This is a genomic window from Kosakonia sp. YIM B13571, assembly GCF_042788095.1.
In the GTDB taxonomy this organism is placed as follows: Bacteria; Pseudomonadota; Gammaproteobacteria; order Enterobacterales; family Enterobacteriaceae; genus Kosakonia; species Kosakonia quasisacchari.
Window position 1 is genome coordinate 399948 of record NZ_JBHZPL010000004.1, and the last position, 57405, is coordinate 457352.

Sequence of the window (57405 nt, forward strand, 5' to 3'; positions counted from 1 at the left end):
GGATCACCGGCGGATCATCCGCCAGCACTTTATACAGCTGATGGTAAATCGGCTTACGTTTTTCCACATCCAGCACCGCGTTAGCTTCGTTAATCAGCTTATCGACCTGCGGGTTGTTATAGCCGGACTCTTTCGCTTCCGTGCTGTAGTAATCCCACACGCCGTCATGCGGATCGTTTAACGTGCTGGTGCTAAAGGAGGCAAGGTCATAATTGCCCGCTTTACGCTGCGCCATCAGGGCGTTGAAGTCGACAACCTGTGGTTTCAGCAGCACACCAATCTGTTGCCAGTTCTCTTTGGCAATCGGGATCAGCGCGTCGTTCAGCACTTTCTTGCTCACCAGCAAGGTCAGTTCCAGGCGTTTACCGTCTTTCACGCGGATGCCGTCCGGCCCTGGTTTCCAGCCCGCTTCATCCAGCAGTTTTTTCGCCTGCGCCGGGTCGAATTTGTACGGGTTAACCCCGTCAGTGTTATAGGCCCAGGAAATCGGCGCAATTGGCTCAATCGCCACTTTGCCGTAACCCTGATACACCACATCAATCAGCTTCTGGCGGTCAAGGCCGTAAATCAGCGCCTGGCGCACTTTCACATCCTGCAACGCCGGACGACGCACGTTGAATTCCACTTTGCTGTAATCGCTGGAACCGTACAGGTTGATGTTGGCGAAGCCGAGCATTTTCAGTTGTTCAATATCATCCGGTCGCGAGGTGAACGCGTCGTAGTCCGTCTCGCCGGTCTGGAACAGCTGGAAGTTGGTGGACGGGTTGGTCACGCGGTAGATAAAGCGCGGCGTCGGTGGTGTTCCACGGTAGAAATGGGTGTTGGCGTGGAAACGGATCTCCTGGCCCGGAATGTATTTCTCATAGACATACGGCCCGTTGCCCAGCGGTTTGCCGTGCAGTGTACGCAGATAGTCCAGGTTGCCGCGCTGATAGCCCTTGCCGTAATAGGCTTTGGACAGCACCGGCCCGCCAATTTTCGCCAGCGTCGTCGCACCCGGCTGGGTGGTGGTGACTTGCAGCGTTAACGGGTCAATCACCTTCAGGCCGCTGACGCTGTCCGCTTTCCCGGCTTTGTATTCCGCGCCGCCCGCAATATTCGCCAGCGTGATATCCGTATCGCCATCATATTTCGGGTCGTAAAGCACCGTCAGGGTAAAAGCCACGTCTTCGGCAGTCAGCGGCGAACCGTCGCTGAAAGTCAGGTTCGGGCGCAGCTTGATGGTGTAAACCTTATTGTCCGGGCTAACCGTCCAGCTTTCGGCCAGGCCCGGCACCAGTTTGCCGTGGCTGTCCCAGTCGATCAGGCGCGAGAAGATGACGTTGGTGACGTTTTCATCCCAACCATTGACGAAGAAGTACGGGTTAAAAATCCCCTGCGGCTCCGAAATACCGGCCACCACCGTGTCTTTGCGCAGCTTAGCCGCCGCCGGGATCTGGCTGGCATCTGTCGCCGGTGTGATGCCTTCTTTTAAGATCTCATCGGCGAACGACGCAGAAGAGAACGCCACCACACTGCTGAGTAGCGCGATTTTCAGCGCGAGGGTAAAGCGCGTGGGTTTTGTTTTTAAGCTATTCACGAAGCTGACCAAAATTGCTCCCTCATCAAATGATTGCGTGGAATTTACAAATAATGACGAACGATAAGAGCCGCACCGCACCCTGTCTAACAACGAAAACGTATGGCTTAGAACAAAACGTCCTTAGCACACTTATGGCTAACGATGGTCTGGATTTAGCTAAATGGCTGATAACCTGCGCTGCGCGGGGGAAGTTGAGCCCGGGAAAAATACCCTTTATGTTTTTTTCCGACAGACTGGCGGGAAGAAAGGAATTTATTTCATCTGACAGCAAAGCAAACCGTAACGGCGTTTTGCGAAAAAAGAACGTACTTTAACGAAGGTAATAAAAAAGCCCCCGACCGGAGGCTTTCAAAATGGCGATTAGCGTTTGCTGACATCGGGAATAATTAAATCCCCGCGCACCCGGTAAGCGCCCAGCACGCTCTGCGTTTTTTCATTTAGCCAGGCGACAATGCGCGCCGCCATCGCGTCCATCGAATATTCGATAGCCGGAATGGTAGGAATGCCCGGCAAATGCAGCGAACCGGCGAGGCTGAATACCATAATGTCGCCAGGTACCGATTTATTAAACGCCTGCAATTGCGGGATCACGCGCTGGGCTTCCTGCTCGTCCGCCACCAATAAGGCGTTGAAATTCAGGGTAGTGGCATTATTGAGCAGCACCTGTAACGCAACAGAGGAAGTGGTGTCATCCATAAACACCAGGTTGCGGTTAAACGGCAGGAAATTGTTTTCCAGCGCCAGCTTATAGCCGTGCAGCACTTGATCGGCTGCGGCGGTGCGCGGGTGGATCAGCGCAATTTGTCGGCGGCTCTGGCTAATCAGGTAGTTGCAGGCCGTTTCGGCGGCGAAGGCGTGATCAAATTGAATACAGTTGGGTGTGGCGTCAGCAGACTCTACGCAATCCACCAGGATGACGTTTTCGTCGTCAATTTTGAGCGGGAAACGCGCGCCGATAATCAGCACATCGTCGCATAGCCCGCAGGTCAGCTCATCCAGCGCGCTCATCACTTCCGCTTTGGTATTGGCGAAGCGCAGCAGCAGATGTTTCTGGCTCTGGCTTAAATGCTTTTCCAGCGCGTAAAGGTAGCCGGTGGTTTGGTTGATATTGTCCTGGGCGCAGATAACACCGATGCAGCCTGTCGACTGGCTGAGCAATGACTGCGCGATAACATTGGGCCGATAATTCAGCTCGTCGACCGCTTTCAGCACCGCGAGGCGACTGGCTTCCTTAACGCCGCGCGAACCACTCAACACCCGTGAGACTGTGGCTTTCGACACCCCAGCTAAACGTGATACATCGTTGATTGTAGACATCTTTCTCCCCTGACAGACGCACATTGCACCTGCAAAATCTAAAATACTTCAACGGCTAATATATAACCACACGCAGTATAACGGTTTCGCTTTTTGATGGAAACCGATTTTCCATTTTGCGCTTTTTGTTCTCAACAGAGTGCCAAAATCCGTGACGCAAATCCAATAACAGCATCAGATAATTCACAGACATTGACTGCTATCACACTTCTGTGGCGAATAAATGGAAACCGGTTTCCATATGATATCCAATCGTCCCCGCAATAACTTTTTACACTTCGAGGATGGTTAACGATGTTCAGGATTATGTTGTGCTGTTCAGCCGGTATGTCCACCAGCTTACTGGTGAGGAAAATGCTGGAAGCCGCGAAGGAACGCGATATACCGGTAGAGATCGATGCGTATGGCGTAGCGGAATTCGACATGCAGTTTCCGCGTTACCAGGTCGTGCTTCTCGGACCGCAAGTCAAATACATGCTAAATACGCTGTCAGAAAAGGCCGCCGCTCAGGGCATTCCGGTCCAACCCATCAACCCGATGGACTACGGAATGCAACGTGGCAACGAGGTACTGGACTATGCATTGTCGCTCATAGAAGCGGCGCATTAAAAAGGTGTTCTTATGAGTTCCTTATATCAATCAATGATTACGGTTATTGAGCAAAGCATTACGCCGCTGGCCGGTCGCCTCGGGCAACAGAAGTACGTTATCGCTATTCGTGACGGTTTTACCGCCGCACTGCCATTTATGATCATCGGCTCGTTTATGCTGGTGTTTATCTTCCCGCCGTTTTCCGCTGACACCACCGTTGGTTTCGCCCGCGCGTGGCTCGATTTCTCCACCGAATACCGCGCACAGCTGATGCTGCCGTTTAACCTCAGCATGGGGGTAATGACCTTTTTTATCTCCGTCGGGATTGGTGCAAGCCTGGGTCGCCAGTTTAACCTTGACCCGGTGATGACCGGTCTGCTGGCGTTTATGGCGTTTTTGCTGGTCGCCGCACCGTATGCAGATGGCAAAATCTCTACCCAGTATCTCTCCGGCCAGGGCATTTTCACCGCGCTGCTGACATCGATTTACTCCACCCGCGTTTACGCCTGGCTTAAGCAGCACAACATCACCATTCGCCTGCCAAAAGAGGTGCCGACCGGCGTTGCCCGTTCGTTTGAAATCCTCATTCCGGTGCTGGTGATCATTGGTACGCTGCACCCGCTGAACCTGTTTATTGAAGCACAAACCGGCATGATCCTGCCGCAGGCGATTATGCACGTACTGGAACCGCTGGTTTCCGCGTCCGATTCCCTGCCTGCCATTCTGCTTTCCGTACTGCTGTGCCAGATCTTCTGGTTCGCCGGTATCCACGGTTCGCTGATTGTCACCGGCATCATGAACCCGTTCTGGATGGCAAACCTCTCCGCCAACCAGGCTGCACTGGCTGCGGGCGCTGCTCTGCCGCACGTCTATCTGCAAGGTTTCTGGGATCACTACTTGTTGATTGGCGGCGTCGGTTCCACCCTGCCGCTGGCGTTCCTGCTGCTGCGTAGCCGCGTCGCGCATCTGCGCACCATCGGCAAAATGGGCGTCGTACCGAGCTTCTTTAACATCAACGAACCGATTTTGTTCGGCGCACCGATCATCATGAACCCGATGCTGTTTGTGCCGTTTGTTTGTGTGCCGTTGGTTAACGCCGTGCTGGCTTACACCGCCACCAAAATGGGCCTGCTGGCGCAAGTCGTCTCCCTGACACCGTGGACAACGCCTGCGCCTATCGGTGCTTCCTGGGCGGCGAACTGGGCATTTAGCCCGGTGGTGATGTGCCTGATTTGTATGGTGATGTCCGCCCTGATGTATCTGCCGTTCCTGCGTGCTTACGAGCATTCATTAATGAAAGCAGAAGAAGAAAAAGCGCAGAGCAGCGCGCCGATGACGGAAACCGTCCGCAGTAACTAAGCCGTAATGCATTAGCAGTAACGAAAAGGAGTCGGTAATGAAATACGTATTTCCCGCAAACTTCTGGTGGGGCAGCGCCAGCTCTGCGCTGCAAACCGAAGGGGAAAGCCAGCAAGGCGGTAAAAGCGCAACAACATGGGATGCCTGGCACGCCAGCCAGCCGTGGCGCTTTCACCAGCAAATTGGGCCGCAAGAAACCTCGACGTTTTATCGCCACTGGCGGCAGGACATCGCGCTGTTAAAGCAGCTCAAGCACAACAGCTTTCGCACCTCATTCAGCTGGTCACGGCTGATCCCGGATGGCGACGGCGAAGTGAATCCGCAAGCGGTGGCGTTCTATAACGAGGTCATCGACGAGCTGCTGGCGCAGGGTATTACGCCGTTTATCACGCTGTTTCACTTCGACATGCCGATGGTGATGCAGGAAAAAGGCGGCTGGGAGAGCCGGGAAGTGGTACAGGCTTTCAGCCGCTACGCACAAATCTGTTTCGAACTGTTCGGTGATCGGGTTCATCACTGGTTCACCTTTAACGAGCCGATTGTGCCGGTAGAGGGCGGTTATCTGTACGATTTCCATTACCCGAACGTGGTGGATTTTAAACGCGCGGCAACGGTGGCGTACCACACAGTTCTGGCGCATGCCAGCGCAGTGAGAGCGTTTCGCGCCGGGTTTTACGCCGGTGAGATTGGCATTGTGTTGAACCTGACGCCGTCCTATCCACGTTCGCAGCACCCGGCGGATGTGAAAGCGGCGCACTATGCCGATTTGCTGTTCAATCGCAGTTTTCTCGACCCGGTACTGCGCGGCGAGTATCCCGCTGATCTGGTGGCGCTGCTGAAAGAGTATGACCAGCTGCCCGCTTGCCAGCCGGACGATATCGCGCTGATTGCAGAAGGGAAAATCGATCTGCTCGGCATTAACTATTACCAGCCACGGCGGGTAAAGTGCCGGGACAGCGCGGTCAATCCCGACGCGCCGTTTATGCCGGAGTGGTTGTTTGATTATTACGAAATGCCAGGGCGCAAAATGAACCCGTATCGCGGGTGGGAAATTTATGAGCCAGGTATTTACGATATTCTCACTAACTTACGCGTCAATTACGGTAATCCACGCTGTTTTATTTCCGAAAACGGTATGGGGGTCGAGAACGAACAGCGTTTTATTGAAGATGGGCAAATAAACGACAGTTATCGCATTACGTTTGTTCGCGATCATCTTATCTGGCTGCATAAAGGAATTAGCGAAGGGTGTCATTGCCTTGGCTACCATATGTGGACATTTATTGATAACTGGTCATGGTGTAACGCATATAAAAACCGCTACGGTTTTGTGCAATTAGATCTGGCAACACAAAAACGTACCATTAAGAAAAGTGGAGAGTGGTTTGCCGCCACCGCTGAAAATAATGGTTTTAATCAGGATTAAATGACAATGGTTGAACTCGAAGAAGCGGTAATGGAAATTATCGTCAACGCCGGACAGTCGCGCAGCCTGTGCTTTGAAGCGCTGCGCGCGGCAAGGACAGGCAATCTTGACGAAGCGCGCCAGTTGCTGAAGGAAGCGGATGGCTACTCGCGCCAGGCGCATCAAATGCAAACCAAATTAATCGAACAGGATGCAGGTGAAGCCCGGCAACCGATGACATTAATTATGGTGCATGCGCAGGATCATTTAATGACGTCATTATTAGCACGTGAGTTATCCGAAGAGATAATTCAGCTTCACACTTTATATCGGCAATAATTAACGGAGAATTGATTACGGTAAATCTTAATTAAGCTGTACCCGCATTTATAAAATAAAAGCAGTTCGTAATGGTGATGGCAATAATCTCTGCCCGGTCACCCGGGATGGTTATTGTCTGAGAATAACTTACTAAATTGAGATAACCATGAGAATTAATAAAAAACTTCCAGTGGCGCTGGCGGTTGCGGCCACTCTTTGCTCTGGCTCCGTCTTCGCACAAGAGTTCACGCAAGAGCAAATCGATGCCATCGTCGCCAAGGCGGTGGATAAAGCGCTGGCGGAACGTCAGGCAAAAATGGATGCCGCCGTGAATAAAAAAGCGGATGTGGTGGTGGAACCGCAAAGCGCGGCGCAAACCCCGGATTTGGCGGTGCCTTACGGATTGAAATTTAGCGGGTACGCCCGTTATGGCGCGCACTTCCAGTCTGGCGATCAGAAATATGTTGGCGTTGATGGCTCTTATAATGGCGCGTCAGCGATTGGTCGTCTGGGCAACGAAGGCAACGGCGGTGAATTCCAGCTCTCCAAAGCCTTTAAAGGCGAAAACGGCGCTATCTGGGACGTCAACGTGATGTTCGACCACTGGGGCGACGAAGTTAACCTGAAAAAAGCCTATGCCGGGGTGACCAACCTGCTGGCGTCCAACCCGAACGCTTACTTCTGGGCGGGACGTGATTTCCACCAGCGTCCACAACAAGGCATTAACGACTACTTCTGGATGACTCACGACGGCCAGGGTGCCGGGGTGAAAAACTTCGATATCGGCGGCGTGAAGTTTGATGTTGCGGCTGTCGGCTCGGTTGCATCCTGTAGCCCGGAAGTGCTGGAAGATGAAGCCAACCCGTCGCGCATCACCTGTACTGGTGGCTCCAACGTCGGCGATAAAGGTAACTATGCGTTGACCTCCAAAGTTCACGGGATGAAAGTCGGCCCGCTGGATCTGGAAATCTACGCCAACTACGGCTTTGACTCGAAAGCGATTGAAAGCGATGCCCGCTTGAAAGCCTGGCAAGGCGGCGCGGTGCTGAGCCATACCTACGACCACGGCATTAACAAACTGATCGCGCGCTACTCCGATAACGCCGATAACAGCGTATTCAACAAAACCGACGATCTGACCGCGATTTACGCCAGCTTCGAAGGCAGCTACAAATTCTCCCGTCAGACTCAGGTGGACTACCTGCTGGCGTTCCACGACTACGATAACAGCGCCAACAAAGCGGATAACCGCCGCAACTATGGCGCGATTGTTCGCCCGATGCACTGGTGGAACGATGTGCACTCCACCTGGCTGGAACTGGGTTATCAACGTGTAGATTATGATGACGGCGGCGATAACCACGGCTGGAAAGCGACCCTGTCGCAGAACATCTCTATCGCGATGGGACCAGAGTTCCGCCCGATGCTGCGCTTCTACGTGACCGGCGGCGAAGTGGATAACAAACGCACCGCACGCGTGAACGGCACCAACGACTCTACGCTCGATTCGTTCAACATCGGCGCGATGTGGGAAGCCTGGTGGTAAGGTAACAAAACCGGAGGCGGTCCCCCCTCATGCCGCCTCCGGTTAAACTCTGTACATGTGTTATGATGCGCGGCCTTACGATAAGTCATCAGCATCACAGAGTTGGGTTAGCACATGGGTTCGAGCAAAAAAGGGATGTTTTACGTGCTGGCAGCCGCGGTTTTATGGGGCAGTTCCGGGGTTTGCGCGCAGTACATTATGCAAAAAAGTCATATCTCCTCGCCGTGGCTGACCATGACGCGGCTGTTGTTCACCGGGGTGATTTTGTTAACGCTGTCGTTTGTCCACGGTGACAAACTTTTCGCCATCCTGAAAAATCGTAAAGACGCCCTTAGCCTGCTGTTCTTCTCGCTGTTTGGCGCGCTGACCGTGCAACTCACTTTCCTGCTGACGATTGAAAAATCCAATGCCGCCACCGCGACGGTGCTGCAATTCCTCTCGCCGACCATTATCGTGGCGTGGTTTGCACTGGTACGCAAAGCGCGGCCCACCTTCCCCGTGGCGTCTGCGATTGCCACCTCGCTTATCGGCACGTTTCTACTGGTGACGCACGGCAACCTGACCTCGCTGTCTATTTCGCCTGAAGCACTGCTGTGGGGCATTGTCTCGGCCTTTGCTGCCGCGTTTTACACTACCTATCCTTCGCAGCTTATCGCCCGTTACGGCACGCTGCCGATCGTCGGCTGGAGTATGTTGCTGGCGGGATTGATGCTGACGCCGTTCTTCGGCGGGCAGGGGAATGATTTTGTGGTTGATGGCCGCTTGCTGATGGCTTTCTTCTACCTGGTAGTGATTGGCACCGCGCTGACGTTTAGCCTCTATTTGAAAGGCGCGCAGATGATTGGCGGGTCGAAAGCCAGCATTCTGAGTTGCGCCGAACCGCTAAGCAGCGCCCTGCTGTCGGTTGCGCTGCTCGGCGTGGCGTTTTCGCTGCCGGACTGGCTCGGCACGCTGTTGATTGTCTCGTCGGTCTTGCTGATTTCCTGGGACTCGCGGCGCAAAATACGCGCCGCATAAGCCGACTGGTTTACGCTTTTACCCGCACTTTAGCGGCCACCAGCAGCGCCGTTAACAGCATCAAACTACCGGAAAGCACCAAGGGCGAGAGCAAACCATAGTGATCGAGCGCAAAACCGCCAATTGCCGCGCCACAAGTGTTGGCAAGCTGGATCACCGCCACCTGAATGGAACCGGCTTTTTCTGCCTGATCGGCAAGCGTGCGGGTGATCCACGTCGACCAACCCACCGGGATCAGCGCAAAACCCAGCCCCCAAATAATGGCGATGCCCGCCGCGACAACCTTATCGTTCCCCCACAGAATCAGCACCAGCGCGCTAATTGCCAGGGTTAATGGCGCAAGCGCCAACGCCAGTTTCACCGAGCGTTTCATTACCACCGAAGAGAATGATGTACCGACAAAGCTGGCGATACCGAAGCTCAGCAGCACTAACGTCAGCCCATCGACGTCAAACCCGGCGAGGTTCGTATAAATCGGGCGAATATACGTGAAGAACGAAAACTGCCCGGCGAAAACCATAAAAATGGCGATCATACCGGCCAGTACGCCTGGGCGTTTGAGCAGGCCGAACATGTTCTCGTGGTGTTCGGTTTTCCCTGGCAACGACGGTAATGCCCGCCACACCCAGATGATACAGACCGCCCCCATCAGCGCTGCGCCGTTAAACACGTTACGCCAGCCAATGATGCCACCAAGAAAACTGCCGAGCGGTGCCGCGATCACCAGTGCAATCGACACCGCGCCAAAAATCACCGACAGCGCTTTTGGCACGCTGCGCATCGGCACCAGCCGCATGGTTAGCGACGCCGACATCGCCCAGAAACCCCCTAACGCCAGACCAAGACAGGCGCGGCCCAGCAGCAACAGGGCAAAACTGGTGGCAAACGACACCAGCAGGCAAGAGAGAGTCAGCAGCACCGCGAAAGCAATCACCACATAGCGGCGGTCGGCAGCGCGGATAACATGGGTAATAAACAGGCTGGCGAACATGGCGACAAACGCCGTCACGGTGACGGTTTGCCCGGCCAGACCTTCCGAAACGCCCAGATCCAGCGCCATTGGCGTGAGCAGACTTACCGGCAAAAACTCCACAGTAATCAGGCAGGCCACGCAAAATGCCACGGCGAAAACCGCCGACCAGTTCGGGCGGCTTACCGCATCTGTTGAAGAGGGCGCCACAGATTGCTCACTCATTCGTTACCTGCTTAGTTTTTATTCGTGAAGGTCGCGCAGTGTAACATTCAAAATCTGTGACGCAATTAACAATTTGGCAACTCTGTTTCGGCGATGAACTCAACCGCCAGGCCGAAAGCGCGCTGGCCAGTGCGCATACCGTAACGGGTATCGTGGCATGACGGCGGCGGGTTTTATACCGCGTCAGCAGCACCGAGTGTTATTTTTCCCGCGCGTTACGCGCCGCCGTTGCCAGGCCGACAATCCACTCCTGGTGAGCATTGATCATCGGGTTGGGTACCGCGCTCGCCAACTGTTGCGCCGGAACACCGGTTTGCGATTCCTGCGTCAGGATGCGCACGCGGTTGCCGGGTAAATCCTCAAACAGCCAGGCATGAATCGCATCCAGACGCGACGGCGCATCACCTTCAACCCAGCCATGCCAGGCAATACGCGCAGCCTGACCTTCAACAGGCGGAACATATTCACACACCTGCGCGTCGACCGGAAAACCAAAAGTGGTGAAACAAAAACGGGCATTGGCGCTTAATAACGGGCCGCTCCCATCCTGGAAACGGATATCTTGCGCGTTGCTGTAGTAGGTCGGCCACAGGCGGGTGTCGTTCAGTTGTACCCAAATGTCTTGTGCCGTTAGCCCGGCAACAATGATTTCGTTGGAGGCAAAGTTATCGGTGGTGCCCGGCAGGTAATCGTGCGGCCAGACAATGGCGCTTTGGGTCGGGGATTGAGTCATGGTGTACCTCGTCATGGATGAACGAGGCCACTTTGCGCCGCTGAGTGGTATAAATCTAATGACTATCTTTGATGAGCATCATCACGCTGTGTGATATCAGTGTAACCAGTGAACGCCCTCTTCGGGCATAAACAGCCCGTTATAGCGCATCTGGAAGTTGTTCAGATCGGCTCTGTCCGGTTCCAGCTCGCGCAAAAACCCTTGCGCCAGGCGCACTTGCGCATCGGTGACAGGCGTTGCCAGCCGCGCTTTTTGCATCACCCGATGCCAGTAAACCAGGTTCTGCTCGCTACTATCGACAATAGATACTTGCCAGATCAGTAACACCTGGGCGGCGTTTTGCAGGTGTGCTTCGTCGGGGCGCGTCAGATAGCTCAGATATTCGCCACCGGCAGTTTTTCCCATCTGATCAATCATCGATTCCACTGGCACGGGCTGGATGTTGAGTCGGTCGGTGAGGCGGCGAATCGCGCGACGCGAATCAGAGGTTAATACCCTGAAACCAATCACAAAAACTACCACCAGCGTTGCCAACATCAACCAAATCATAACCGCTCCCGAGGCGCAAAAGAGGCTCATCATACGGGGAAATTACCCGCTACGGACAGCCGTAAATGCGATAATCTTTATTATCGCTCTGGCTGGTCACTATCATGAATAACGATATCAGAAACCTCGATCTTAACCTGTTGAAAACGCTGGATGCCCTGCTTGATGAACACAATGTCACGCGCGCTGCCGCCCGGCTTTCGCTGACGCAACCGGCGGTAAGCGGCATGCTGACGCGCCTGCGCGATTATTTTGCCGACCCGCTGTTTATCCGCGCGCCACATGGCATGGTGCCCACAGCACGTGCGCAGGCACTGGCGGCACCGGTTAAACAGATTCTGGCGGATATCGAGCACTTGCTGAAACCCACCGCCTTTGACCCGCTTAGCGCCGCGTTTATCTGGACGCTGGCGGCGACAGACTATGCCCTGAAAGTGGTGATCGTGCCGTTTATTGCTGAGCTGAAAAAGCACGCGCCAGGGATTCGCATCCGCGTTGAACCCGTGCAGCCACAGCGGTTGGTGAGCCAGCTTGAGCGTGGCGAAGTGGATGCGGCGTTAATGACACCGCACAGCACGCCGGAAGCGCTGCACAGCCGGGCGCTGTTTGAGGAGCGTTTTGTCTGCATGATGCGTGCCGACCACCCGGATGCGGCGCAAAGTTCCCTAACGCTTGATCGCTTTTGCGCGCTGGAACATGCGCTGGTGTCATGGGATGGCGAACGTTTTCGCGGCGTGGCCGATAACGCACTGACCACGATCGGCAAAAGCCGCCACGTAGGTGTGTCGGTGAATAACTTCCTGATCCTGCCGGAAATTTTAACCGTCAGCGATATGATTGCCGTGGTGCCGCAACGCCTTGCCAGCCTGACGCCAGATATGTGCATACGAGAAGTGCCCTTGCCGATACCGGGGTTTACCAAAACCCTGGCCTGGCACGAACGCAGCCACCGCGATCCGGCGCATCAGTGGCTACGCAACCTGCTGTTCGATATCAGCCAGCGTTAAGCGCGACGATTACTCAAAGAACAGACCGAGTTTGTTGAACACGCCGGGATCGGTCTGGTGGCGGATAATCTGCACCACATCTTCCAACTTATCGATCTGGCTTATCATCTGTTCCAGCCGCTGGTCATTCGCCACCTGGAGCCAGATACGGCTCTGCTCGCCGCTTTGTAGCGGTAGACAAAGAATGCCTTCTACGTTGAACGCGCGGCGGGCAAATAGCCCACAAACATGCGTCATCACGCCCGGATGGTTGCGCACGGTGAGTTCGAGAATGACGTTATCAGTTGTTTGCATGGCTTATTCCCCCACCATTTCTGTATTCGCCGCGCCCGGCGGCACCATCGGGTAAACTTTTTCTTGCGGGTCGATACGCACATGCACCAGCGCAGGCCCAGGACGGGAGATTACTTCCTGCAACGCGGCCTGCGGATTGGCCTCCGCGTTTAAATCACAGGCGTGCAGACCAAAACCGGCGGCAATCTGCATAAAATTGATCATGCCTGGATAGGTTGCGGCAAAGACGCCGGACTTATAGAACAGGCTCTGTTGCTGATGCACCAGCCCCAGCGCTTCGTTATTCATCAGGATGATTTTCACATCCAGGTTATTTTCCGCAGCAGTGGCCATCTCCTGGATGTTCATCATCAGGCTGCCATCACCGGAAAAGCAGATAACTTTACGCTCCGGGTTCGCCAGCGCCGCGCCAATCGCTGCTGGCAGGCCAAAACCCATGGTGCCCAACCCACCCGAAGTCAGCCACTGGCGAGGGCGGTTCAGCGGGTAAGCTTGCGCCGTCCACATCTGGTGCTGTCCGACATCAGTGGTGATGATCGCATTGTCATCCACGCAGGCAGCGACCGCATTGATCAAACCGTAATGGGTGAGCGGGTCACCCGCTTGCGGGATCGCGCCGGGAAACTCTTTTTGCAGCTGCGCCACGGTGTTGCGCCAGGCGTGGCGAGAATGAGCTTCGACTTGCGGGATCAGCGCATCGAGCACGTCGCCAACGTCGCCCTGGATTGCCACATGCGCCTGCTTCACTTTGCCCAGCTCCGCGCGGTCGATATCTACATGAATGATTTTGGCATTCGGGCAGAACTGTTCCGTTTTGCCAATCGCCCGGTCATCAAAACGTGCGCCAAGCACCACCAACAGATCCGCTTCCTGCAAAATGTAATTGGTGCTGCGTGCGCCGTGCATTCCCAGCATACCGAGCGACAGCGGGTGCTGTTTCGGTAACATACCGAGCGCCATCAGCGTCATGGTGGTGGGCATATTGGCTTTTTCCGCCAGGCGGCGGATCTGCTGCGGCGCATTAATCACCCCGCCGCCCAGATACAGCACCGGGCGCTCGGCGGCGTTGATCATCTCTGCTGCAGCGTGAACATCCTGGGCATTCCACGCCGGAGCGGGCGCTTTATAACCGGGTTCCGGCAGCTCGCTGAGGGTAATTTCCGCCGTCTGCACATCTTTAGGAATATCTATCCACACCGGGCCAGGGCGACCAGACTGCGCAATGCGAAACGCATCGCAAATCACCTGCGGCAGTTCGCTGATGTCGCGAACCAAATAGTTATGTTTCGTGATGGGGATAGAGATGCCGTAAGTGTCCACTTCCTGGAATGCATCGGTGCCAATCATCGAGGCCGGAACCTGGCCGGTAATGCAAATCAGCGGGATTGAATCGAGACGAGCGTCGGCAATGGCGGTCACCAGGTTGGTCGCTCCCGGCCCGCTACACGCCAGACAAACCGCCGGTTTGCCCTGCGTGCGTGCCATGCCCTGCGCGATGAAGCCCGCGCCCTGCTCGTGGCGCGCCAACACATGGCGAATTTGTTTACTTTGGCTTAGCGCGTCGTATAACGGCAAAACGGTGCCGCCGGGAATACCGGTAACGGTGGTGATGCCCTGACGCTCCAGTAAATGAACAATCAGCTGCGCGCCTGTGTAGCGCGTGGATTGCGATGTGCTGCCCGAACTTGCCATGCTCCAGTCCTTTTCTTCTGAGCCGGCTTTCCAGGAGGGGTTAAAACGAAAAACCCCGCCCGGTTTGCGCCGGCGGGGTTTTGGAATCGTGTGTTGTTCCGGACCCTACGGCGCATTGCCGACGACCACCACCACACGCACGACGACCACCGCAGCGTTATGCGCGGTTTTTAGTAGGTTCATCGGATTGGTGGAAGCGTTCATTAGGGGCCTGTCTGTTGTGTTATTAACGAGATTTATACAAACACAGGAATCATTCGCCGACAACTGCTTTTTACGCACCCGCAGGAAACTGCGCAGCCGATCACGTTTATTTGCCTGGCGCCTGAAAACAAAAAACCCCGCCGGAGCGAGGTTTTTGTCAGCATTTTCGCGGTTGGTGGCCGCAAAACACACTGCGTTACGTCAACCACGCAACTATACGACGAATCCTGCGGATGCGCAATTTTCAGGCGGTTTTTCCCGCATTGAGTATGGATCAATGTCGAAAATTCCGCCAATAAATACTGTATATATAAACAGTGTTAATATATAATGACCTTGCGAACCAGCGTGAGGGGCCGCGTTCAACGGCGCAAGAATTCCTGGCTGAAACGGGTGGTGCCGTCAGTGCCTTAACCCCTCAAGAGCACACTGCGTTACGCCAACAACAAGGCTGGCAACAGGTAGCGGAAAGGTACGTCAGCCGGTGCTCCTTGACCAGAGGAGAAGCGTATGGGCGGAATGGAGATGGTTATTCTGATCCTGAAACTCATTGTTGCCTTGTTGCAACTGCTTGAAGCTGTCCTGAAGTTTTTGCGGTAATTCAGGTTCAAGTCGCACCAAAGGGGGGCGGGAAACCGCCCCCCTTTTACACGCCTCTCAGGCTGTCTCTGGCTCGCGTTTTTTCATTTGCTGCAGTTGGTTGTAGATATACGCCGTATGCGCGATCGCCTGGCGTGGAATGGCGTGCCCACTCTCATACTGCATCAGCAAATGAACCAGTTGCGGCGCGTCGATAACCGGGATGTTCAACGCGCGGGCGCTATCGAGAAGCCCGGACACCGCGTCTTTGCCCTGCTGCTTAAAAAGAATATGCGGTAACGCAACGTTCTGCTGCTCGTAACGCAGGAGAACCGCGCGTGATGCGGCATCATTCAGTACCACATCCGCCAGCTTTAGCATCTCCCCGGGCTGCGGCACGTCGACTGGCATCGACGGCGGGCTCATCATCAGGCTTCTACGGTACGATTTAATATGCGGATCGCCTTCGGTATCTTTGTTTTCCCGGCGTACCTCTTCAATGCTCATCCTTTGCGTCTTGATAAACAGATATTTTTGCAGGCCAAAATCGAGCGCCGTCCAGACAGCGAGCAATATCAACATGTGGTGAAATATGTCGCTAACAAGGTTACGCAGTACCTGCGGTAAGCGCATCAGCGGGCTTGCCGCCAGGAAGAGTATCTCGTTGATATGCGGATAAACCGCACTGTAGCTGGCATAGACGATAGTTAAGAATTTCAGCAGGCTGCTAACCAATTCTGAAAGCTCTCTGGTGGAGAACATTTGCTGAATTTTTTGTAACGGGTTTAGGCGTTCAAATTTCGGCATCGCCGATTCGGGCGCAATAAGGAAGCCAAATTGCAGCCAGTTTCCTAATAACCTTGCCGCTATCGCCACACCCAGAACAGGCACCAGGAAAATACTCAATTCCACTACCAGCAACTGCGTTAACCGTTTTGCCGCCGTAATAAACGGCAGCGTCATGCTACTCAGGGCCACAGCGAAGAGCTGTTGCAGGCGGTCTATTCCGCGCTCCATCATGATAAAAATGAATTCCATCGCCAGCGTGATCAGCAACAGCAGCGGCACCCCTTCATTTTTAAATACATTCCCTTTCTTACGCTCATCACGGATTTTTTTCGGCGTGGGTTGTTCGTTTTTTTCCGCCATCGCTTAATTCGCCGTCAGATTGATCGTGGAAGAAATCATCGGGATAACGCGCTCAGGCTGCAATAATTGCCGCTCAGCGAGATGCAGTAACGTCGGAATATAAATCACCAGAAAAGACAAGCCGATAATAATTTTTAACGGGATGGTCACGGTGGTGACCTGCATTTTCGGGCTGTAAAGGCTCAATATCGCCACGCTAAATTCGATCATCAGCATCAGTACAGCAAAAGGCGCGCTGTAAATAACAATAAAAGAGAATATATCTGCGAGAAAAGATAACCACTGTTTAAAGGTTACCGCTGTGTCAGTGAAGAAAAGCTTATCGATCGGCCAGAAGGTGTAGCTGCGCCAGAGAATATCAATAAGATAAGCAAAGCCGTGAAAATGAATAAAAGTTAAAAGAAAAATACTTTTAAACACGTAGCCAAAAAATGAGCCACTGTTGGTTATCGCCGGGTTGATTTGTTCACCCATTTGTCCGCCGCTCTGATTATCAAACAGAACACCGACGCTTTCGAATAACCAGAAGGGTACAACCAATAAAAAACCTAAAAAAATACCCAGCAGCGACTCTTTTATCATCATGATAATAAACATGATGCCTTTTATATTGCCAAAATCGGGTTGCGCATAAAAGGTGGCAGCGGGAATAAAAGTAAACACCATTGCGATACTGTAAAGCACCGCGCCTCTAATTTCCTTGAAAGAAAAAGCAATAATAATAGCCATGCAGGGATAAATACGCGCGCAGGCACTCACCAGTGCCATTAATGCCTCACCTAACCAATCGAAAGAGACAAACGTCATTGCCAGGCTCTTATTTGGCTAATTAAGTCAAAACAGTTAATACTTAATTGCACTGTTTTTTGCAGCATCCAGTGGCCAGAAAAAGCCAGAATGACGCCAACGGCAACCATTTTCAACGCAAAAGGTAATGTTGCATCTTGTAATTGCATGACCGATTGCAGCAGCGCAATGATAATACCCGCCATCACAGCGGTCATCACAGGAGGGACTGATATCAACATCGCCAGCAGTAATCCCTGCTTGAGCACCTCGACAATATACATATTTTTCTCACTGCTAAATGTAGCTGTAAAATAACCCTTCGAGTAAACGACTCCACCCTTCAATTAAAACAAAAAGTAGTAATTTGAGCGGAATAGCGATAAACATCGGCGCTACCATTTGCATTCCCAACGCCATCAGCACTGTCGATACAACGAGGTCTATCACTAAAAAGGGAATATAAATTAAAAAGCCAATTTTAAACCCGGACTGTAATTCTGAAAGTACAAATGCGCTTAAAATCAACGCCGGGTTATCGCGTGTTATGGGATTATTGGCCTGATCTTTCCAAAGTTTTTTTGCCGCCTCGGTTAAACGAATATGCGTTTCTGCATCAATATTGCGCTGTAAAAAATTTTGCAGCGGCGCAATTACCGTTGGGTAGTGAGTATAAATCGCGGCTACATCTATTTTATCCGGTGAGATTTGTCGCACGCGCTGGGTCATATCATTAAACACCGGCCCCATAATAAACAGCGTCGCGGCAAGCGAGATGCTGTATATCACCATGTTGCCAGGCACCTGCTGTATGCCCAACGCATTGCGTACAATCAGCAAGACAACGGAAATTTTAAGAAACGAGGTGGAAATAATCATCAGCAAGGGCAACAACGTCAGCGCCGCGATAAACAGCGCCAGCGCCGCGGGATTGATCTGCTGAATATCCATCAGAAGTGCTCCATCCGGGTAATTTGCAGCCCCAGCACGCCTTCAACATCCACCAATGTTCCCTGCGCCAGCGGGCGCTCACCATAATAAATGGCCGCCTGACCGGGGGTAAAATCCGTGAATGTCACTATCGAACCCGCCCGCAACGACTGAAGCGCTTCGAGCGTCAACGTTAGCGTTCCCGCACGCAGCGTTATCCGCAGGGGAACAGATGAAAGATCCGGCATTTCATGCGGCTCTGCCGGTATTTCACGCGACAAAGGCACCGGGGGAATCGTAGCGTCCGGGTGCGGGAATGCGGTATCAACAGGGGTGAATTCCATTTCTATCTCCTTATGAGAAACAATCGTAAAGCTGTGCGCCAGCGGGGCGCATTGCTGTAAAGAGAAGCACTGTGTGCCGATCTGCAGTTGCCCTGAACCTGCCGGGTTAAAAAGCCGTTTTTCTGGCAGCACGATATCGCCAACGCGCAAATGCCGTAATGCAGCGGCGGTAAGCTCCGTTGAGGCCAGGATCAACGGGAAAGAGAGTAAAAACCGCTTATTTTGCGACACCGAAGAAAAGTGCCACGCCGAATGCTGAAACAGGCGAATTAATGTTAACGCCGACAGCGCCATTAACCCTTTTTCGTGTTGCTCGCTGTTTTTTATTTCAATCCAACAATAGATTTCCGGCTCATGGCTTTCCTGAGCAGGCTGTAAGTAACCCAATATATGTTTAATTTCCTGACTGAGCGCGGCGTTATACACATCCCAATACCACTGTGCCGAGGCATTATTATTTTCGGCCAATAGTGGACAAAGCGATAACAGGCTCAGCAAAGGCTCCGCATTATAAAGGCGTAATTTCCCGAATTGACTGGAAAAACACATCGGTTTATTCAGCAATCTTTCTTCCGCCTGCAATGGAAAGAGTCGTAACTGCCTTTTCTGGCCATTAAGTTGAAAATTCAATATCGGTTGTCGATCCAGATATTGCCGGGCGATGACCTCATCTTTACTGACAGGAGGAAATAACAGCGCAGCTTTATTCATCAATAATGACTCTTTGCCCAACACTAAATGGCATGCAGATGTTCAAGGATAAAACGAAACTTCTCTTGCCGTTTTCTTTTCTCGATAACCTGCTGGAAATGCTCCGCGACCTCATCGCGTTGGCGCGTGTAATCACTTTCTTGCTGTTTAATCAGCAACATGACGTCTTGCAACTGCCGCACCATTGCTTGTTCTTTTTCAAGCCACTTTCGCATATCAATTAACGATAAAGCGCGCTGTGTATGACGGCCGCTCATCGCGGAAAAGTAATCGCGATTTAATTGGGCGATGTGTTGGGAATGGTGATTAAGCGCGTCAAGTTGTTGTGCCATTTTTACCATTACGCTCTGTTGTTTTAACCACGCTAACTCCGTTTTTACCATCCGGTAATGATAAAGCGATAATAGCTGGCGCAGCAGCGTATTAAATTTTAACGATTCATCTGAGACGTTTTCTTCCTCTTCGTTATAAAACACCTTGTGGTTCCGGAGCATTCGCCACTACCTCACGTAATTGATTTAAGGTTATTTCAGGCGCTCGCGGCGCGCGTAATGATTGTTTGAGAATATTATCCAGTGCCGGTTTAATCCCAACAGCGTAATCGGTAAAAGGATCGCTGCCAGTCTGGTATTCTCCCAGGCGAATTAACATTTCAATATCGGCATAGGCCGTCATTAATTGCCTTATATGTGTGGCAATAGATTGCTGTTCAGTTCCCGTAATAGTATTCATGACCCGACTCAGACTGGCGGCAACATCAATGGCGGGATAATGCCCCTGATCGGCCAGTTTGCGCGAAAGGAGAATATGCCCATCCACTAAAGAACGCACTTCATCGGCAATCGGATCTTGCATGGAATCTTGTTCAACCAGTACCGAATAAAGCGCGGTGATGCTGCCTTGCCGGGTACGTCCACTGCGTTCAACCAACCGCGAGAGCAAATTGTAAACCGAAGGAGGAAAGCCATTGCGCCCCGGCGGTTCACCGTTGGCAAGACCGATTTCGCGCTGTGCACGGGCAAGACGTGTCAGCGAATCAACAATTAACAATGTGGATTCCCCCCGCTGGCGAAACCCTTCGGCGATGGCGGTGGCAGTAAACGCAGCACGCACACGCTCCATGCTGCTGCGATCCGAGGTGGCGCACACCAGCACGGTACGCTGACGTAGCGCTTCATCAAGCTCCCGGTCCATAAACTCACGCAGTTCGCGCCCGCGTTCACCCGTCAGGCAAAAGACGATGGTGTCGCAAGGGATGTTTCGCGCCAGCTCCGCCAGCAGCGTTGTTTTACCGCATCCCGCCCCGGCAAATATCCCCGCCCGCTGGCCTGCGCCCAGCGTCAGCAAACCGTCGATACTGCTTAGCCCGGTGTAGAGCGGCGCATCAATACACAGGCGATCGGTCGCCAGCGTGGCGTTATGCATGACGGGCACGGCTTGTGCAGTTACGCTGTCAACGAAAGCGGCGCGACCTTGCCCATCAAGGGCGCGGCCAAACCCATCGAATACGCACCCTTTCAGCGCTGGCGAGACATGAATACTGTGAGGCAAGCCTAATGGGTAGACCTCTGAACCAGGCTTAATTCCCTCCAGCGTATCGAGTGCGGCAAGAGAAACCTCTTGCGAATCAAAACCAATCACTTCAGCCATAATTGTGTCGCCTGAAGTACGCGGCAAAAGACATAAGTCGCCTAACCGCGCGCCCGGAAGATGACACTGTAAAACGATGCCGCTAATTCCTGTCACCGAGCCGATAACATTTACCGGTTCTGTCTGCCCAAGTTGGCGTTGCGCAGCCTGCTGCCAGCGAGCTAGTTCCTCTTGCCAGCCGTCGCTCACCAAGGCACCTCAAAGCGCGTTTCGCCCTGAAAAATCAGCTTTTCTTCGTTAATGCCGAGAAGTTTGATGCCATTAATCTCGTCATTGATAAACACCCGCAGCCCTTTGTCGGTCACGATATACGGGGATTCACCCTTTACAACAAGAGTAATGCGAAAAGGCAGCGGTGGCGGCGGCTGAACTATATCCACGGAGATTTGCGCAGCACTTTGGTAACGCTGCGCAAAATGTTGCAGTAGCGCCTGCGTTTCAATCTGTAACTTATCATCGCCGACAAGATGCAAAATGATGTCGTCACTGGCGGTTATCTCCAGATCGACGCGTTGCCCTAAACCGGCCTGCTGAAGCAGTGACGCCAACATTTCGCGGGTTTGCGCGGCGGATTCAAGAAACGTTTTCTGCGGCTTCGGCACCGGCATTGAAATATCCTCCGGCCGCTCGTCCTTACCGGAAAAACTGCCTACTCCGAAGGCGCCTATCGCGAGGAAAAAACAAACCGCAGCCACCACTTTATTTACTCGACGGCGCGGTCTTTCAGCGACCGGCGCATACGAACTCTGTTGGCTGTCTGCTTGCGCAGATGGGGGACTTTCCGTTTCCCAAGGCGTGTCTGACTGCGCCACACATAACCAAATCCCCGCCAGCGAGAATGGCGTACCGGGTTCGAGGCTATCGATTTGTTCGACCCGACGCCCCTCATTCGTCAGCACCGCACCTTGCAGGGCTTCCACTTGCCAGCCGGTTTCCGTTGTACGCAGCTGGCAATGGTTTTGCGCAATCGCCGCGTCGTATAAAACCATGTCCGCATCGGGCGATGATCCAATTAACCACTGTGTACCGGTTAAAGGTAACAGTGCGCCGCTATTCAGGCCGCTAAGCACTCTCAGTTCATAGAGCACGATACTTTCCCTCAATCTGCTGCATGTTCTGCGGGTTCGTGGGTTTCTGCATCAAGATCAATTCGCCCCTGAATCTGGACTTTTATCGATGGAATAAGCTCCGAAAAGGCAAGCACCGGAACAGGCGTGAACGACTCCCGTAGCAGACCGGAAAGCGGGCCACGCAACTCAGGCTCGACAAGCAGCACGCAAGGGATGTCTTCATCGGCAGGAAAGCACTGCGCTAAACGGGAAAGTAACGCTTCATGCATAACCGAAGAGAGCGTCATCGGCTGCGCACCCGCCGCGTTTAATGCCTGGCGGAACACCGCTTCCGTGGCGGGCGCCAGTAACCAGCTATTCAGCGTTTCATTTTGGCTGTACTGGTAACAAATCTGCTCTCTCAGCGCGTGGCGAACCTGCTCGGTTAACACCATCAGGTTGGATTCATGGCGGCTATTTTTAATCAATGTCTCGGCAATCAGGCGCAGCGGTCGCAGGGTGACATGTTCAGCGGCCAGCCGCTGCAATACCGCCGAAAACCACGCGATAGGCAAACATCTTTCGAGTTCATCGGCCAACTCAGGCTGCTCACTTCGCAGCCAGTCAACCAACGCTTTGCTCTCTTGTAAGCCGACAAATTTCCACCCCGTTGACAAGATGGCCCGCTGTATCCTGGCGAGGATCAGATCGCCAGAAGTGCGCTGTTCATTCTCGTACTGAGATAAGCGGTGATCGTCAACATCAAACCATCGCAAGGTTTGCTCTTCACGCTCTTCAAGCCCTGGCGTACCGTCATCTTCAGCAACCAGCGCGGCTTTGACAGCGCGCTTGTTGGCATCATACGTTGCGCGAATAACCGGCACTTCATACACGCAAAAACGAAATTCATCGAGCGCAAGCTGCTCATTACCTTCAAGCTCGAAAGAGGGCAGTGTGAGGCCATATTCAAAAACAGCGTCGTTGCGTAACGCATACATGCGCTGCAGCAGTTGTTCAAACTCCGGCTGTTGCTGATGCTGTGGGTGAAATTGCATCAGGTAGGGGCGCAACGGAAAAAAGCGGCGAACATTTTCATAACCCATCAGTTCTGTCGCATTATCTGGCTCAGCGCCGACAAAAGAGGGATTAGGCTGCCCGGCCATTTCCATCATGCTCTTTTGTTGCCGGGTAAGCAGGAAGGCTAACGTCAGGCAGAGCAAACTCAGGGTGGTGAAAAGCATTGCTGGCATGCCTGGCACCACCGCAAACAGCGCCATAATAATGCCGCAATAGATCCAGGCTTTTGGATGGCGCGTTAACTGCCAGATTATCTCACCGCCAATATTGACGCCGGAGGCTGCATTATCGGAATTGACGCGCGTAATAATAATGCCCGCAGCCAGCGAGATCAGCAGCGCCGGGATCTGCGCCACCAGGCCATCACCAATGCTTAAAATCGAGTAGATATGCATGGCGTCGGCGGCGGACATTCCGTGTTGCAAAATGCCAACGGAAAAACCGCCGATTAAGTTAATAAAAACGATGATAATCCCGGAAATAGCGTCACCTTTGACGAATTTCATCGCGCCGTCCATGGCGCCAAAAAGCTGGCTCTCTTTCGTCAACTGTTCGCGGCGAACCCTGGCATCTGCAGTATCAATCAGGCCCGAGCGTAAATCGCTATCAATGGCCATCTGCTTACCGGGCATCGCATCCAGATTAAAACGCGCAGAAACCTCCGCAACGCGCTCAGCTCCTTTAGTAATGACCAGGAAGTTAACAAGCGTCAGAATCAAAAAGATAACCAACCCGACAGCCAGGTTGCCGCCGGCGACAAAATTGCCGAATGTTTCAACGACATGACCTGCATCATGCTGCAATAAAATCATGCGGGTCGTGGCAACAGATAATGCAAGGCGGAACATGGTTGTCAGCAGTAAAACTGCCGGAAACGTAGAAAAAGCCAGCGGATGTGGCATAAATAATGCCTGGATGGCCAGCAACGTGGCAATACAGATATTCAGTGACAACGCCGTATCAATAATAAAAACCGGCAGTGGTAAAACCATCATAAAGACAATCGTCATGACGATAACCGCACCAATGAGCTCAGTCTGGTTAACCATTCTCACAGCCAGCTTCGTGAAAAACATTCTCATGAACACCACATATATTGATATTGAGCGAATAAGTCACTTTTATTAAGCATCGATAATCTACCCAGAATGAGATAACACTCCGGCAATCGACACTTTTCAAATCAACGCAAAAGGCAACGCATCTTCATTAGTGTGCATAACGCGTAAATCTGTACAAAAGAAAATGCTTAAAAAAAACATCAAGCATTATGGGGAAAATGATTACCCTCCCCACGACGCACATTGAATAAAAAACCCCGACTCTATTTATGCATATTTAAAATAATCTTCAAGCCAACCAGGCAGATTTGCATTTAATTGCCACTCATAAGTGAACAAGCAATAAATGGATAATATAAAGGGAATTTTTATGGGGAAGTTACCCATCAGCGTTAATAATGAATCGATGTATAAAAATTCATTCGATATAGATGAGTTAGTCACAAACACCACGACCAGACTCAGGAAATTCATCAGTCGTCGGGTTTACAATCAGAGTGATGTAGATGACCTTGTACAAATGACTTACCTTGAAGCATTTCGCAATCAACATAAGTTTATTGGTGCGTCCAGTAAAGAAACCTGGTTATTTGGTATTGCATCTAATCTGGTACGTAATCATTTTAAAAAGACATTTAGTAAACCTGAGACGGTGGCACTGGATGATGTCAATTTTTTAATTTCCGATCAGATATTCAACCCTGATTATATCAACGAACATAAAATACAACTTTCTGAAACCATTGCCATGGTCGATAAGTTGCCGCTCAAAATGCAAAGCGTCATCTACCATATTATGGATTCAGATACCAGTTATCACGACGCTGCCGAGCAATTAGGCATTCCCATTGGAACAATACGTTCCAGGCTCTCCAGAGTCCGTAAAATACTCAAGAATAATCAGGAAGAAGGGTAATTAATGGAAATAAAATTAGATGAGCGGATCTTAAAGCGCTTGCCTCGCGGGCTAAGAGTTGCGCAAAAAAGCGATATTGAAGCCATGACCATGATTTTTAATGAGACAGCGAATACCGGCGCTAATTCTCCCGTAACAAGACTGATCACCGTAAAAGAGCTGGGTTTTTATATCGAACTTTATCAACAAGACAAATTGCCGGTGTATGTACTGGAGCGCGATGGGGAAATCGTCGCATGGCTGTCAATCAACCGCTTTAGCTGGGGAACATTAGCTTGTCGGCAAACCGGGGAAATTGCCTTGTATGTTCGCGCGGATCGCTGTGGCAGCGGCATTGGCGTTCATCTTGGGCTGGCGGCGCTGCTGCTTGGCCGTGAATATGGGTTTGAAACTATGGTCGCGTGGATTATGGCTTCTAACCTTGCCAGCCAAAGAATTGCTAAATATCTCGGCGGTGAACAATGGGCTTTCTTACCCAGAATTGCCCGTTTCGGTGAACAACGCGCCAGCGTCATGCTGTTTGGTTTCCGGCCAGACCTGCGTCTTTATAAATAAAAAAGGGAATAATGGATATGCTAAAAATGGACTCGGTGCGTAGCCAGTTAGATAGTAAATTCAAACAAGCCAGCAGTGATTTTCAGACCTCAGCAAAAAACATGAACGGCATGTCAATGGGCGACTGGCTCACGTTCCATCAGCATATGAAACAATATTCTTCAGCCACCTGGGCTGCGAACCAGGAAGTGACGCTCAATCACAACCTGGCTCGCTCAATTATCAACGATGGTCGATAAGCCAACAGGTGACATGTATGAAATTATACTGGCGTGTTTTTTATTCACCTATTTCGCATTGCACCAGGTTATATAAACGATGCGCAACGCTAACCCTGATATTATTAACAGTTTTTATAAATCAACATGCCGTTGCGGCTGTGCCCGCCGTATTAAATAGTGGTGAATTCTCTTACCAAAACACCCCTGCACCGTTAAATAAAGTGTTGGAGGATTTTGCTCATGCCTTTTCACTACGTTTGGTTATAGATCCAAAGATTTCGGCAGAGGTAAAGAATAAACTACGCGCCAATACCGCTCAGCAATTTATTGAACGTCTGGCGCTTGAATATAACTTACAGTGGTTTATTTTCGAGGATAAATTATACGTCAGCAGTAAAACGGATCAGCAATCGCTAAAAATTAAAGTCTCTGGCGAGTCGATTGATAGCCTTAAAAAGGCGTTAACGGATATAGGACTATTGGAAAAGCGATTTGGCTGGGGAGAACTGCCGGAGAGCGCCGAAATATTGGTAAGCGGCCCCACCGAATATGTCAACTTAATAAAGATGTTTGCTGAGCAGCCTGATGCCAGTAAAAACAAAGAGGGCGCTTTCGAAACCATGTTCTTTCCTTTACGGTTCGCAGAGGCGGCCGATATCCGGGTTGAATATCAAAATGAACTGATCACCATTCCAGGCGTTGGCACAATATTATCGGAGTTATTAGATGCAAAAAAATCCTCGCCACAGCTTCAACGGTACAATTATCCAGGCGCACTCGATGCCGGTGAGAGCAAAAACCCGTTTAATAATAGATTAGGCGCTTCGTTTTCAGCACTGACTGACCGCATTTCACTGGCGCCCGCACTGCCCGCGTCCACCGATGACAAACCGAAAATCGTGGTCAGTACACGCAGCAATGCAATCCTCATTCAGGACAACCCCGCCAAAAGGAATGAGTATGCGCAGCTCATTGAAAAACTCGATGTGCCACTGAGATCGGTCGCCATCGACACGCTGGTTATCGACATGGATAACCGCCAGGTTCTCAATACCGGCATGCAGGAAAAACGGTTAAGCCGCAGAGGCAGCGTTTACGATGAGGTTATTAACGGCAACAAATCTGTCCTTAACGCGCAGGAGATGAAACGATTTCAGGCTGAAATTCAAAAAATTGTCGAACAAGGCGGCGCGTCGTTAACCGCTCGCCCTTCACTGACAACGATGGAGAATTTTCCGGCTGTCTTTAATTTTAGTAATCAAAATCGACAAGCGACAAAAGATGACACGCTTTCTACTGCATCCAACGGTGCGGTGTTGCAAATTACACCCCGTGTTATCGCCAGTGACAAACTGGAAGCGTTGCAGATAAAAGTCAATATGTATAACAAAGGGACAACGCCGTCGCTTGAAAATAACAACAAGACGGGCAATCTCAGCACGCTGGTAACGGTCGATGAGGGTGATTCGTTAATCATTGGCGGATTATCTGTACATGAGAAAAAGAATACCGGCGTCAACTTGCGGGAAAGTGAAAATCGGCAACGGTTTATTATCATTACGCCTAAAATCATCCAAAAGGATGCTAATAAAGAAAAAGGCAAGGTAAGAAAAACCGCAGCAGAATATGGTGGTTCGTTTTCCAAAAAAATGTATAAGCGGATCTTCGATGATATCACCAGACTATCCAGCGGCAATATTTCACCCGGTGCATCACCCACTATCGATGATATAACCATTGAGGATGTTTGCGATATTAACTGGCCACTGACCGTGCTGGCTGGAAACGTTAAATCGCTGGCAACGCAAGAATATACCATTTCTTCATCATTAATAAAAAACGCGGGGCAGCAATCTGTTGTATTTCATGATGCCGATTGTGATAACGATGAAAATATCATGATCGTCCCTTACCCTAACGCACCTATATCACCTGGTGCTTATATCGAAATTTATATAGCCAGGAAGACCGAGGCACAGAAATAACCTCATTCAAAGATCGTGAAGGAGCCCTACAATGAAAATTAACCCATTAACCCCTGCCATTATTAATACGCCGGTGGAAAACAGACAAGATCCTGGCATTGAGAAACGGGACCGCCGGGATATTCCCACTGGCTCTCTATACACCGGCCCGCAAAACAACAATGATGATCGCCCTGTCCGCCCCGATGCCCGCTCGCTGGTCTTTACTCCCGATCCGCGTGGTGAAGGGTATCCCTCCATTGAAAAACAGATTGCCGGGCAGATGATCCGCCAGCGCGAAGGGCAGACCAGCGAGTCCGGCTTTACCGCATCTTACGGCGCGCCTTACGAGGCGCGAAAATCCCTCCTCGCTTATGGCCTTTCGGCGGCAGGCATTCATGATCCGGCCAGCCTGTCCGATGGCGGGCACACCCAGATGCAGCAGACAACAGCCCTGCTGGATAACGTCCGCGGGCAGTATGCCGCCTCCCCGCAGGCGCACTATGACGCGCAGGGCAACACGCGCACGCCCTCCCTGCTGGTGGCGGCGGCGCGGGATTTTTTCGACCAGCAGATTAATACCGGTGCGCAGTACAAAACCAACACTCACGACGACGTTCCCGGCCTCGAAGGCAGGGCGCTGGCGCAGTACAGCGACCGCGATAAAGTGCAGTCGCTGCGCCATTTTGCCGGGCAGCCGCTGCGTACCGAACAGAATGAACCCACCAACGCTGAGCGGGTGATGAAAGATCTCAGCGCGCTGCTGATGCTCGACGGTATCGCAGCGGAAGCCGGCGCTATAGCGGAATTCTTCACTGAAAAAGCGGTGGCCACGGAAGGCCGGAGCGCGCTGGCCACGCTGCGCAACACCGCAGAACAGGCTACCGCCGGGGAAGCCGGTGTGGCGATAACCAGCGAAGCCGGTACAGCGGCGGCGGAGGTGGCAATGGCCGGCGAAGCCAGGGCAGCAGCAGCCGCTGAAGGAGCGATATCTGGAGAAGCCAGAGTCGCTACTGAAGGAGCCGCAGCCGGAGAAACCGGAGCAGCAGCAGGAGTAAACCGGCTGCGTCCTTCGCTGGCGGGCGATATCAGCCAGTACGCAGTGAACGATGGCGAGGCACTGCTTAAGGAGAGCCGCGCCAGCGCCGGAGGAATTCACCAGGTTAAGGACGCGGCCGGAAATGACCGCTGGCTGCTGCGCTACCGCGAGGGAGCGGGTGAAAGCAAGGTGTACGAAGTGGGGCAGGATTTCCGGCCAGGTGAAGGCCGGGCGCGGATTATCGACCCGCAGACCCGCCAGCCGGTGCTGACAGTGCAGTCGGGCAACGGCGAGTGGCAGCGCAGCACATTGCCCGGTGGAGTCAAGCCGCGCACCAATACCGAACCACAAACCGGCCTTGCCGCGACTGCCGGAACATCAGGCGGCAGTGCGCTTTCCTCTGCTCGCCAGGAAAAATTTTCACCCGTCAGCGAAGAGCTTCGCGAGTTGTATATGAGGCCTGATGAAGGGCAATACCGGGCCAGAACGCCAACAGAGAAAGCAGCCGATGAAAAAATCCTTCTGAATTTAAACTCGGTAAAAAACAGGCAAGAGTCAGCTATTCTTGCGGAATATATTGAAGGGGGAGATGGAACTTACCGCACTATCAATAATCATTTGCGGCATATTAGCCCCTCTGCCGAAGGTGAAACGCTGGCAACAGAATTAAAATCAGCCGTATCAAAATTAAATGATTATGACGCACCGGCATACCGAGCTGCGACAGTTCCCGCGGGTACGTATGGTAATAAAATAAAAGTCAACGATGTGGTGACCGATGCAGGATTTATGTCCGCATCCGCATTACCGCAGAACTCAATAAATTGGCTTGAAACCTGGACTGGACAATTTGAAAAGCAATCTACCGACAAAGTGCTTTTTATTTTAGACCAAACCACGCCAAAAAAAATGGCTGCCGGAGGCATGCTTCCTGATCATATTTTAGTTAACCCCAACACGCCTTTAAAAGTTAAAGAGATTCACGCCCTCGAAGGAAATGCATCACGCGACCCCATAACCATTGTCAGATTGAAAGATGCAGAACACCCTTTCAGGCATGATATTAAGAATATTTTTTCCGGAAATATTGAATTACCCGCCGTTGAGGTGCCATTCCTGAAAAAATTAGGTATTCGTCATTAATTTGGCGACCTGAAGTACGACATCTTTTTTATTTGTGCAAAAGAGGTGGTTATGAAAATCGATTCTGTATCAATTCCTGTTTTTCCCCAGCCGATAATCCGCGAGGAAACCTCCGCCAAAAACAAACGCGACATTCCTACCGGCGCTTTATACACCGGCCCGCAAAACAACAATGATGATCGCCCTGTCCGCCCCGATGCCCGCTCGCTGGTCTTTACTCCCGATCCGCGTGGTGAAGGGTATCCCTCCATTGAAAAACAGATTGCCGGGCAGATGATCCGCCAGCGCGAAGGGCAGACCAGCGAGTCCGGCTTTACCGCATCTTACGGCGCGCCTTACGAGGCGCGAAAATCCCTCCTCGCTTATGGCCTTTCGGCGGCAGGCATTCATGATCCGGCCAGCCTGTCCGATGGCGGGCACACCCAGATGCAGCAGACAACAGCCCTGCTGGATAACGTCCGCGGGCAGTATGCCGCCTCCCCGCAGGCGCACTATGACGCGCAGGGCAACACGCGCACGCCCTCCCTGCTGGTGGCGGCGGCGCGGGATTTTTTCGACCAGCAGATTAATACCGGTGCGCAGTACAAAACCAACACTCACGACGACGTTCCCGGCCTCGAAGGCAGGGCGCTGGCGCAGTACAGCGACCGCGATAAAGTGCAGTCGCTGCGCCATTTTGCCGGGCAGCCGCTGCGTACCGAACAGAATGAACCCACCAACGCTGAGCGGGTGATGAAAGATCTCAGCGCGCTGCTGATGCTCGACGGTATTGCCGCAGAAGCGGGTGCCATGGCGGAGTTTTTCACTGAAAAAGCGGTGGCCACGGAAGGCCGGAGCGCGCTGGCCACGCTGCGCAACACCGCAGAACAGGCCACCGCCGGGGAAGCCGGTATGGCTATAACCAGCGAAGCCGGTACCGCAGCGGCGGAGGTGGCAATGGCCGGCGAAGCCAGGGCAGCAGCAGCCGGGGCAACCAGCGCCGCTGAAGGAGCGATATCTGGAGAAGCCAGAGTCGCTACTGAAGGAGCCGCAGCCGGAAAAACCGGAGCAGCAGGAGTAAACCGGCTGCGTCCTTCGCTGGCGGGCGATATCAGCCAGTACGCAGTGAACGATGGCGAGGCGCTGATTAAGGAGAGCCGCGCCAGTGCCGGAGGAATTCACCAGGTTAAGGACGCAGCCGGAAATGATCGCTGGCTGCTGCGCTACCGCGAAGGAGCGGGCGAAAGCAAGGTGTACGAAGTGGGGCAGGATTTCCGGCCAGGCGAAGGCCGGGCGCGGATTATCGACCCGCAGACCCGCCAGCCGGTGCTGACAGTGCAGTCGGGCAATGGCGAGTGGCAGCGCAGCGCATTGCCCGGCGGGATCAACCCGCAAACAGGCCAGCCATTGAATCCGCTAGCAGGCAAAATGTATGGCAATCCACGCGCAGACCTTCCCGAGCGGCCACTCGACCTCAGTGTCTCCCGGCCAGCATCAACATCCCGTCCAACGCCGATGGACGTTGATTCACAACCAGGCCCGTCGACAGCGCGCGACACAGCAGAAACGGAGCACCCTCTTGATCTGAGTATGCCCCGCCGCTTGCCGGATGGCCGATCGCCGGAAAACAGCCTTCCACCAACGCCCGGTACGCCGCAATTCACACCGGCGAGCAGCCGTGCGCCAACACCTGTTACCCCCTTCTCACCTGCAATATCAGAAGGCTATTCCGCAACGGCTCTCCCGCGAACACCTGGCGCATCCCTGTTTGGCTCAGAGAGTAGAAGTTCTCCCCTTTCCCGGCCGTCAACACCTGGTACGGAAAGTGAGTCATCAATTGCCGAAATGCGATCGGGAAACAGTTCAAGGAGTAGCACCCCATCATCTGTCGCGACATCCGGAGCCGGGCACACGCCTTACGCCGACGATGCGATCAATTTCAACCCCTGGGCAGATAACATTCAGCTGCCATCAGGAAGCTATCTGAACGATCGTGGCTACATTGAGAGAAGGGATTTTAATAAATTGTACCGCGTTGAGCAGGCAGATCGGGTCGACCGGCGTGGCGATCCACAGAACGTGGGTTTCAGGGACGGAAATTACTTTGCCGGTGTAGAAAAGATGATGTCCGGCCCGGTGGTATTCGTTGCGCGAACACGGGAGGGAGCAGAACGTTTTGGCCGGGGCGAGCTGATCAATGGTTTTCATTTGTATGAAATTGACGCGCAAGGCATACCCGGCGTCTCACTTCGGGAAAATATTGAACACAATGAACAATATATGGAACTGGCAAACACCATGCAGCCCGGATATGTCGCTGGTCTGCGCAGCGTCAATCAGCTGGAAAGATTTGGCGATTACGCCTGGTCGTTCGATGAAGTTCATCTGGCCAATGACCAGGTTACGCCGAATAAAATAACCAAAATCTATTAACGCCTGCAAAATATACTGAGCCATTACCGCTGTCGTAATGGCTCAGCGATTAACCGGTTTGTCCCCTTCGCTTTCATCTGCTCCCGTGGCGGTCAAAGCGCGCTCCTCTATGGCAGAAAGAAAACGTTCGGTTAATGTCTGCCAACCGATCGTATATTTCCCGTGCGCGCTTTTCAGGCACAATTCGTCTTTGGCCTGCTGGGGATCACTCACCAGCGTCCAGAGCAGATCGCCTTGCGCTTTTAAACATTGTTCGGCCTGGTCATATTGCCGCGGATTAACGATTAACATTGCCGCGCGATTAGCTTCAGGGTGTTTTTGCAACTGTTTGAGAAGTGCTTGTATGCGTGCTTTCGCCGGCTCTCTGGCAAACGCAAGGCGCAGCGCCTGAGTAAGCAACTGTTTTGCACACTCGACAGTCTGCTTACGCATCTCTTCCCGCTCTTTTTGCCAGTCATCCAGCAATACGTGTGCCTGTTTCCATAGTGTCTTCGACACCTCTTCATACGCCTGATGGCGAATCCGCTCTGCCGCTAATTGCGCATGTTTTATCGTCTCCCTGGCGCGCAGATTGGCTATGTCGCACGCCTGTTGCGCGACAAAAAAGTTCGCTACCTCTTCTCTACGCAGCACCGGTTGTTGCACAAGAGAAGTCCCGGCGAGCAGATTAATTTTATGCACCGTTAACATGGCCGTTTTCCCTTGGGAGATGGTTCTGCATATAGGCGATGACCGCCATCCATAGCGTGGCAACCTTATGCGCGGCAAGATTGATTACTGGCTGGCGCTCGACTTCTTCCACTTTTTCTTTCGGCAGAGAAAAACGCATTCGCGACCAGACCGGCTCACCCACCCAGCCACGAAGCAAGATGATTCCGGTAATTTCCGGATCGGAAGAGAGAGGCGGTGTCCACAGCCCAGGTTTTAACCCCATAGCCAACCGACGACACCATTGCAAAGCACCTGAAGGCATAAAACGATAAGCCGATTGTGGGTGATCCACACAGACGCAAAAAAGAACTTCAAATAATAAAACACGCTGGTGTTGTAAGAGCTCAATGACGTTAATAAACGCCTCTGTTGGTTCAGGAATTGCCGTAGGTTTGACGCCAAAAAGGCTATCAATCCAGTACCTTTGGTGTGCTTCAGCATGAGTGATAACCGCGTGGATAATTTGCAACTCTTCCGGCAACGGCCAACTGTGATGACGTTTATGACGCCAGCCATCGCGCCACCAGTGAATCCATCGCAGCATGAAAATCCCTTTAATGAAATGGGTTTTATTTTTTCTGTATAAAGAAATAAAACGATACAAGTAAGCAGAGGCAACCCAGAAAATACAATATCATTGTGTTTGGCTTTTTATCTTCCGGCGCACCACCTTGCGTTTTATATTCCGCCGTGGGGATAAAGGAAATAGACAGCTTTTTATCATCGGCATCAACCATTCCCGGAATACTGCTGAGCGCCATACGCCTAATAACAGGCTGCAATTTTTCCACATGAATATCTCGATTATATTTTATAAATACCGCCGCTGAGGCGGGTTGGATTGGCTCGCCCGCAGAGATACGTTCCGGCAGGACAATATGCACCCTTGCCATAATGACGCCATCTATTTGCGATAACGTAAACTCCAGTTCCTGCGACAAGGCATAAATATAACGAACGCGCTCTTCAAGCGGTGAAGAAATCATACCTTCCTTACGAAAAACATCTCCCAGGCTAACATAGCTCTGGGAGGGCAATCCTGCGGAATGTAATATTTTCACAGCTTCAGGAAGATCGGACATGGCTATCGAAACGGAATAACCCGTTTTATCCGAATGCTTTGCGGCTTCAATACCTTTGTCCTTGAGTTCTGCAACGATGGCGTTAGCCGCTGGCTCAGCAAGCCCCTGATATAACGCCAGTTCACCCTGGCATCCGGAGAGAAAAACCACCAGGAATAACAGGGCGATGGCATTAATTGCTCTTATTAACATAATGGGTTTTTATTGTTATTGTAGGTTTGTCATTCTCTCCACGCTGTTGGTCATTTTACTGATCATTTTCGAGACAAACTGATTATTTAAATAATAGTTTGACATCGAACGATTGGCTTTCAGCACGTCATACGGATCATTGCTACCGGAGGCAGATTTTAAATCCCGTCCCGCCTGCCTGGAGAGCTTTTCTAACATATCAGATAACTGGCGTAGGATAGATTTAGTATCGGTATTGCAATCATTTCGGTCATTGCCCGGCCGATGGTGGTTATTTGAACCGGAGCAGTTATTCCCATTATTGCCTGGTCGATTGCAACCATTCCAATTATTATCAGGGCGGTTGCCACCATCCCAGTTATTATTTGGTTTATGACAATTGTTCCAGTTGTTATTTGGCTTATTGCAGTTATTCCAGTCGTTATTGGGTTTATTACAATTTTTGCCATCGTCTGGTTTACAGCAGGTATTATTATTTTCAGGCGGTTTAGGGGTGGAACCGCAGCGCGTTAACACGTTATTGGTGGTGTTGTTGTTTTGCTGAAAAACAACCTGTGGGTTGCTTACCATATTTAAAGCTGCTCTGGTAATAAAACACATAGAATACTCCTTTATCGCACAGTGCTATTTTATTGAAGCCATTTAATATTGAATGGCTTTACCCGCCTGTTGCATTGAGTTTTGCGCTTTTGTTGACGAATCGATGAACGAACTGGTGATGCCGTTAATGGTATCGGTGATCATTTTGGCTGACTGCGCCTGAGCGTTCATCATCGTTGTTGCGGCGGAAACCATATCCAGTTGTCCCATGGAAGCTAAAGACGCTCCCATTGAAGCTCCTCCGGCCATAACGTTTTCTCCTTTGTTGGTGAGTAGTGACTTGGGGTTGCTACGATTTATTGGTGGCGCTTTTTTATAAAACCGTTCATTTTTCGCAATGCGTTTTTAAACGCATGTCGTGCCGTTTGCGGGCACGGGTGTTATCTGGTTCCATAGCGCTCGCCATGTTACATTTTGGTGACATTCCACCCACTTATGCCGCTATGACCATTTCTGTGTTTTGCATCCTGCTATTCGCCGCGCTGCTGCATGCCAGCTGGAACACGATTGTGAAAGCGGGCAGCGACAAGCTCTACTCGGCCATTGCCGTCAGTGGTTCCGCCGCGTTAATCGCGCTGGTTTTACTGCCTTTTTCTCCCCAGCCGACTCTTGCCAGCGCGCCTTATCTCATTGCCAGTTGTGCCTTGCAGGTGATCTACACAGTGCTGGTCGCCAAAACCTATCAGGTAGCGGATATGAGCCAGACCTACCCGCTCATGCGCGGCACTGCGCCGCTACTGGTAGCGATAATCAGCGTGCTGTGGCTTGGTGATTCGCTCTCTAACATGGCATGGGGCGGGATTGCGGTGATCTGTTTGTCGATTCTCGGCATGGCGTTCAATGGCCGCAGCCAGTCGCGTAAAGGCATTTGGCTGGCGTTACTCAACTCCTGCTTTATCGCCGGTTATACGCTGGTGGATGGCACCGGTGTGCGCCTCGCGGGTTCGGCGCTCGGCTACACATTGTGGACATTCTTCATGAATGGCTTCTGTCTGCTGCTGTGGGCCATGTTGGCGCGTCGGCAAGAAGTGACACGCTATCTGGTAGCGAACTGGAAAAAGGGATTACCCGGCGGTATCGGCACGATGGGATCTTATGGGCTGGCGTTGTGGGCAATGACACAAGCACCGCTGGCGGTGGTGGCGGCACTGCGTGAAACCTCGATTCTCTTCGGTGCGCTGCTGGCCTTTTTGTTGCTGAAGGAGAAGGTCGCCGGGTTGCGTATCGTTGCTGCCTGCGGTATTGCCGTTGGGGCAATTTTACTGCGTCTTGCATAATGCACACTGGCAATAAAAGTTGCCGAAAATCGTTTATAAAACCTGCCTGCCGCAGCATGACCATTGCTGTGCCGCATAGTGGTTCTGTCATCTGTCTGTGATAGATTCCTCCCGCATTAAGGCTCTATTGCAGCCATATATTCTTTAATATCCCATTTTCTTAAAGTAATCATCGAAATGAAAAGGCAAAGAAACGTCAATTTGCTGTTGATGCTGGTGCTGCTGGTTGCCGTCGGACAAATGGCGCAAACCATTTATATTCCGGCGATTGCCGGTATGGCGCACGATTTAAACGTGCGTGAAGGCGCGGTGCAGAGCGTGATGGCGGCTTATCTGCTGACGTATGGCGTCTCGCAGCTGTTTTATGGCCCACTGGCGGACAGAATCGGGCGCAGACCGGTTATCCTGGCCGGGATGACTATTTTTATGCTGGCGACGCTGATTGCGTCCTCCACGCACAGCCTGACGGTGTTAATTCTGGCCAGCGCCTTGCAGGGCATTGGTACGGGCGTCGGTGGCGTGATGGCGCGAACCCTGCCGCGTGATCTTTACGCGGGTACGGATCTGCGCCACGCTAACAGCTTGCTGAACATGGGGATTCTGGTTAGCCCGTTACTGGCTCCGCTGATTGGCGGCGTGCTGAACACCCTGGTGAACTGGCGCGCCTGTTTTATTTTCCTGCTGGTACTGTGCGCGTTTGTCACCTACAGCATGGCGCGCTGGATGCCGGAAACCCGCCCTACGGACGCGCCACGCATCCGGCTTATCGCCAGCTATAAAACGCTGTTCGGTAGCGGCGCGTTTAACTGCTATCTGCTGATACTGATTGGCGGCCTGGCAGGGATTGCGGTGTTTGAAGCCTGTTCCGGCGTGCTGATGGGTGGCGTTCTCGGCCTGAACAGCGTGACGGTGAGCGTACTGTTTATCCTGCCGATTCCCGCGGCGTTTTTCGGCGCATGGTTTGCCGGGCGGCAGAATAAGCGTTTAACCACGCTGATGTGGCAATCGGTAATTAGCTGCCTGGCGGCCGGTATTCTGATGTGGATCCCCGGTTTTCTGGGTGTGATGAACATCTGGACGCTGGTAGTTCCCGCCGCGCTGTTCTTCTTCGGCGCCGGAATGTTATTCCCGCTGGCAACCAGCGGCGCAATGGAGCCTTTCCCGTTTCTCGCGGGAACAGCGGGGGCGCTGGTCGGTGGTTTGCAGAATATCGGCTCCGGCGGGCTGGCATGGCTTTCGTCACAACTGCCGCAGAACAGCCAGTTTAGTCTTGGGATGCTGATGACGTTGGCCGGGCTTTTGATCCTGCTGTGCTGGCTGCCGCTGGCGTCGCGTTTTGCTCGCCACGAACCAGCGGTTTAATCTCATGATGGCCCGGCTTCGCGTCGGGCTTGCAGCAATCTGGCGCGATCATTACCTTCAGTAACGGTTCCGGCGCGGGTCGCCATGCGCCCTCTTCACCATCATAAAATTGCGCATCAGTGTTAATCGCATAAGGGATTTTCACCTTATTCAGTTCGCAGGCCATAAAACGGGCAAACGCCAGTTGCGACTCGGTTGGCGCGCTTTTCATTGACTCGCCGACTGCCCAACCGCCAACCCAACTGGTATGGCCCGTTTTCTGCTGCCAGCGTACAGCGGTGTTGATACGCGCGCGAATGGCGGCTTTCTCCGCCGCCGTACCGGATGTCCACGGATATTTCCCGTTCGCTTTTAGCGGTCCCCAGGGAAAGATGTGCCATTCGGCGAGCAGGAAGTTCTGACTATGCGGTGGCAGCCTCAGCGAGGGCAGATCTTCAGGAGCAGCGCGCATTCGCGGCGCGATAAAAATCATGCGCTGCGGATCAATATCATGGAGCGTTCTGACAACGTTTTCATAGGCGCGATTCAGCGCAGAAAGGTCGTGATTAAGTTTATCGGCCGGTTCATAAATCACATCAAAACCGAGCGTCGGGTGATCGGTGCCAAAAAAGCTGCCGACGGTTTTCCACCACACCACCAGTTGCGCTTCATTTTTTGCGTCGGGATCGGCTTTAAAGCTATCGGCCTGGTAAGCAATAATCGGAATTACGCCATACGCTTCACAGGCTTCCACCAGTTTTCGCAGATGGATCAGGCGCGCTTCGGTCATATTATCGGCAACGCGAATACGCACATGGCGGATGCCCGCCTCGTAGAAATCACGCACCACCAGCGGGTCAAATTCACGAATTCCCCGGTCGGTACGCGCCCAATCGACATCCATTCCCACCCCCAGCTGCTGCGCGTAATGCGCCGCTGTCAGCGGGGTATCAGCGGCAAACGCAGAGGTTCCCGCCAGCAGCATAGCAACAGCAATCAGTGGCTTTAACACAGTTAACCTTGTGAAAATTGGGGGCGAATACATGTATTTAGCATGCTTTACGCCACAACGTGTAGCGGCAAAACGTAATAAATTCTCACCACGTCTGCACACTTGCACCGACGGCGTATTCCTGTTTTCTTTAACCATTCGCTTTCGATGATGAAGAACCGATGAAAAACGCCGACCTCCAGAAACGCATCCAGCGCGACCCGCTGGTACAAAGACTTATTGACCTGCAAGAAACGCGCTGGTTTAACCCTAATACTACCTCGGTTGCCGAGGCTTTGCCGCATGTTGGTCTGACACAGCAAGATGTTAGCGATGCGCACGCCCGCCTGACTCGCTTTGCGCCCTTTATTGCGAAGGCGTTTCCAGAAACCGCTGCCAGCGGCGGCATCATTGAGTCCGACGTGCTGCCGATCCCGGCGATGCAGCGCCGTCTGGGGCAAAGCATTACCGGTGAGCTGTGGCTGAAAAAAGACAGCCATTTGCCCATTTCTGGTTCTATCAAAGCGCGCGGCGGCATTTATGAAGTGCTGACCCACGCGGAAAAACTGGCCTTCGCCGCCGGGCTGCTGACGCCGCAAGACGATTACAGCCTCTTACTCTCGCCTGAATTCACCCGCTTTTTTAGCCAGTACAGTATCGCCGTGGGTTCGACCGGTAACCTGGGGCTGTCGATAGGCATTATCAGCGCGCGCCTCGGTTTTCGCGTGACGGTACATATGTCTGCCGATGCGCGCGCCTGGAAAAAAGCGCTGCTGCGCAGCCATGGTGTGGACGTGGTGGAGTATGCCGAAGATTACGGTGTTGCCGTTGAGCAAGGCCGCCGCGCGGCGCAAGCGGACGCGAACTGTTTTTTTATTGATGATGAAAACTCCCGCACGCTGTTCCTCGGCTATGCGGTCGCCGGGCAACGGCTCAAAGATCAGTTTGCCCACATCGGTAAAGTGGTCGATAAAAACCATCCGCTGTTTGTCTATCTCCCCTGCGGCGTTGGCGGCGGCCCTGGCGGTGTTGCGTTCGGCCTGAAGCTGGCCTTTGGCGATGATGTCCACTGTATTTTTGCCGAACCGACGCATTCGCCGTGCATGCTGCTTGGCGTATACACCGGCCTGCATGATGGCATTGCGGTGCAGGATTTAGGCATCGATAACCAGACCGCTGCCGATGGTCTGGCCGTCGGGCGCGCGTCGGGTTTTGTTGGACGCGCAATGGAACGCCTGCTGGACGGTTTTTACACCGTTGATGACCAAACGCTTTATAACCTGCTGGCATTACTGGCGCAGGAAGAGAACATTTTACTGGAACCGTCGGCGCTGGCAGGCATGTCGGGACCGAAACAGATCAGTGAAGCGCGCGATTACCATCAGCTTCACGGCTTTAGCCAGGCGCAACTGGCGCAAGCCACCCATCTGGTGTGGGCGACAGGTGGTGGTATGGTTCCGGCAGAAGAGATGGTGCAGTACCTGGCGAAAGCGCGCTAATTCAGCGGTGGTTGCGCAAAAAAGACATCAACTCCATCGGCGAACGCCGCTGTTTAATCAGGTCACGCATGACGCGCATATGCGGCGCGGTATGGCTGAAAAAGTGAAGGTAGCCGTGACATAACGCACTTTTTCCCTGCATAAAGCGGTGCTTCGGGCAATCACCCTGGCAAAAGCGCAGCACATCGCAGCGGCGGCAGGCATCGGGCAGGGTATTTTTTTTGCTCTGCCCAAAAGCGATAGCTTCGTGGCTGAGATTCATCTCTTTGATCGGAATGTGGTGCAGGTTGCCAAGCCGGTAATCCGGGTAAGCGTAGTGATCACGCGGATATATATCGCCGTTCGCCTCCAGCGCAAACGCATGGCCGAAGGTACATATTTGCGACGGGTAGCCGCTCCATACACCCAGCGTTGAATCAAATAGCTGAACATAAACCTGGCCGATATCCTCGCGCACCCAGCAATCAAAAACCGTGGTCAGAAAACGGCCCCACGCCTCGCCGCTCACCGATTCCGCCGTTAAATTCCCCTGCCCATCCTGTTCCACCAGCGGAATAAACTGCAAAAACGGCGTACCGAGCGTGCGCAGGTACTGGTACAAACGCAGCGGTTGCTGGCTGTTGAGATTGTTGACGACGCAGAGCACGTTGTATTCCACGCCGTGTTTTGCCAGCAATTGAATCGCGTTGACCACTTTATGGTGTGACGGCTTGCCGCTGCGGCTAACGCGCCAGGCGTCATGCATCTGCGCCGGGCCATCAATAGAGATACCGACCACCCAGCCGTGCTCACGAAAAAAGCGGCACCAGGCATCGTTTAGCAAGATCCCGTTAGTTTGAAAGGTATTTTCCGTTCGTTTGCCGTTGGCAAACTGCGTCTGTAGCGCGGCGACCCGATGAAAAAAATCCAGCCCGCTCAATGTGGGTTCGCCACCTTGCCAAACAAACGGCACAACATTGCCCGGTTGGGCATCGATCTGCTGGCAAATAAACGCCTGCAACGTGGCATCATCCATGAGCTCTTGTTGCTGCTTTTCAATGTAAAAACAGTAGCGGCAGTTAAGATTGCAGCGAGAGCTGGCGGGCTTGGCCGTAACGTGGCAGCCTGGCATGCGGTGTTCCTCAGAAAATCAGGAGTAATTGACGGATATGCGTTACAGCAAACAGTAATGCGAGGGAGAGCACCGCGAGGGAGATCAATAATTTGTCACGAACCGCACCGGATAAGACGAAATCACTTTTGTTCACATCCATTAAGATTCGTTTATGTGTGTAACGCCAAAGCAAGAGCGCCACGCACAGCAGCACCCCTAGCGTTATCCAAAACGGCAGCCCCGAATGCTGCCAGTTATGCTTAACCGCCAGCGCCATGAGCGCACCGTAGCCGAGCAATGTGCGTAGCCACGCCAGCGACGTGCGTTCCGGCTGCAAACCGGGATCTTTTTCGCGGCGCGCTTTGCGGTTATCCACCATAGAAAACCAGCCCCATCACCACCAGCGCAACCGCCAGCAAAATAACGCTTATCACCAGTAACGCACGGGTGTAGGGCAAATCCTCTTTCAGGCGCATCGCTTTTTCATTGCCTAACCAGCGCAAATAACCATACAACGCCAACCCGCCGGCGAAGAGACACAGCAGCAGCGCCAACACTTCGCGAATCAACGGTGTGGCAAATTCCGGTGCTAACTGATCCAGACCGACTCCGGCAGCCAGAAAACCGAGCGCCGTGCGGATCCACGCCAGAAAAGTACGTTCGTTCGCCAGCGAGAAACGGTAGTCCGGCGCTTCGCCAACGCGTGAAATTTTCATCAGTGCTCCTTGTTGGTGTACTGGCCAACAAAGTAGCGGATACGGTGAGTTTTTTCGACACGTTTCAGAAGGACCGGCATCCTGGCGATGCCAGTCGCGGGGATTAATGCAACTCAGGCCAGAACGCTTTATTCGCGTCGACTAAGTCATCCAAAATGGCTTTGGCGACAGTAGCGCTGGGGACAGTTTTCGAGAGCGTGATCGCCTGCCATAACTTCTGGTAAGAGCGCTGTTCCCACGCATCCACCACCAGTTTTTCCACGGCGACCTGCTGACTCATCAGCCCTTTCTGGAAATGCGGGATATCGCCAACTGTTAACGGTTGCGGGCCGTTTTTACCTACCAGGCAGGGGATTTCTACCATCGCATCGGCATCAAAGTTATGAATTGCACCGTTGTTCGGCACAATCAGCAGCATCCGCTCCTGGGTGTTGAACGCAATAGCGGTTGCCAGATCGACGATATACGACGCATGTTCGTCGATTTCCAGCTCGCCGGCCGACGATTTACCCGCTTCGATAATGGCGCGACAGGAACCAAACACCTGTTTTTCACGGTGATCCATCACTTCATTGGCGCGTGTACGCTCAGGATTGGAGTGCGCCACCACATAATCCGGAAAGAAGTAATACTTCAGATAGGTATTCGGCATTGTATCCGGGTCAAGCGCCTGCACATCTTTCGCTTTGGCAAAGGTATCGTTCCAGCTCGCTTCGGTATGCTCATCTTTTGCCGGTGGCACATAACCATTTTTCGCCACATATTCGCGTAATTTCGGCATCAAATCATTGCCGTTCAAATCCTCAATCGATGTCCACCACCCGAAGTGGTTCAGTCCGTAATATCGCACTCGCATCTGTTTGCGATCTTGCAGACCCACGATCTGCGCCATGCGCCCTTCTATCCCGATGGGCATATCGCAGATATTGAGGATTTTGGCCTGCGGACGCAGGCGGCGGGTGGCTTCCGCCACGATCGCAGCCGGGTTGGAGTAGTTCAGCATCCAGGCATTCGGCGAATATTGTTCCATGTAATCCACCAGCTCCAGCACCCCGCCGATGGAGCGCATACCGTAAGCAATGCCGCCAGGGCCACAGGTTTCCTGGCCAACAACGCCGTGGCGCAACGGGATTTTCTCATCCTGCTCGCGCATCGGATATTTACCCACGCGAATGTGCGCCATCACAAAGTCGACATCGGTAAAGGCCGTTTTCGGATCGGTGGTGTAACTAAATTCGATATCCGGTGCCTGTTCCCGAAGGATGATTTTGCAGGCCTCGGCGATGGTTTCCTGGCGCGCGCCGTCATTGTCATAGAACTTCAGCGCCCGCAGCGGAAAACGCTCGCGATTAGCCAGTAACATCAAAACGATACCTGGGGTAAATGTGCTGCCGCCACCGGCGATAACAACGGAGAATTTTTTCATGATACAGCCTCTGTCATGGTAGATGGTTCGGGGGTTAAAGGGGTTTTCATTAAGGATTCAAGCTGGTCGCGTACTTGCGGAACATGCAGGCCGACAATCACCTGGATGCCGTTGCCGCGACGTACTACACCGTGCGCGCCCAATGCTTTAAAAACGTCATCACTTTGCGTTTTCGCCATATCGACCAGTGCGATACGCAGCCGGGTGGCACAGTTATTCACGCTTTCAATATTCGTGCTGCCACCCAGCGCCTGCAGGAAACCGGCTGCCTGACCGACCTGGGTATTTGCGGCTGCCGCCGTGGTTTGCCCGCGCGCGGCTTTGTAGTCGGCTTTGCTGTAGAGTTTGATTTCGCTCTCTTCCCGGCCCGGGGTTTTCAGGTTAAAGCGCACAATCAATGTGCGGAAAACCACGAAGTAGAGCGCGGTAAAGCACAGGCCAATGGCGATTTGGGTGAACACCATCGCCGCATGGTTATGGAACATCGGGATCCAGTTTTGCGGCAGGAACTGGTCGAGCAGGCCGCCGCCCATATTGCCGACCACGCCGAAGCTGTACATCACCGTTGCCATGGACGCGGCGAGTACCGCGTGAACGGCGAACAGCAGCGGCGAGATAAACAGGAAAGTGAACTCCAGCGGTTCAGTGATCCCCACCAGTACAGCAGTGAGCGTGGCGGGGATCAGCAGGCCGGCAACTTTGACGCGGTTTTCCGGCGCGGCGGTGTACCACAATGCCAGCGCGATACCGACAGAGCCGAACACTTTGGAATTCCCGTGCAGCGCAAACCCGCCTTCCGGGAACAAGGTTTTCAGCGGCTCAGTGCTCTGGCTGAATTCTTGTAAGTGCTGCGCCCAGTAAACCTGGATGCCACCTTCCACTGCTGCCGGGCCGAAGATAAACGGGCCATAGACAAAATGGTGCAAACCGGTCGGGATCAGAATGCGTTCCAGGAAGGTATACACCCACACGCCCAGCGCACCGGCAGAGCGTAAAAAAGCCTGTAAGGATTCAATGCCCAACTGCACTTTCGGCCAGCCGAGCAGGGTTAACCACGCGCAGGGGATCATCACCAGAAAGGCGATAATCACCACAAACGACGTGCCCTGGAAAATCCCCAGAAAGACCGGTAATGGCTTCTCGAAAAAACGGTTATGAATGGCGGTCACTATGCCGGAAATCACGATCGCGCCAATAATGCTGGTATCGAGCGTTTTAATCCCGGCAATTAGCGTTAAACCGCTGCCTGCGGTCGGTTCAGCGGAGAAATCCACGCCAAAGAAGTGACCCCAGGTCATTCCCATCGCGTTGATAAAGTAGTTCCAGGTTAAAAAGCTGATCAGCACCGCGAGGCAGGCGCGCCCCTGCGCTTGCTTTGCCAGGCCAATCGGTAAGCCAACGGCAAACAGCAGCGGCATATTACGAAACACGGTCCAGCCGCCCTCTTCGATAATGTGCACAATTTGCGCAAAGAGGTTATCGGGCGCGGTTAATGCTTCACCAACGAAAAGCGGGTTGCGCAGCATAATGGCGATGCCCACCACCATGCCCGCGAAGGGAAAAAGCAGCACCGGGGTAAACATTGCGCCGCCGAAACGTTGTATTTGACTGAGCATTTTTAAATCCTCATGAAACAACCTGTAGGGGGAGAAGCCTTGTTATGTTTTAGTGGCCTGAAGTGAGCATAAGAATTCATCTTCCTGCCGGCAGGACACGCCGCTGCGTTCCGTGATCCCTTTCATGGTTTTATTTCGCCCCTTCAGGTCTACTTTTTGAATTAAAAATGGACATATCAGTGATGGCTGTTCTGATGAAGAGGCGTAAAGAGGGCTACAGGTGATCTACAAATCAATAGCCGAGCGGCTGCGTCTACGGCTGAATTCATCGGATTACAATGTCGGTAGTCCCTTGCCGGGTGAAAAAGCGTTGGCGCAGGAGTTCGGTGTGGCGCGAATGACCATCCGAAAAGCGATGGATTTGCTGGTGGTGTGGGGGCTGGTGGTGCGCCGTCACGGCAGCGGTACTTTTGTGGCGCGCAAGGATGTGCACCATGAAACAACCAACCTTACCGGGCTGGTGGAAGTGCTGCGTCAACAAGGCAAAGAGGTGCACAGCAAAGTGTTGCTGTTTGAAGTGATGCCTGCGCCACCGGCGATAGCCAGCCAGCTACGCATTCAAATCAATGAACGTATCTACTTCTCGCGCCGGGTTCGCTATGTCGAGGGCAAACCGCTGATGCTGGAAGATAGCTATATGCCAGTGAAGTTGTTCCGCACGCTCTCGCTGGCGCACCTTGAAGGGTCAAAGTTTGATTACATCGAAAAAGAGTGCGGCATAACGATTAGCGGCAACTATGAGAGCCTGACACCGGTGCTGGCGGATAAGCAACTGGCGCAAACATTGAACATACAGGAGCAAACACCGCTGCTGCGCATCACCTCCCTTTCGTATAGCGACAGCGGCGAGTTTCTTAACTACTCGGTGATGTTTCGTAACACCCGCGATTACCAGGTGGATTACCATTTGCGGCGCATCCACCCGGAAACGCCGTTAGCCCATACCCCAGAAGATCACCGCCAGTAATTGCGGCGTGATAATGCGCAGAAACATTACCAGCGGGTAGACCGTCGCATACGCGAGCGCCGCCGCCCCGCTGGTGGGGTGCAACGCGTTAGCGAAGGCCAGCGCGGGCGGATCGGTCATCGACCCGGCTAACATGCCGCATAAAGTCAGGTAGTTCATCTTCGCCAGCATCCGCGCCAACAAACCGACGGTTATTAGCGGAACGGCAGTAATAAAAATGCCGTAACACATCCATTTCACCCCATCACCGTGAGTTAGCGTGGCGATAAAATCCCCGCCCGATTTCAGCCCAACCACCGCTAAAAAAAGCACAATGCCCAGTTCCCGCAGCGCCAGGTTGGCGCTGGGCGGCATAAACCAGTACAGCTTGCCGATACTGCCGATACGCCCAAGGATCAACGCCATAATCAGCGGTCCACCGGCCAGGCCCAATTTCAACGCTGCAGGAAAACCGGGAATAAACACCGGCACCGATCCTAATAACACACCGAGGCCAATACCGATAAACACCGGCAGCATCTGCACTTGTTGCAGTTTATGCTGCGCATTGCCGACTTCATTGGCCACTGCGTCAATCGCCGAGGGCCGCCCGACCAGGTTGAGAATATCGCCGAACTGCAGGCTGGCGTCGCTGCTGGCCACCAGCTCAACCCCGGCGCGGTTAAGGCGCGAGATAACGACGTCGTAGCGCTCTTTAAAATGCAGATCGCGGATTTTCTTCCCCAGCACCTTTTCGTTGGTGACCACCACGCGCTCTACCCGCAAGTCGGTACCGCGCGTGGACAACGAGACGTCGACTTCCTGGCCGATAACCAGCTGGGCGTTATGCAAATCTTTAGGTAGACCGACCAGATGCAGCAAATCTCCGGCTTCAATCAGCGTGCCCGGTGAAGGCACCATCAACAACTCACCGCGTTTTAAGCGCGAGCAGATAATTTTATCGCTGTTGAGGATGGGCACATCCTGGATCGCCATCTTGTCGAGATTCGGGTTTTCAACGCGAATATTAATGGTGCGAATCAGCGATGTACCGTTACTGAGCGTGGCGTCGTGCTTACGCGCTTCCTCATCTACATTGACGCGAAACAGTACGCGAAGTAACCACATGCTGAGCAAAATCCCGCAGATACCGAACGGATACGCCATCGCGTAGCTCATGCCCATCTGATCCAGTACCGGACCTGCTATGCCCAAATCACGCAGGATTTGTTGCCCTGCGCCGAGCGCCGGAGTATTGGTTACCGCGCCGGAGAAAATCCCCAGCACCACCGGCAACGGAATGGCGAACAGCTTATACAAAATGGCGGTGACAAGGCCGCCGAGAAGCACGATCAGAATAGCGAACAGATTCAGCCGCAGTCCGGAGACGCGCAATGAGGCGAAGAAGCCCGGCCCCACCTGAATACCGATGGTATAAACAAACAGGATCAGGCCAAACTCCTGCACAAATAACAACATTGGGCTACTCAATGGAATGCCCAGTTGATCAACAAAGTGGCCGACGATTATCCCACCGAACAGCACACCACCAATGCCAAACCCGACGCCGCGAATCTTCAGGTTACCTATCCATAACCCAACGACAGCAACGAGTGCCAGAACGCTTACGGTTAACGCGATATCACTCATGATCTTTTCCCTGTACATGATGACTACAGGAATATTGGCAGAACCCGTAATAGCTGTATGGGTGATACCGCACAAAGCGCAGGGATTTTCTCTGCTTCGTGATGTGGCGAGAATTGCACCAGTAAAAGACGGTTGCCCCGAACCAAGGCAGCAGTGTTCAGCGGTATCGCTATCAGTAGCGCTGCTCAAACCCTATGCCTGCTAAGCATCGGCGCAATTCCTGTCGCAACAATAGGTTATGGCATAGTTAATGCAAAAGACCACTTTTGTTAACAACAGGGTGGCAGAATGACAAATACAACATTGACCAACGTGGTAGTAGCCAGTCCGAAAAAGTGGATGCAGCTGGCGCTGGGCTTATTGTGCATGGTTTCCATTTCCAGCCCGCAGTATGTCTGGGCCCTGCTGACGCGGCCATTTATGGAAAAACTTCACGTGCCGTTGGCGGAAATCCAGCTCACCTTTTCGCTGCTGATTATTCTGCAAACCTTCTTTTCCCCATTTCAGGGGCGGTTAATTGATAAGTTTGGCCCACGGCGGTTGATTGCCATCGGCACGGTATTGAGCGGCGTAAGCTGGATGCTGACTGCCACTATCAGCAGCCTGACGGAGCTCTATCTTTATTACGGCGTACTGGGTGGCCTTGGCACCGGCATTGTCTATATCGGCGTGGTTGGCTTGATGGTGCGATGGTTTCCGGAAAAACGCGGATTTGCCACAGGGATGGTGGCGGCCGGCTATGGTATGGGCGCGATCCTGACGACTTTCCCGGTGACCCAATCGCTGGCTGCTAAAGGGCTGGAGAATACGCTGTGGCAATTTGGCCTGCTGATGGCGGTAATCGGGTTTATCGCCAGCCAGGGGCTGCGGGCGCCGCACAGCATCCGTACAGAAGACGTCACCAGCAACCTGAAGATGAGCGACAAAAGCTTCGCGCCGAAAGAGATGCTGCGAAAACCGCTGTTCTGGTTGATGTTTGCAATGATGACCATGATGTCGACCTCGGGCCTGATGGTGACGTCGCAGATGGCCATTTTCGCTGAGGATTTCGGCATCACCGCCGTAACGGTAATGGGCATGGCAGCGCTGCCGCTGGCAATGACTATTGACCGTTTTATGAATGGGCTGACGCGCCCGGTGTGCGGTTATATTTCTGACCGGATTGGGCGAGAAAACATGATGTTTATCGCCTTTGGTCTGGAAGGCTGCGCAATGGCACTGTGGTTGCTATGCAAAGATGATCCGCTGCTGTTTGTTCTGCTTTCCGGGGTGGTATTTTTCGGCTGGGGCGAGATTTTCTCCCTGTTTCCCGCCACGCTCACCGACACCTTCGGCACGCAGCATGCCACCGCGAATTACGGCTGGCTCTATATCTCACAAGGAATTGGTTCGATTTTTGGCGGCCCGCTGGCGGCACTGCTGTACCAGAAAACCGGTAGCTGGGATCTGGTGTTTGGCTGCGCCATTACGCTGGATATTCTCTGCGCCCTGTTGGCTTTCTTTGTACTGAAACCCTGGCGTCACCGCTTCTTGCAGAGCGTGCGGACATAAACAAAAAAGGCTCCGCATGCGGAGCCTTTTCGTTACTGACCGTTAGCTGTTTAACGCCGGGCGATTACTGATGGCAATGCGCTGTGGCGCAGCGCTTTCCGGCACATTACGCAGCAGATCGATATGCAGCAGACCGTTGGTGAAAGTCGCGCCGGAGACTTCCATATAGTCGGCCAGCGTAAAGCTCAGGCTAAACGGCTGGATCACCAGCCCCTGATGCAGCCACTTCGGCTCGTTGGCCGGTTTTTCCGGCGTACCTTTGACGGTTAAACGCCCATTTTCCAGCTGGATATCCAGCTCTTCCTGGCGGAAACCGGCCAGCGCGAGGGTAATGCGGTAGTGATTGTCATCGCCCTTCTCAATGTTGTAGGGCGGAAATGCCTGTTGCTCATTGGTGGTTTGCAGGGCGTTAGCCAGTTTGTCGAAGCCGATCCATTGACGCAGCAGCGGGGATAAATCGTAGTTACGCATTGTGTTTCTCCTTCTAAGAAGCGAGTGAATACCTGCGAGCACGTAAACTCACATATGCTCCCTGTCGGCGAGCATGTTTGGGACGGGCCGCCAGTCGCGACCCTGCATAATTAGTTAATTTCGATACGACGCGGTTTTTTCTCTTCCGGGATCACGCGTTCTAAATCGACATACAGCAAGCCGTTGACCAGGTTGGCGCCTTTGACGTGGATGTTCTCTGCCAACTGGAATTTGCGCTCGAAATTGCGTTCGGCGATACCTTGATAAAGGTAAGTACGCTCTTTTTGTTCGTCGGTATGGGAACCTTTCACCACCAGCAGGTTGTCCTGCGCGGTGATTTCCAGTTCGCTTTCAGCGAAACCAGCCACAGCAATAGCGATGCGATAGTGGTTTTCATCCACTAACTCGACGTTGTACGGAGGGTAACCGCCATTGCTCTGGTTCTGGTTGTTTTCCAGCAGGTTAAACAGACGGTCAAAACCAATAGCTGAACGATAAAGCGGGGAAAGATCGAAGTTACGCATAGTTAAAGCTCCTGAAATCAGCGAGATTTTTATGCCCTCCACAATGGACAGGCAACTAACGTAGCCGAACACCCTTCCGGCATGTTCCCGGGCTACATTCCTAAAATGTGGCTAAAGGAGAGGTTTTCAAGCCCACAATTCGGACTTTTTTTTGCACTTTCTGGCACAACGCATAGACTGGGATTGCAGCACAAATGGTTAAAATGCGAATGCCGCCACAGAGCGGAGCTCGAATGCTGTCGCTTTCTCGTTCGGGAGGCTATAACCCCCCGGACAGCATTCAACCTATAAACAACGATGACAAATCGAAAATGAAAACGATTCTGATAGTTTCTGCATTGCTCAGCGGGATGGTGTTGTCGGGATGTTCAAGCGTGATGTCGCATACTGGCGGCAAAGAGGGAACGTACCCCGGCACACGCGCCAGTTCGGCGATGCTGTCTGATGATGACACCGGCATTGGCACTAAATCACTGGTGGCGCTGGATATGCCCTTTACCGCCATCCTGGATACCTTACTGTTGCCGTGGGATCTTTTCCGCCGCGATAATTCTCTCAAATCGCGGGTGGAACAAAGCGAGAAAGCCACGCTTGCGACCGATTCGGTGATCCCACCCGCCCCCATGCCAGCGCATTAAATTACCAACCGGTTTCCGTCACCCATAGTTGGCGGAAACCGTCCACCTCTTCCATCCAGGCAATCTGCTTACCGTCCGGTGAAAACACCACCGCATCCGCCGACGGTGGGTTTCCATGATCGGCACTCAAAAAGGTGATATCACCATGCTGCACATCGCACATCGCCAGGCGATTATCGAGCACAAACCCCAGCGCCTCACCGGAAGGATGCCAGTTAAAAGCTGACTGAATTCCATGTGCCGTGTGCGTTAACTGGCGCGGTTCGCCGCCGTCCGGGCTTATCAGCCACAATTGCACAATGCCATTGTCGTCGCACATCAGAAAGGCGATTGCCGTGGCTTGCGGATTGCTGCGCACCCAGTGACGCGGCACATTCACTAATCCTGGGTAGCGGCGGTGATGGGTAAATGTCAGGCGCTTTTGCATCACGCCTTTTGGCGGCGCGGGCATAGTTTGCTCGCTGCCCGCAAGCGGGGCATCACCCGGTGTTTTCCAGCCCCGCTCATCGCCGGGAAGCGCGACAATAAACAGCTCCGGCACTTTTTCACCGCTGTGCGATAAGGTATCGCCGATAAATGCCAGATGCTGGTTGCCCACCCAACCCTCTTCATACGCGCGGTTTATCTCATCGCTGCCCGGTTGCGGCACGGGCGTCGTGCGGCTGACCAAAACACTCCAGTGGCTTCCGCTATATTCGCGTGGATGAGTACAAGGCGGCGTTACCGGGCCAAACGGCACCGCAACGCCGACATTGCGTAAATCCAGGGCCGGATCGCGCTCGTGCAATACATGGTCGTTATACGTGAAGCTCACAAACTCGCCATTCGGGCTAAACACATGCACATGTGTGCCGCCGCGTAACGCTCCGGGGGTGTAAGGCGCGGTAATGTCCAGCGCATCAAGATTACGGGCGATACCGTTCGCCAACATCACGCCGCGCCGATGGTGAAAGTCATACTGCCAGCTGGTGTCCGGGTTTTCCGGGCCGTGGATAAAGACATACTCTTCCGCTTTAGGGTTCACCGTCACCACACCAACATGCGCACCGTTTGTTGCGGTATACAGCACCTCAACGTCACCGTTGCGCACATTGACCCGCTCAATGGTTTTGCCGGTAAACGATGCGCCGGAAGGGCGAACATCAAAAACCAGCCACTGACTGTCCGCAGTCCAGGTGTTGATATTGGTAAGTTGATGATTGCGCGGGGCAAAGGTGAGCTGTTTCATGAAAAGACCCTGAAGTCATAATGTTGCTTCAGGGTATCGCAATGCGCGGGATCCGCCTACTCTGCACTTCACGGTCTCTTCACAGACACGGTTTAGCCTTCCTCGCTCGACACAGGAGGAAATGATGCAGCATTTTGACGTGGCAATAATCGGTTTGGGGCCTGCGGGTGCAGCGCTGGCGAGGCAGTTAGCAGGAAATCTTAGCGTTATCGCGCTGGATAAAAAGCAGCAGCAGGGCAATCGCGGCTTTAAAAAACCTTGCGGTGGATTGCTGGCACCCGATGCGCAGCGGGCGTTTATCCGTGCAGGTATTACACTCCCGGTGCAGGTGATGGCCGATCCACAGATTTTTAGCGTGCGTACGGTCGATGTGCAAAGTGGCTTTACGCGAAACTACCAGCGCAGTTACTTGAATATCGATCGCCACGCGTTTGATTTGTGGATGAAATCGTTGATTCCACCCTCGATCAACATTTACCACGATGCGCTGTGTCGAAAAATCTGGCGTGAAAACGGTCTCTGGCATCTGACATTTTGCGCCGAAGGTGCGGAATCCACTGTGACATGCCGTTATCTGGTGGGCGCAGACGGCGCAAACTCAATGGTGCGACGGGTGCTCTACCCTGCGCATGAAATTCGCAAATATGTTGCGCTGCAACAGTGGTTTAAAGACCGACATCCACAGCCGTTCTACTCCTGCGTTTTTGATAACGCGACCACCGATTGTTATGCATGGAGCATCAGCAAAGAGGGCTACTTTATTTTTGGCGGCGCGTTTGCGTTGAAAAACAGCCGTGAAAATTTTGAGGCGCTGAAAACGCGGCTGGAGGCGTTTGATTTTCGCTTCGGCGAGGTGATGAAAAGCGAGAAATGTACGGTGTTATGCCCGTCGCGCTGGGACGATTTTGTCTGCGGAAAAGAGAATGCATTTTTGATCGGTGAAGCGGCCGGTTTTATCAGCGCCAGCTCGCTCGAAGGCATCAGCTATGCGCTCGATAGCGCCGAAATCCTCAGCGACGTGCTTTGTAGTACGCCGGATAACGCGAATAACGTCTACCGCCGAAAAACGCGGGGATTACGCGTAAAACTGCTGGGAAAAATCATCAAAAATCGCGTTCTGACAACACCATGGTTACGCAAATGGATCATGAAAAGCGGTGTTGCACATATTCCACTTACAGCAGAGAAACCGACAACTGCGGCAAGGGCATAGCGCCCTTGCGCATGTTGCGGCTTAGATCAGGGCAAATTTCTCAATCGCGTAGGCAACACCGTCTTCCAGGTTTGATTTGGTGACGAAATTCGCCGCCTCTTTCACCGACGGGATGGCATTATCCATCGCCACGCCAACGCCTGCGTATTCAATCATGGCGATGTCATTTTCCTGATCGCCAATCGCCATGATCTCCTCTTGCTTGATATTCAGCGCATCGGCCAGCGATTTTACGCCGGTGCCTTTGTTCACGCGTTTATCGAGGATTTCGAGGAAGTACGGCGCGCTTTTCAGCACGGTATATTTCTCTTTTACTTCCTGCGGAATACGGGCAATGGCCTGATCGAGAACGGTTGGTTCATCAATCATCATCACTTTCAGCAACTGAATTGCCGGATCCATTTTCTCCGCTTCGCAGAACACCAGCGGAATAGTGGCAACGTAAGATTCATGCACCGTGTAGTAACTGATGTCGCGGTTAGCGGTGTAGAGCGTGTTGCGATCCAGCGCGTGAAAGTGAGAACCCACTTCGCGGGAAAGTTTTTCCAGAAAGCGATAATCATCATAGCTCAGCGCAGTTTGCGCGACGGTGCTGCCATCGCTGGCATTCTGTACCAGTGCGCCGTTATAGGTAATGCAATAATCCCCTTCCCGTTCCATATGCAGCTCTTTCATGTAGCTGTGTACGCCCGCGTAAGGCCGGCCGGTGGTCAGCACTACGTTAATGCCGCGTTCGCGCGCAACGGCGATGGCGTTTTTAACCGCGGGAGAGATGGTGTGGTCCGGCAGCAGCAGCGTGCCGTCCATATCGATTGCAATAAGTTTAATAGCCATGAGATCCCCAGATGAGATATTTCCAGGCTCATGCTAACGCGATTCTGCTCAAAAAACAGCACGGAGATGGCGGGAAAAGGGGGATAGAAACGGGGCGGGAAGTGCCTCTTTTAGGTTTTCCCCTCTCCGGATGGAGAGGGGAAACAGCGGATCAGATATCGATATTCGCCGCTTTCAGGGCGTTTTCTTCGATAAAGGCACGACGCGGTTCAACTGCATCGCCCATCAGCGTGGTGAACAGCTGGTCTGCAGCAATCGCGTCTTTGACGGTCACGCGCAGCATACGGCGGCTGTCCGGATCCATGGTGGTTTCCCACAGCTGATCCGGGTTCATTTCGCCCAGACCTTTATAACGCTGAATAGCGAGGCCACGGCGAGACTCTTTCACCAGCCAGTCCAGCGCCTGCTCGAAGCTGGCAACCGGCTGACGGCGCTCGCCGCGTTCGATAAAGGCGTCTTCTTCGATTAGGCCACGCAGCTTTTCACCCAACGCGCAGAGACGACGATATTCGCCACCGACAACAAACTCGTTATCCAGTGGATAATCGGTGTCGACGCCGTGAGTACGTACGCGAATGATCGGCTCGAAGTGGTTCAGCTCGCTATTAACACGCACATCGTACTTCCACTGGCTGCCGTGCTGCTCTTTTTCGTTCAGCTCGGTGACCAGAGCATTTACCCAACGCGTCACTTTCTGTTCGTCGGAAAGGTCGGCTTCGGCCAGCGTCGGCTGATACACCAGCTCTTTCAGCAGGGTGCGCGGGAAACGGCGCTCCATGCGGCCAATCATTTTTTGCACAGCGTTGTATTCAGCCACCAGTTTTTCCAGCGGCTCACCGGCTAACGCAGGCGCACTGGCGTTGGTATGCAGGGTTGCGCCATCAAGCGCGATAGCGATCTGGTACTGATCCATCGCTTCATCATCTTTGATGTACTGTTCCTGCTTGCCTTTCTTCACTTTGTACAGCGGCGGCTGTGCAATGTAGACATGGCCGCGCTCAACGATTTCTGGCATCTGACGGTAGAAGAATGTCAGCAGCAGCGTACGGATGTGCGAACCATCGACGTCCGCATCGGTCATGATAATGATGCTGTGGTAACGCAATTTATCCGGGTTGTACTCATCGCGGCCGATGCCGCAGCCCAGCGCAGTGATAAGCGTCGCTACTTCCTGCGAAGAGAGCATCTTGTCGAAACGCGCTTTCTCAACGTTAAGGATTTTACCTTTCAGCGGCAGAATTGCCTGGTTTTTACGGTTACGGCCCTGCTTCGCAGAACCACCCGCGGAGTCCCCTTCCACCAGGTACAGTTCGGACAGCGCCGGGTCACGCTCCTGGCAATCCGCCAGTTTGCCTGGCAGGCCAGCAAGATCCAGCGCGCCTTTACGGCGGGTCATTTCACGCGCTTTACGTGCCGCTTCACGCGCACGCGCTGCGTCGATAATTTTGCCTACCACGATTTTCGCGTCGGACGGGTTTTCCAGCAGGTATTCACTGAGCAGTTCGTTCATCTGCTGTTCTACCGCCGTTTTCACCTCGGAAGAGACCAGTTTATCTTTGGTCTGCGAGGAGAATTTCGGATCCGGCACTTTCACAGACACGACCGCAATCAGGCCTTCACGCGCATCGTCGCCGGTGGCGCTGACTTTGGCTTTCTTGCTGTAACCTTCTTTATCCATGTAGGCGTTCAGCGTACGGGTCATCGCCGCGCGGAAGCCCGCAAGGTGAGTACCGCCATCACGCTGCGGAATATTGTTGGTAAAGCAGTAGATGTTTTCCTGGAAACCATCGTTCCACTGCAGGGCAACTTCGACGCCAATACCGTCTTTTTCGGTGGAGAAGTAGAAAATATTCGGGTGAATCGGGGTTTTATTTTTGTTGAGGTATTCAACAAACGCTCTGATACCACCTTCGTAGTGGAAGTGATCTTCTTTGCCGTCGCGCTTATCGCGCAGGCGAATAGAAACGCCAGAGTTCAGGAATGACAGCTCGCGCAGGCGCTTAGCCAGAATCTCATATTCAAATTCAATGACGTTGGTAAACGTTTCATAGCTCGGCCAGAAACGCACCATCGTACCGGTTTTTTCGGTATCGCCGGTAATGGCCAGCGGTGCCTGCGGGACACCGTGCTCATAAAGCTGGCGGTGAACTTTGTTGTCGCGCTGGATAACCAGCTCCAGTTTCTGCGACAGGGCGTTAACCACAGAAACGCCTACGCCATGCAGGCCACCGGAAACTTTGTAAGAGTTATCGTCGAACTTACCGCCTGCGTGCAGAACGGTCATGATCACTTCCGCAGCGGAAACCCCCTCTTCCGGGTGAATACCGGTCGGAATACCGCGGCCATCATCCTGTACGGAGACGGAGTTATCGCTATGAATAGTAACGACAATATCTTTACAGTACCCTGCGAGCGCTTCGTCGATAGCGTTATCTACCACCTCGAATACCATGTGGTGCAGACCGGTGCCGTCATCCGTATCGCCGATATACATACCCGGGCGCTTACGTACCGCATCCAGCCCTTTCAGGACTTTGATACTGGAGGAGTCATAAGAATTCGACATCAACGTTTCTCGCTCATTTAATCTTGGGTTAATCCGTTATTTTACCCTTTTCCACGGTGAACATCTTCGAATTTTTGTCCGACATGTCCATCACGTGATCAGCGCTGATAGCGCTGACGAAAACCTGCGACTGCGTAGCTTTTAAGCGGCTGGCTAGCAGCCCGCGCTTCGCGTCATCAAGTTCTGAGGCAAAATCATCTATCAGGTATAAACAGCGTCGTCCGCTTTCGCGCGTTAAAAACTCGCCCTGCGCCAGACGCAGCGCGCACATCAGGAGTTTTAGCTGCCCGCGCGACAACGTATCTTCTACCGGCGCGCCGTCCGCACGGATGCGGAAATCCGCTTTGTGCGGGCCATGCGCGGTGTAGGTCAGCATGCGATCACGCTCAAAATTGCGCTCCAGCACGTCGCCATAGTCCGTCTCTTTCTCCCAGCCGCGCTGAAAAGAGAATGTCAGGGAAAATTCCGGCAAAAATTGTTGGCAGGTATCCGCCATATCTTCAGCGATAGCGGTGCTGTATTCCGCACGCCAGCGGCTGATTTGCCCGGCCAGCGGGATAAGTTCTTTATCCCACGGACGAAGCTGCGCGTAGTGGCTCACCTGGCGCAACGCGGCGTTACGCTGTTTTAGCAAACGCTTAAGATTGCTCCAGGCGTTGAAAAAACCGGCTTCGTTGTGAAAGCATCCCCAGTCAAGGAACGCTCTTCGGTATTTGGGACCGCCGTTGAGTAAAGTAAACCCCTCCGGCGTGATCAGCTGCATTGGCATTAGTAGCGCCAGCTCCGCGACCTTGTGGCCGTCAGTGCCGTCAATGCGCACCTTGCTGTCACCGAGCTTATCC

Annotated in this window: 56 protein-coding genes and 1 other annotated feature (2 of these 57 running past the window's edge); of the genes, 21 read left to right on the top strand and 35 right to left on the bottom strand. The window is 53.0% G+C overall.

Translation table 11 applies throughout. The features are described from left to right. Positions 1-1591, bottom strand: the 5' portion of a protein-coding gene (locus tag ACFX4O_RS13405; RefSeq protein WP_380209359.1) for an ABC transporter substrate-binding protein. 113 nt of this gene lie to the left of the window's left edge; 1591 of the gene's 1704 nt are visible here — the first part of the coding sequence; it begins with the start codon at positions 1589-1591; its stop codon lies off the left edge, out of view. Between the two features lie 351 nt (positions 1592-1942). Then, a complete protein-coding gene (locus tag ACFX4O_RS13410; RefSeq protein WP_131412503.1) occupies positions 1943-2899 on the bottom strand; it encodes a LacI family DNA-binding transcriptional regulator in 957 nt (318 codons plus the stop codon). A 294-nt stretch (positions 2900-3193) separates the two neighbouring features. On the opposite strand from ACFX4O_RS13410, the gene ACFX4O_RS13415 reads away from it, so the two are divergent. The 6 genes from ACFX4O_RS13415 to ACFX4O_RS13440 all read left to right on the top strand — a co-directional run bounded on the left by ACFX4O_RS13415 (position 3194) and on the right by ACFX4O_RS13440 (position 9138). Further along, on the top strand, positions 3194-3508 hold the full coding sequence (locus tag ACFX4O_RS13415; protein WP_131412505.1) for a PTS sugar transporter subunit IIB: 315 nt from the start codon (positions 3194-3196) through the stop codon (positions 3506-3508). A 12-nt stretch (positions 3509-3520) separates the two neighbouring features. Beyond that, on the top strand, positions 3521-4849 hold the full coding sequence (locus ACFX4O_RS13420) for a PTS cellobiose transporter subunit IIC (RefSeq protein ID WP_020455796.1): 1329 nt from the start codon (positions 3521-3523) through the stop codon (positions 4847-4849). Between the two features lie 37 nt (positions 4850-4886). Then, entirely contained in the window at positions 4887-6275 is a 1389-nt protein-coding gene (locus ACFX4O_RS13425) for a glycoside hydrolase family 1 protein (RefSeq protein WP_380209355.1), read from the top strand. 6 nt (positions 6276-6281) lie between these two features. After that, positions 6282-6593 (top strand): PTS lactose/cellobiose transporter subunit IIA, encoded by a 312-nt coding sequence (locus ACFX4O_RS13430; RefSeq protein ID WP_131412509.1) that lies wholly within the window; start codon positions 6282-6284, stop codon positions 6591-6593. A 148-nt stretch (positions 6594-6741) separates the two neighbouring features. Then, complete coding sequence (locus ACFX4O_RS13435) at positions 6742-8121, top strand: carbohydrate porin (RefSeq protein ID WP_131412511.1); 1380 nt, start codon at positions 6742-6744, stop codon at positions 8119-8121. A gap of 114 nt (positions 8122-8235) precedes the next feature. Next, on the top strand, positions 8236-9138 hold the full coding sequence (locus ACFX4O_RS13440) for an EamA family transporter (RefSeq protein WP_380209353.1): 903 nt from the start codon (positions 8236-8238) through the stop codon (positions 9136-9138). 10 nt (positions 9139-9148) lie between these two features. Here the strand turns inward: ACFX4O_RS13440 and nepI are convergent, their stop codons facing one another. The 3 genes from nepI to ACFX4O_RS13455 form a co-directional block, all read right to left on the bottom strand. Further along, positions 9149-10333 carry a purine ribonucleoside efflux pump NepI gene (nepI, locus tag ACFX4O_RS13445; protein ID WP_380209351.1) on the bottom strand — a complete coding sequence of 395 codons (1185 nt, stop codon included), beginning with the start codon at positions 10331-10333 and terminating at the stop codon, positions 9149-9151. 199 nt (positions 10334-10532) lie between these two features. Then, positions 10533-11066, bottom strand: coding sequence for an SRPBCC domain-containing protein (locus ACFX4O_RS13450; RefSeq protein WP_380209349.1), 534 nt, complete (start codon positions 11064-11066; stop codon positions 10533-10535). A 96-nt stretch (positions 11067-11162) separates the two neighbouring features. Further along, positions 11163-11615, bottom strand: coding sequence for a DUF1198 domain-containing protein (locus tag ACFX4O_RS13455; protein WP_380209348.1), 453 nt, complete (start codon positions 11613-11615; stop codon positions 11163-11165). A gap of 104 nt (positions 11616-11719) precedes the next feature. On the opposite strand from ACFX4O_RS13455, the gene ACFX4O_RS13460 reads away from it, so the two are divergent. Continuing rightward, positions 11720-12622, top strand: coding sequence for a LysR family transcriptional regulator (locus ACFX4O_RS13460; RefSeq protein ID WP_380209347.1), 903 nt, complete (start codon positions 11720-11722; stop codon positions 12620-12622). A gap of 9 nt (positions 12623-12631) precedes the next feature. Here the strand turns inward: ACFX4O_RS13460 and ilvN are convergent, their stop codons facing one another. The 3 genes from ilvN to ivbL form a co-directional block, all read right to left on the bottom strand. Beyond that, positions 12632-12916: an acetolactate synthase small subunit gene (gene ilvN / locus ACFX4O_RS13465; RefSeq protein ID WP_017458118.1), complete on the bottom strand. Its 285-nt coding sequence runs from the start codon at positions 12914-12916 to the stop codon at positions 12632-12634. 3 nt (positions 12917-12919) lie between these two features. Continuing rightward, positions 12920-14608 (bottom strand): acetolactate synthase large subunit, encoded by a 1689-nt coding sequence (ilvB, locus tag ACFX4O_RS13470; RefSeq protein WP_380209344.1) that lies wholly within the window; start codon positions 14606-14608, stop codon positions 12920-12922. A 105-nt stretch (positions 14609-14713) separates the two neighbouring features. Beyond that, positions 14714-14812, bottom strand: a complete 99-nt coding sequence (gene ivbL / locus ACFX4O_RS13475) for an ilvB operon leader peptide IvbL (RefSeq protein WP_110093690.1) — start codon at positions 14810-14812, stop codon at positions 14714-14716. A 510-nt stretch (positions 14813-15322) separates the two neighbouring features. Here ivbL and tisB point away from each other — a divergent pair. After that, entirely contained in the window at positions 15323-15412 is a 90-nt protein-coding gene (tisB, locus tag ACFX4O_RS13480; protein WP_072037788.1) for a type I toxin-antitoxin system toxin TisB, read from the top strand. A 57-nt stretch (positions 15413-15469) separates the two neighbouring features. Here tisB and ACFX4O_RS13485 read toward each other — a convergent pair whose 3' ends face one another. The 9 genes from ACFX4O_RS13485 to sctV form a co-directional block, all read right to left on the bottom strand. After that, the gene (locus ACFX4O_RS13485) at positions 15470-16540 is read right to left on the bottom strand and encodes a flagellar biosynthesis protein FlhB (RefSeq protein ID WP_380209342.1); all 1071 of its coding nucleotides are present in this window, start codon (positions 16538-16540) and stop codon (positions 15470-15472) included. Positions 16541-16543: 3 nt separating this feature from the next. Then, positions 16544-17347, bottom strand: a complete 804-nt coding sequence (gene sctT, locus ACFX4O_RS13490) for a type III secretion system export apparatus subunit SctT (RefSeq protein WP_380209340.1) — start codon at positions 17345-17347, stop codon at positions 16544-16546. Then, complete coding sequence (locus tag ACFX4O_RS13495; protein ID WP_380209338.1) at positions 17344-17610, bottom strand: EscS/YscS/HrcS family type III secretion system export apparatus protein; 267 nt, start codon at positions 17608-17610, stop codon at positions 17344-17346. Before ACFX4O_RS13495 ends, sctT begins: the two co-directional genes overlap by 4 nt. A 13-nt stretch (positions 17611-17623) precedes the next feature. Beyond that, positions 17624-18277 carry a type III secretion system export apparatus subunit SctR gene (sctR, locus tag ACFX4O_RS13500; protein ID WP_131412531.1) on the bottom strand — a complete coding sequence of 218 codons (654 nt, stop codon included), beginning with the start codon at positions 18275-18277 and terminating at the stop codon, positions 17624-17626. After that, positions 18277-19098 carry a FliM/FliN family flagellar motor switch protein gene (locus tag ACFX4O_RS13505; RefSeq protein WP_380209335.1) on the bottom strand — a complete coding sequence of 274 codons (822 nt, stop codon included), beginning with the start codon at positions 19096-19098 and terminating at the stop codon, positions 18277-18279. The genes sctR and ACFX4O_RS13505 overlap by 1 nt, the downstream gene beginning before the upstream one ends. 236 nt (positions 19099-19334) lie before the next feature. Beyond that, positions 19335-19805 (bottom strand): hypothetical protein, encoded by a 471-nt coding sequence (locus ACFX4O_RS13510; protein ID WP_380221827.1) that lies wholly within the window; start codon positions 19803-19805, stop codon positions 19335-19337. Continuing rightward, positions 19777-21153 carry a FliI/YscN family ATPase gene (locus tag ACFX4O_RS13515; protein WP_380209332.1) on the bottom strand — a complete coding sequence of 459 codons (1377 nt, stop codon included), beginning with the start codon at positions 21151-21153 and terminating at the stop codon, positions 19777-19779. Before ACFX4O_RS13515 ends, ACFX4O_RS13510 begins: the two co-directional genes overlap by 29 nt. Next, positions 21147-22049: an FHA domain-containing protein gene (locus ACFX4O_RS13520; RefSeq protein WP_380209330.1), complete on the bottom strand. Its 903-nt coding sequence runs from the start codon at positions 22047-22049 to the stop codon at positions 21147-21149. Before ACFX4O_RS13520 ends, ACFX4O_RS13515 begins: the two co-directional genes overlap by 7 nt. 11 nt (positions 22050-22060) lie before the next feature. Then, positions 22061-24163 carry a type III secretion system export apparatus subunit SctV gene (gene sctV / locus ACFX4O_RS13525; RefSeq protein ID WP_380209328.1) on the bottom strand — a complete coding sequence of 701 codons (2103 nt, stop codon included), beginning with the start codon at positions 24161-24163 and terminating at the stop codon, positions 22061-22063. A gap of 355 nt (positions 24164-24518) precedes the next feature. Here sctV and ACFX4O_RS13530 point away from each other — a divergent pair, with 355 nt between their 5' ends. The 6 genes from ACFX4O_RS13530 to ACFX4O_RS13555 are packed head-to-tail and all read left to right on the top strand — an operon-like array spanning position 24519 to position 32398. Continuing rightward, the gene (locus ACFX4O_RS13530; protein ID WP_380209326.1) at positions 24519-25064 is read left to right on the top strand and encodes an RNA polymerase sigma factor; all 546 of its coding nucleotides are present in this window, start codon (positions 24519-24521) and stop codon (positions 25062-25064) included. A 3-nt stretch (positions 25065-25067) separates the two neighbouring features. Further along, positions 25068-25619, top strand: a complete 552-nt coding sequence (locus ACFX4O_RS13535) for a GNAT family N-acetyltransferase (protein WP_131412545.1) — start codon at positions 25068-25070, stop codon at positions 25617-25619. A gap of 17 nt (positions 25620-25636) precedes the next feature. After that, entirely contained in the window at positions 25637-25858 is a 222-nt protein-coding gene (locus tag ACFX4O_RS13540) for a hypothetical protein (protein ID WP_131412547.1), read from the top strand. A gap of 17 nt (positions 25859-25875) precedes the next feature. Beyond that, positions 25876-27825, top strand: coding sequence for a secretin N-terminal domain-containing protein (locus ACFX4O_RS13545; protein ID WP_380209323.1), 1950 nt, complete (start codon positions 25876-25878; stop codon positions 27823-27825). A gap of 31 nt (positions 27826-27856) precedes the next feature. Beyond that, complete coding sequence (locus ACFX4O_RS13550; protein ID WP_380209321.1) at positions 27857-29986, top strand: hypothetical protein; 2130 nt, start codon at positions 27857-27859, stop codon at positions 29984-29986. A gap of 51 nt (positions 29987-30037) precedes the next feature. Then, entirely contained in the window at positions 30038-32398 is a 2361-nt protein-coding gene (locus ACFX4O_RS13555) for a hypothetical protein (protein WP_380209319.1), read from the top strand. 42 nt (positions 32399-32440) lie between these two features. Here the strand turns inward: ACFX4O_RS13555 and ACFX4O_RS13560 are convergent, their stop codons facing one another. Genes ACFX4O_RS13560 through ACFX4O_RS13580 form a run of 5 tightly spaced genes read right to left on the bottom strand, consistent with a single transcriptional unit; the run spans position 32441 to position 35214 of the window. Then, entirely contained in the window at positions 32441-33088 is a 648-nt protein-coding gene (locus tag ACFX4O_RS13560; protein WP_380209317.1) for an HrpE/YscL family type III secretion apparatus protein, read from the bottom strand. Beyond that, positions 33072-33713: a hypothetical protein gene (locus ACFX4O_RS13565; RefSeq protein WP_380221828.1), complete on the bottom strand. Its 642-nt coding sequence runs from the start codon at positions 33711-33713 to the stop codon at positions 33072-33074. The genes ACFX4O_RS13560 and ACFX4O_RS13565 overlap by 17 nt, the downstream gene beginning before the upstream one ends. Further along, positions 33679-34383 (bottom strand): type III secretion system inner membrane ring lipoprotein SctJ, encoded by a 705-nt coding sequence (sctJ, locus tag ACFX4O_RS13570; protein ID WP_380209314.1) that lies wholly within the window; start codon positions 34381-34383, stop codon positions 33679-33681. The genes ACFX4O_RS13565 and sctJ overlap by 35 nt, the downstream gene beginning before the upstream one ends. Before the next feature lie 15 nt (positions 34384-34398). Beyond that, a complete protein-coding gene (locus tag ACFX4O_RS13575) occupies positions 34399-34983 on the bottom strand; it encodes an EscI/YscI/HrpB family type III secretion system inner rod protein (RefSeq protein ID WP_380209312.1) in 585 nt (194 codons plus the stop codon). Positions 34984-35025: 42 nt separating this feature from the next. Continuing rightward, complete coding sequence (locus tag ACFX4O_RS13580) at positions 35026-35214, bottom strand: ATP-dependent helicase HrpA (protein WP_200551124.1); 189 nt, start codon at positions 35212-35214, stop codon at positions 35026-35028. A gap of 212 nt (positions 35215-35426) precedes the next feature. On the opposite strand from ACFX4O_RS13580, the gene ACFX4O_RS13585 reads away from it, so the two are divergent. Then, positions 35427-36260 (top strand): EamA family transporter, encoded by an 834-nt coding sequence (locus ACFX4O_RS13585; protein WP_380209571.1) that lies wholly within the window; start codon positions 35427-35429, stop codon positions 36258-36260. Positions 36261-36437: 177 nt separating this feature from the next. Further along, positions 36438-37622 (top strand): multidrug efflux MFS transporter EmrD, encoded by a 1185-nt coding sequence (emrD, locus tag ACFX4O_RS13590; RefSeq protein ID WP_380209310.1) that lies wholly within the window; start codon positions 36438-36440, stop codon positions 37620-37622. On the opposite strand, the gene ACFX4O_RS13595 is transcribed toward emrD, so the two are convergent. Beyond that, entirely contained in the window at positions 37525-38613 is a 1089-nt protein-coding gene (locus ACFX4O_RS13595) for a cellulase family glycosylhydrolase (protein ID WP_380209308.1), read from the bottom strand. The two genes, emrD and ACFX4O_RS13595, sit on opposite strands and share 98 nt — an antisense overlap. Positions 38614-38774: 161 nt before the next feature. On the opposite strand from ACFX4O_RS13595, the gene dsdA reads away from it, so the two are divergent. Then, positions 38775-40091: a D-serine ammonia-lyase gene (dsdA, locus tag ACFX4O_RS13600; protein ID WP_380209306.1), complete on the top strand. Its 1317-nt coding sequence runs from the start codon at positions 38775-38777 to the stop codon at positions 40089-40091. Position 40092: 1 nt separating this feature from the next. Here the strand turns inward: dsdA and ACFX4O_RS13605 are convergent, their stop codons facing one another. From ACFX4O_RS13605 to ACFX4O_RS13625, 5 genes are all read right to left on the bottom strand, one after another. Next, the gene (locus ACFX4O_RS13605) at positions 40093-41202 is read right to left on the bottom strand and encodes an anaerobic sulfatase maturase (protein WP_380209304.1); all 1110 of its coding nucleotides are present in this window, start codon (positions 41200-41202) and stop codon (positions 40093-40095) included. Positions 41203-41212: 10 nt separating this feature from the next. Then, on the bottom strand, positions 41213-41563 hold the full coding sequence (locus tag ACFX4O_RS13610) for a DUF202 domain-containing protein (RefSeq protein ID WP_380209302.1): 351 nt from the start codon (positions 41561-41563) through the stop codon (positions 41213-41215). After that, on the bottom strand, positions 41553-41900 hold the full coding sequence (locus ACFX4O_RS13615; protein WP_380209300.1) for a YidH family protein: 348 nt from the start codon (positions 41898-41900) through the stop codon (positions 41553-41555). Before ACFX4O_RS13615 ends, ACFX4O_RS13610 begins: the two co-directional genes overlap by 11 nt. A 103-nt stretch (positions 41901-42003) precedes the next feature. Further along, a complete protein-coding gene (locus ACFX4O_RS13620; RefSeq protein ID WP_131413058.1) occupies positions 42004-43326 on the bottom strand; it encodes a 6-phospho-alpha-glucosidase in 1323 nt (440 codons plus the stop codon). Continuing rightward, the gene (locus tag ACFX4O_RS13625) at positions 43323-44942 is read right to left on the bottom strand and encodes an alpha-glucoside-specific PTS transporter subunit IIBC (protein ID WP_380209298.1); all 1620 of its coding nucleotides are present in this window, start codon (positions 44940-44942) and stop codon (positions 43323-43325) included. The genes ACFX4O_RS13620 and ACFX4O_RS13625 overlap by 4 nt, the downstream gene beginning before the upstream one ends. A 220-nt stretch (positions 44943-45162) precedes the next feature. Here ACFX4O_RS13625 and ACFX4O_RS13630 point away from each other — a divergent pair, with 220 nt between their 5' ends. Continuing rightward, a complete protein-coding gene (locus ACFX4O_RS13630) occupies positions 45163-45909 on the top strand; it encodes a GntR family transcriptional regulator (protein WP_380209296.1) in 747 nt (248 codons plus the stop codon). Here ACFX4O_RS13630 and ACFX4O_RS13635 read toward each other — a convergent pair. Further along, entirely contained in the window at positions 45877-47538 is a 1662-nt protein-coding gene (locus ACFX4O_RS13635; RefSeq protein WP_131413052.1) for a putative transporter, read from the bottom strand. The two genes, ACFX4O_RS13630 and ACFX4O_RS13635, sit on opposite strands and share 33 nt — an antisense overlap. Before the next feature lie 288 nt (positions 47539-47826). On the opposite strand from ACFX4O_RS13635, the gene oxlT reads away from it, so the two are divergent. After that, positions 47827-49089 (top strand): oxalate/formate MFS antiporter, encoded by a 1263-nt coding sequence (oxlT, locus tag ACFX4O_RS13640; RefSeq protein ID WP_131413050.1) that lies wholly within the window; start codon positions 47827-47829, stop codon positions 49087-49089. Positions 49090-49131: 42 nt separating this feature from the next. Here oxlT and ibpB read toward each other — a convergent pair whose 3' ends face one another. Together ibpB and ibpA are read right to left on the bottom strand one after the other, a co-directional pair. Next, entirely contained in the window at positions 49132-49560 is a 429-nt protein-coding gene (gene ibpB / locus ACFX4O_RS13645; protein ID WP_131413048.1) for a small heat shock chaperone IbpB, read from the bottom strand. 110 nt (positions 49561-49670) lie between these two features. After that, complete coding sequence (ibpA, locus tag ACFX4O_RS13650; protein WP_017458080.1) at positions 49671-50084, bottom strand: small heat shock chaperone IbpA; 414 nt, start codon at positions 50082-50084, stop codon at positions 49671-49673. Beyond that, positions 50078-50153 (bottom strand) — a sequence feature (ROSE (Repression Of Heat Shock gene Expression) occurs in the 5'-region of heat shock genes and acts as an RNA thermometer to modulate expression.). It overlaps the preceding gene by 7 nt. Before the next feature lie 242 nt (positions 50154-50395). On the opposite strand from ibpA, the gene ACFX4O_RS13655 reads away from it, so the two are divergent. After that, entirely contained in the window at positions 50396-50722 is a 327-nt protein-coding gene (locus ACFX4O_RS13655) for a YceK/YidQ family lipoprotein (protein WP_131413046.1), read from the top strand. Position 50723: 1 nt separating this feature from the next. Here ACFX4O_RS13655 and ACFX4O_RS13660 read toward each other — a convergent pair whose 3' ends face one another. Beyond that, on the bottom strand, positions 50724-51950 hold the full coding sequence (locus tag ACFX4O_RS13660) for a DUF3748 domain-containing protein (RefSeq protein WP_380209293.1): 1227 nt from the start codon (positions 51948-51950) through the stop codon (positions 50724-50726). 124 nt (positions 51951-52074) lie between these two features. Between ACFX4O_RS13660 and ACFX4O_RS13665 the strand changes: the two genes are divergently transcribed. After that, the gene (locus tag ACFX4O_RS13665; protein ID WP_380209569.1) at positions 52075-53163 is read left to right on the top strand and encodes an FAD-binding protein; all 1089 of its coding nucleotides are present in this window, start codon (positions 52075-52077) and stop codon (positions 53161-53163) included. A 21-nt stretch (positions 53164-53184) separates the two neighbouring features. On the opposite strand, the gene yidA is transcribed toward ACFX4O_RS13665, so the two are convergent. The 3 genes from yidA to recF all read right to left on the bottom strand — a co-directional run. After that, the gene (yidA, locus tag ACFX4O_RS13670) at positions 53185-53997 is read right to left on the bottom strand and encodes a sugar-phosphatase (RefSeq protein WP_380209291.1); all 813 of its coding nucleotides are present in this window, start codon (positions 53995-53997) and stop codon (positions 53185-53187) included. A 151-nt stretch (positions 53998-54148) separates the two neighbouring features. Next, entirely contained in the window at positions 54149-56563 is a 2415-nt protein-coding gene (gene gyrB / locus ACFX4O_RS13675; RefSeq protein ID WP_380209290.1) for a DNA topoisomerase (ATP-hydrolyzing) subunit B, read from the bottom strand. Positions 56564-56591: 28 nt separating this feature from the next. Continuing rightward, positions 56592-57405, bottom strand: partial view of a DNA replication/repair protein RecF gene (gene recF / locus ACFX4O_RS13680; protein ID WP_380209288.1) — the 3' portion only. 260 nt of this gene lie beyond the right edge of the window; the window shows 814 of its 1074 coding nt (coding positions 261-1074); its start codon lies off the right edge, out of view; the stop codon is at positions 56592-56594.

Excerpts from the sequence above, each read along its gene's own strand:
- ACFX4O_RS13410 (WP_131412503.1), bottom strand. The coding sequence starts at position 2,899 with ATGTCTACAATCAACGATGTATCACGTTTAGCTGGGGTGTCGAAAGCC.
- ACFX4O_RS13415 (WP_131412505.1), top strand. The coding sequence starts at position 3,194 with ATGTTCAGGATTATGTTGTGCTGTTCAGCCGGTATGTCCACCAGCTTA.
- ACFX4O_RS13420 (WP_020455796.1), top strand. The coding sequence starts at position 3,521 with ATGAGTTCCTTATATCAATCAATGATTACGGTTATTGAGCAAAGCATT.
- ACFX4O_RS13425 (WP_380209355.1), top strand. The coding sequence starts at position 4,887 with ATGAAATACGTATTTCCCGCAAACTTCTGGTGGGGCAGCGCCAGCTCT.
- ACFX4O_RS13430 (WP_131412509.1), top strand. The coding sequence starts at position 6,282 with ATGGTTGAACTCGAAGAAGCGGTAATGGAAATTATCGTCAACGCCGGA.
- ACFX4O_RS13435 (WP_131412511.1), top strand. The coding sequence starts at position 6,742 with ATGAGAATTAATAAAAAACTTCCAGTGGCGCTGGCGGTTGCGGCCACT.
- ACFX4O_RS13440 (WP_380209353.1), top strand. The coding sequence starts at position 8,236 with ATGGGTTCGAGCAAAAAAGGGATGTTTTACGTGCTGGCAGCCGCGGTT.
- nepI (WP_380209351.1), bottom strand. The coding sequence starts at position 10,333 with ATGAGTGAGCAATCTGTGGCGCCCTCTTCAACAGATGCGGTAAGCCGC.
- ACFX4O_RS13450 (WP_380209349.1), bottom strand. The coding sequence starts at position 11,066 with ATGACTCAATCCCCGACCCAAAGCGCCATTGTCTGGCCGCACGATTAC.
- ACFX4O_RS13455 (WP_380209348.1), bottom strand. The coding sequence starts at position 11,615 with ATGATTTGGTTGATGTTGGCAACGCTGGTGGTAGTTTTTGTGATTGGT.
- ACFX4O_RS13460 (WP_380209347.1), top strand. The coding sequence starts at position 11,720 with ATGAATAACGATATCAGAAACCTCGATCTTAACCTGTTGAAAACGCTG.
- ilvN (WP_017458118.1), bottom strand. The coding sequence starts at position 12,916 with ATGCAAACAACTGATAACGTCATTCTCGAACTCACCGTGCGCAACCAT.
- ilvB (WP_380209344.1), bottom strand. The coding sequence starts at position 14,608 with ATGGCAAGTTCGGGCAGCACATCGCAATCCACGCGCTACACAGGCGCG.
- ivbL (WP_110093690.1), bottom strand. The coding sequence starts at position 14,812 with ATGAACGCTTCCACCAATCCGATGAACCTACTAAAAACCGCGCATAAC.
- tisB (WP_072037788.1), top strand. The coding sequence starts at position 15,323 with ATGGGCGGAATGGAGATGGTTATTCTGATCCTGAAACTCATTGTTGCC.
- ACFX4O_RS13485 (WP_380209342.1), bottom strand. The coding sequence starts at position 16,540 with ATGGCGGAAAAAAACGAACAACCCACGCCGAAAAAAATCCGTGATGAG.
- sctT (WP_380209340.1), bottom strand. The coding sequence starts at position 17,347 with ATGACGTTTGTCTCTTTCGATTGGTTAGGTGAGGCATTAATGGCACTG.
- ACFX4O_RS13495 (WP_380209338.1), bottom strand. The coding sequence starts at position 17,610 with ATGTATATTGTCGAGGTGCTCAAGCAGGGATTACTGCTGGCGATGTTG.
- sctR (WP_131412531.1), bottom strand. The coding sequence starts at position 18,277 with ATGGATATTCAGCAGATCAATCCCGCGGCGCTGGCGCTGTTTATCGCG.
- ACFX4O_RS13510 (WP_380221827.1), bottom strand. The coding sequence starts at position 19,805 with ATGCTCCGGAACCACAAGGTGTTTTATAACGAAGAGGAAGAAAACGTC.
- sctV (WP_380209328.1), bottom strand. The coding sequence starts at position 24,163 with ATGTTTTTCACGAAGCTGGCTGTGAGAATGGTTAACCAGACTGAGCTC.
- ACFX4O_RS13530 (WP_380209326.1), top strand. The coding sequence starts at position 24,519 with ATGGGGAAGTTACCCATCAGCGTTAATAATGAATCGATGTATAAAAAT.
- ACFX4O_RS13535 (WP_131412545.1), top strand. The coding sequence starts at position 25,068 with ATGGAAATAAAATTAGATGAGCGGATCTTAAAGCGCTTGCCTCGCGGG.
- ACFX4O_RS13540 (WP_131412547.1), top strand. The coding sequence starts at position 25,637 with ATGCTAAAAATGGACTCGGTGCGTAGCCAGTTAGATAGTAAATTCAAA.
- ACFX4O_RS13545 (WP_380209323.1), top strand. The coding sequence starts at position 25,876 with ATGAAATTATACTGGCGTGTTTTTTATTCACCTATTTCGCATTGCACC.
- ACFX4O_RS13550 (WP_380209321.1), top strand. The coding sequence starts at position 27,857 with ATGAAAATTAACCCATTAACCCCTGCCATTATTAATACGCCGGTGGAA.
- ACFX4O_RS13555 (WP_380209319.1), top strand. The coding sequence starts at position 30,038 with ATGAAAATCGATTCTGTATCAATTCCTGTTTTTCCCCAGCCGATAATC.
- ACFX4O_RS13560 (WP_380209317.1), bottom strand. The coding sequence starts at position 33,088 with ATGTTAACGGTGCATAAAATTAATCTGCTCGCCGGGACTTCTCTTGTG.
- sctJ (WP_380209314.1), bottom strand. The coding sequence starts at position 34,383 with ATGTTAATAAGAGCAATTAATGCCATCGCCCTGTTATTCCTGGTGGTT.
- ACFX4O_RS13575 (WP_380209312.1), bottom strand. The coding sequence starts at position 34,983 with ATGTGTTTTATTACCAGAGCAGCTTTAAATATGGTAAGCAACCCACAG.
- ACFX4O_RS13580 (WP_200551124.1), bottom strand. The coding sequence starts at position 35,214 with ATGGGAGCGTCTTTAGCTTCCATGGGACAACTGGATATGGTTTCCGCC.
- ACFX4O_RS13585 (WP_380209571.1), top strand. The coding sequence starts at position 35,427 with ATGACCATTTCTGTGTTTTGCATCCTGCTATTCGCCGCGCTGCTGCAT.
- emrD (WP_380209310.1), top strand. The coding sequence starts at position 36,438 with ATGAAAAGGCAAAGAAACGTCAATTTGCTGTTGATGCTGGTGCTGCTG.
- dsdA (WP_380209306.1), top strand. The coding sequence starts at position 38,775 with ATGAAAAACGCCGACCTCCAGAAACGCATCCAGCGCGACCCGCTGGTA.
- ACFX4O_RS13605 (WP_380209304.1), bottom strand. The coding sequence starts at position 41,202 with ATGCCAGGCTGCCACGTTACGGCCAAGCCCGCCAGCTCTCGCTGCAAT.
- ACFX4O_RS13610 (WP_380209302.1), bottom strand. The coding sequence starts at position 41,563 with ATGGTGGATAACCGCAAAGCGCGCCGCGAAAAAGATCCCGGTTTGCAG.
- ACFX4O_RS13615 (WP_380209300.1), bottom strand. The coding sequence starts at position 41,900 with ATGAAAATTTCACGCGTTGGCGAAGCGCCGGACTACCGTTTCTCGCTG.
- ACFX4O_RS13620 (WP_131413058.1), bottom strand. The coding sequence starts at position 43,326 with ATGAAAAAATTCTCCGTTGTTATCGCCGGTGGCGGCAGCACATTTACC.
- ACFX4O_RS13625 (WP_380209298.1), bottom strand. The coding sequence starts at position 44,942 with ATGCTCAGTCAAATACAACGTTTCGGCGGCGCAATGTTTACCCCGGTG.
- ACFX4O_RS13635 (WP_131413052.1), bottom strand. The coding sequence starts at position 47,538 with ATGAGTGATATCGCGTTAACCGTAAGCGTTCTGGCACTCGTTGCTGTC.
- oxlT (WP_131413050.1), top strand. The coding sequence starts at position 47,827 with ATGACAAATACAACATTGACCAACGTGGTAGTAGCCAGTCCGAAAAAG.
- ibpB (WP_131413048.1), bottom strand. The coding sequence starts at position 49,560 with ATGCGTAACTACGATTTATCCCCGCTGCTGCGTCAATGGATCGGCTTC.
- ibpA (WP_017458080.1), bottom strand. The coding sequence starts at position 50,084 with ATGCGTAACTTCGATCTTTCCCCGCTTTATCGTTCAGCTATTGGTTTT.
- ACFX4O_RS13655 (WP_131413046.1), top strand. The coding sequence starts at position 50,396 with ATGAAAACGATTCTGATAGTTTCTGCATTGCTCAGCGGGATGGTGTTG.
- ACFX4O_RS13660 (WP_380209293.1), bottom strand. The coding sequence starts at position 51,950 with ATGAAACAGCTCACCTTTGCCCCGCGCAATCATCAACTTACCAATATC.
- ACFX4O_RS13665 (WP_380209569.1), top strand. The coding sequence starts at position 52,075 with ATGCAGCATTTTGACGTGGCAATAATCGGTTTGGGGCCTGCGGGTGCA.
- yidA (WP_380209291.1), bottom strand. The coding sequence starts at position 53,997 with ATGGCTATTAAACTTATTGCAATCGATATGGACGGCACGCTGCTGCTG.
- gyrB (WP_380209290.1), bottom strand. The coding sequence starts at position 56,563 with ATGTCGAATTCTTATGACTCCTCCAGTATCAAAGTCCTGAAAGGGCTG.